The organism is Pseudoxanthomonas helianthi (assembly GCF_017939625.1).
Lineage (GTDB): Bacteria > Pseudomonadota > Gammaproteobacteria > Xanthomonadales > Xanthomonadaceae > Pseudoxanthomonas_A > Pseudoxanthomonas_A helianthi.
This window is the reverse complement of record NZ_JAGKTC010000001.1, coordinates 1,219,376-1,274,517: the sequence shown is the minus strand read 5'-3', so window position 1 is coordinate 1,274,517 and position 55,142 is coordinate 1,219,376. Positions and strand designations below refer to the sequence as shown.

Genomic DNA, 55,142 nt, shown 5'->3' with positions numbered 1-55,142 from the left:
TCGAAAGCCGCCAGTCGGGTGAACGCCGGCCGGGCCAGCACGCGTTCGACGTAGGCGGCGGTCTTCGGCCAGCGCGCGGCGTCGACGGCATAGCGGACGAAGGCGACGTTGCGGAAGAAGCTGCCGATGGCGATGTCGGCGATGCCGAATTCGCCGAACAGGAAGCCGTCCGCGGGTAGCTGCGACTCCAGATAATCCAGCGCTATCGGCATCTGCTCGTCGCGCGCGCGCTGCACGACGGCGTCGTTGGTGGCCTCGCCGAACAGGAAGCGCTTGACTCCCTTCTGGTAGAACATGCCCCAGATCACCACATCGCCCAAGTAGGAATCGGCGTATTCCTCCAACCAGCGCGCCTGCGCGCGCTGCCACAGGTCGGCCGGGTACAGCGCCGGCTGCGGATGGCGTTCCTCCAGGTACTGGCAGATCACCGACGAGTCGTTGAGCACGCGGTCGCCCTCGACCAGCACCGGGATGCGCCGCAGCGGACTCAACTCGCCGAAGCGATCGTTGCCGACGAAGGGCGCGATCGGGTCGATGGTGTAGGCCAGTCCTTTGGTTTCCAGCACGACCAATACCTTGCGCACGTAGGGCGACAGGTAGTTGCCGATGATGTGGTAGGACGCGGTCACGGCGAACTCCGGCGGAAGCGTGCGGCGATGCTAGCGCAAGCTGGACGACCTTCGGATGTTTCGATTGTCATCCCGAGCGCAGCGAGCGATCTGCCTTCCTCGAGATCCCTCGCTGCGCCCGGAATGACAGGAGCGGGCCAGTTAAGGCCTTCGCTAGAACGCGTGGTCGAAACCGACTTCTCCCTCCACGCCGACCTGGTAGGCCGATACGCGGCGTTCGAAGAAGTTGGTCAGCTCCTGCACGTCCTGCAGGTCCATGAACGGGAACGGATTGCTCGCGCCGAATTCGCGGGCGAAGCCGAGTTGGGCGAGGCGCTGGTCGGCGCAGTACTCCAGGTACTGGCGCATGTCCTTCAGCGACAAGCCGGCGACGCCGCCGGACAGGGTGTCCTCGGCGAAGGCGTGCTCGCAGTCCACTGCCTCGCGCAACATCTGCGCGACCTGCGCGGCGAACCCGGCGTCGACCAGTTCCGGCTCTTCCTCGCGCGCGGTGCGGATCACCTCGAAGGCGAAGGCCATGTGGCAGCTCTCGTCGCGGAATACCCAGTTGGTGCCGCTGGCCAGCCCGTGCAGCAGGCCGCGCGAGCGCAGGTAGTACACGTAGGCGAAGGCGCCGAAGAAGAACAGGCCTTCGATGCACGCGGCGAAGCAGACCAGGTTGAGCAGGAACTGCCGGCGCTGCTCGCGCGTCTCGATCCTGTGCAGGCCGTGCACCGAATCCATCCACTTGAAGCAGAAGTCCGCCTTGCGCTTGATCGACGGGATGTTGTCGACCGCGGCGAAGGCCTTGGCGCGCTCGTTCGGGTCGGGCAGGTAGGTATCGAGCAGGGTCAGGTAGAACTGCACGTGCAGCGCTTCCTCGTACAGCTGCCGCGACAGGTACATGCGCGCCTCGGGCGCGTTGACGTGGCGGTACAGGTTCAGCACCAGGTTGTTCGACACGATCGAATCCCCGGTGGCGAAGAACGCGACCAGGCGCTCGATCAGGTGGCGCTCGGCGGGGCCGAACTTGTGCTTCAGGTCGTTGAGGTCCAGCGAGAAATCGACTTCTTCCACCGTCCACGTGTTGCGGATGGCGTTGCGGTACATCTCGTAGAACTGCGGGTAGCGCATCGGGCGCAGGGTCAGTTCGAAGCCGGGGTCGAGCAACAGCTGGCGGTTGTGGGCGGACATGTGGATTCCCGGTGGGCTTTGCGTGCCTCCGTTGCGGGAGGGCGGATGGATGGAATCGGCGCGTCCCTGCGCCGGGACGTCCTGTCCCTGTCTCCGCATCCGGCGGACCGTGGTGTTCTAGCGTTCGTAGCGGTCGTGCACGCGCCGGCTGATGTAGGTGCTCAGGCCCTTGCCGGCCTGCGCCAGCCGTTTCATGCGGGCGACATGGGCGGGGCCGGCACTGGCGTGGCTGTACACATAAATGCGGTCGGAGCCGCGGAACCTCACCAGGATCGCGTCCTCGCGCAGGCCGTAGGCCTCCACGCCGGAATCGCCGCTCAGGTTGAGGTACCGCTGCATCGTCGCTCCCGGCGCGCTTGCGCCTCATTGGCAGGCTTCGCAGGCCTCCGGGTTCTCGAGGGAACAGGCGACGGCCTCGCTCGGCGTGTATTCCGGCCTGGCCGCCGCGGTGTTGCCCACCGTGGCCTTTGCGATCTTGGTCGCCGGACGCGAACGCAGGTAGTAGGTGGTCTTGATGCCCTGCTTCCACGCGTACATGTACATCGACGACATCGCGCCGATGCTGGGGCTTTCCATGAAAAGATTCAGTGAGGCCGACTGGTCGATGAACGCGCCGCGATCGGCGGCCATGTCGATCAGCGAGCGCATCGGGATTTCCCAGGCGGTGCGGTAGACCTGGCGCAGCGTTGCCGGGATCTGCGCGAGGCCCTGGACCGAGCCTTCGACCAGTTTGATCGCGTCGCGCATTTCCGGCGTCCACAGGCCGAGCTTCTTCAGCTCCTCGACCAGGTGGCGGTTGACCTGCAGGAAGTCGCCCGACAGGGTCTCGCGCTTGAACAGGTTGCTGACCTGCGGCTCGACGCATTCGTAACAACCGGCGATAGAAGCGATGGTCGCGGTCGGGGCGATGGCGACCAGCAGCGAGTTGCGCAGGCCGTGCTGCCTGATCCGCTCGCGCAGGACATCCCAGCGTTCGGGATGCTGCGGCGTCACGTTCCAGGCGTCGAACTGCAACTCGCCGCTGGCCGCGCGCGTGTCGGCGAACGACGGATGCCGGCCACGTTCCTGCGCCAGTTCGCACGAAGTTTCCAGCGCATGGAAATAGATCGTCTCGGCGATGCGCTTCGACAGCGCGCGCGCGGCATCGCCGTCGAATGGTAGGCGCAGCTTGAAGAACACATCCTGCAAGCCCATGCAGCCCAGCCCGACCGGGCGCCAGCGCAGGTTGCCGCGGCGCGCGGATTCGATCGGGTAGAAGTTCAGGTCGATGACCCGGTCGAGCTGGCGCACGGCCAGGCGCACGGTTTCGGCCAGTTGTTCGAAATCGAATTCGCCGTCGGCGTCGAAATGCCGCGCCAGGTTGATCGAACCGAGGTTGCACACCGCGGTTTCCTCGGCGGAAGTGATCTCGAGGATCTCGGTGCACAGGTTGGACAGGTGGATGACGTTGCCGGCCTTCGCGGTCTGGTTGCTGGCCTGGTTGCATTTGTCCTTGAAGGTCATCCAGCCGTTGCCGGTCTGTGCCAGCGTGCGCATCATCCGTGCGTACAGCTCGCGCGCCTTGATCGACTTGACCGCCTTGCCCTGCGCCTCGGCCTGTTCGTAGGCGCGCTCGAACGCCTCGCCGTACAGATCGGTGAATTCCGGCACGATGCGCGGATCGAACAGCGACCAGTCGCCGTCGGTTTCCACCCGCTTCATGAACAGGTCCGGCACCCAGTTGGCCAAGTTGAGGTTGTGCGTGCGCCGCGCCTCGTCGCCGGTGTTGTCGCGCAGTTCGAGGAATTCCTCGACGTCGGCATGCCACGGCTCCAGGTACACGCAGGCCGCGCCCTTGCGCTTGCCGCCCTGGTTGACCGCGGCGACCGACGAATCCAGGGTCTTCAACCACGGCACGATGCCGTTGCTGTGGCCGTTGGTCGACTTGATCAGCGAGCCGCGCGAGCGCACCCGCGTGTAGCTGACGCCGATGCCGCCGCTGAACTTGGAAAGCTGGGCGATGTCGCCGTACTTGGCGTAGATCGACTCCAGCGAATCCTGCGGCGAATCCAGCAGGAAGCACGACGAAAGCTGCTCGTGGGTGGTGCCGCTGTTGAACAGGGTCGGCGACGAGGGCAGGTATTCGAGGTTGGCCATGCGCCGGTACAGCGCCAGCGCTTCGGGCACGTCCTCGCTCAACGCGCAGGCGATGCGCAGGAAGAACTGCTGCGGGGTCTCGATGGCCTTGCGCGTATGCGGATGGCGCAGCAGGTAGCGGTCGTACAGCGTGCGCAGGCCGAAGTAGTCGAAGTGCCCGTCCAGCGACGGATCCAGCGCATCGTTGAGCTTGCGAGCGTTGGCCTGAACGAAGCCGAGCAGGCGCTCGTTGATCAGGCCGACATCGTGGCCGCGCGCGACCGATTGCGAGAACGCGTGGATTTCCTGCCCCGCCACTTCCTTGGCGATCACGCCTGCCAGCAGGCGCGCGGCGAGGCGGCTGTACTCGGGTTCCTCGGCGGTCAGCAGCGCGGCGGTGCGGATCGACAGCTCGTCCAGCTCGCGCGTGCTGGCGCCGTCGTACAGGCCGGAGATGGTGCGCGTGGCCACGCGCATCGGATCGACCGCGTGCAGGCCATCGCAACAGCGCAGCACCGCGCGCACGATCTTGTTCAGGTCGACCAGTTCGCGCTGGCCGTTGCGCTTGGTCACGTGCATCGCCAGGTTGGCCGGCGGCGGGGTCAGCGCGAAGGCGTGGTTGGTCGACGCTGCTGCGGCCTCGTCGGCGACGAGGGTCTCGGTCTGGCTCATGTTTCCTCCATGCGGACGCACTGGCGGCCGTCCCTCGCAGGCCGTGGAGGGCCGTGGATGCGTCGCAGGATGGGAAAGCGGCGTCGCAGGGGCGGAGACGCGCGAACGGACGCGGCCGGCCTGCTTCGCCAGCCATCTCCCCCCGGAGATTCCGCGGCCGGCACCGCGCGGCGTGCTGCGCGCGGCTGTCGGCAGGTCTTCGGACTTGTGGACGCGGAAGCCTCGCTTCCTCCTAGCCCGTCGCTTCCCGAGGCTCGCCTCAGTGCCAATGACGGGTTCGTTTCCACCTACCGCTGCGGGGCAGTGCCGGCATTCGACCGGCTTCCCTTTTGATCCTTCCGCTTGCGGCGGAAGGAACCGACGACCACAACATAGTGGGGCATCGCGGATCCGTCAATACAACATCGTGGATGCGGCGTTTCGGCCGTCGCCGGCGGTCGCGGCTGAAGCGCAGCGGAACGAACTGGCTGTCACACGCCTTCCGCCGTCATCGCCCGATGCGCGCCTGCGTTGCCTGCCACGCCACCCGACCTGGAGCCGCATCGATGGATCCGCGACACATTCCGCGCTTGTTGTGCCTGTGCCTGCCGCTCGCGGCGTCATTGCTCGCCGCGCAGGCGGCCGATGCGCAGGGTCTGCGCGCACGCTTCGAACGCCTGCGCGAAGCGAGCCGGCAGGAACGTCCGGTCGCGCTGCCCGCGGGCGCGATGGCGATCCGCAACGTGGCCTACGGCGCGGATCCGGCACAGCGTTTCGATATCTACCTGCCCGCGAACCCGAGGAACGCGCCGGTCGTGTTCTACGTGCATGGCGGCGGCTGGGCCAATGGCGACAAGACCAACCCGGGAACCGCGAACAAGCTGGCGTACTGGCTGCCGAAGGGTTACGCGGTAGTCTCGGCGAACTACCGGATGCTGCCCGCCGCGATGCCGCTGGAACAGGCGCGCGATGTGGCCCGTGCGGTCGCCACTGCACAATCGCATGCGACCGAATGGAAAATCGACGCGAAGCGCTTCGTGCTGATGGGCCATTCCGCCGGTGCGCACTTGGTCGCGCTGCTCGGCGCCGATCCGCGCATGCTGGCCGAGGCCGGCGCGCAACGACCGCGCGGGGTGGTGTCGCTGGACAGCGGTGCGCTCGACGTGCCGGCGCTGATGTCGCAACCCCGCGTGCCGCGGCTGTATCGCAACGCCTTCGGCACCGATGAAAAGTATTGGATCGCCACGTCGCCGCAACATCGGCTTAGCCGCGATGCGTTGCCGATGCTGATCGTCTGCTCCAGCGAACGCCGCTTCCCGACTTCGCCGTGCGAGGAAGGCCGCAAGTTCGCGCGAAGAGGCGCATCGCTCGGCGTCGCGATGCGGGTGCTGCCCGAACCGCTGGACCACGGCGCAATCAACCACGATCTCGGCACGCCGTCGGCCTATACCGACGACGTGGGCGCCTACATCGACGGGCTGGTTCGCTGACCGCCGCGAGACCGGCGCGCTATAGTCCCGCGACGGAGACCGGCGGCGGCGCCAGCTCGGTGAACATGCCGTTCCAGTACGGGTAATAAGGCGACGGCGGCATGACCGCGCTGGCCGCATCGAGCCGCGCGACCTGCGCGGCATCGAGGTTCCAGCCGGCCGCGCCGAGGTTCTGCCGCAACTGTTCCTCGTTGCGCGCGCCGATCAGCACCGTCGAAACCGTCGGTCGTTGCAGCAACCAGTTCAACGCGATCTGCGGGATGCTCTTGCCGGTTTCCGCCGCGATCTCGTCCAGCGCATCGACCACACGATACAGGCGTTCCTCGTCGACCGGCGGGGCGAAGCCGGCGGTGTCGTGCAGGCGGCTGTTCGGCGGCAGCGGCTGGCCGCGACGGATCTTGCCGGTCAGGCGACCCCAGCCCAGCGGACTCCACACCACCGCGCCGACGCCCTGGTCCAGGCCCAGCGGCATCAGTTCCCATTCGTAGTCGCGGCCGATCAGCGAGTAGTACGCCTGGTTGGCGACGTAGCGCGGATGGCCGCGCCGGTCGGCGACGGCCAGCGATTTCATCAGTTGCCAGCCGGAGAAATTCGACGCACCGACGTAGCGCACCTTGCCGGCGCGGACCAGATCGTCGAGCGCGGACAGGGTTTCCTCGACCGGCGTGTGCGCATCGAAGGCGTGCAACTGCAGCAGGTCGATGTAGTCGGTGCCAAGTCGGCGCAGCGACGCGTCCACCGCCTTCGGCAGGCGCAGGCGCGAAGTGCCCACGTCGTTGGGGCCGTCGCCCAACCGCAACGCGGTCTTGGTCGAAATCAGTGCGCGGTCGCGGCGGCCTTTCAATGCGGCGCCGAGGATTTCCTCCGAAGCGCCCTCGGAATAGACGTCGGCGGTGTCGAAGAAGTTGACCCCGGCGTCGAGGCAGATATCGATCAGGCGTCGCGCCTCGTCCACGTCGATGTTGCCCCACGCGGAGAACAGCGGCCCCTTGCCGCCGAAAGTGCCGACGCCGAAGCCGAGCGCCGGCACTTTCAGGCCGGATGCGCCGAGAAAACGGGTTTCCATTGGTGAGCCTTCCTTCAACAAGGGGAAATCAGGGGGTTCGGTGCCGCAGCGCCCGCGTCAGTCCCACGCCGGGGCGAGACCATCGGGATTGGCCAGGCGCTCGTTGCGGTCCAGCGCGGCAATGCGCGCCAGGTCCGCGTCGTCGAGGCGCAGGTCGCGCGCCTTGAGGTTGCCTTGCAGGTTCGTGCGCTTGGTCGAGGACGGGATCACCGCCCATCCATGCCGCAACGCCCATGCCAGCACGACTTGCGCCGGCGTCGCGCCGTGTTTCGCCGCGATGTCCCGGATGACTTCATCCTGCAGTGCCTTGCCGAAGGCCAGGGTCATGTACGAAGTCAGCCGAATGCCTTGCGCCTGCGCGTAGGCGGCCAGCTTGCGGTTCTGCAGGTAGGGGCTGATCTCGACCTGGTTGGTCGCGATACTGCCTGCACCGGTGATGTCGATGGCCTGGCCGAGCAGGTCGATGGTGAAGTTGGACACGCCGATCTGTTGGGTCAGCCCTTGCGCGCGCGCTTCGGCCAGCGCTTCGAGGGTGTCGGCCAGCGGCACCGCACCGCCGGGAGAGGGCCAGTGGATCAGGGTCAGGTCGACGCGGTCGGTGCGCAGCCTGTCCAGGCTGGCCTTCAGGCTCGGGATCAGGGCATCCCTGCCGAGGTTGTCGATCCAGATCTTGGTGGTCAGGAACAGCTCGTCGCGCGACACGCCGGATTCGGCGATGGCCCGGCCGATGTCGGCTTCGTTGTCGTAGATCTGCGCGGTGTCGATGGCGCGATAACCGACATCGAGCGCATCGCGCACCGAGTCGATCACCGTTTGGCCCTTCAGGCGGAAGGTGCCGAGGCCGAAGTCGGGAATGGACATGATCGGTTCCTGGTTCGAACGGCGTGTTCTGGATGGATTCTGCGAAAGACCGGGTTCAGGCCGCGTCGGCGCAAACGGCGACTTCGTCGCGCGTCCGTTCGCGGCGGATCGCATACAACGCGACCAGCAACGCGGACGCGGGCACCAAGGCGCCCACCCAGGTCAGCGCCGGCAGGCCGGTGCCGGACGCGATCACCGCGCCGCCCAGCCAGGCGCCGAAGGCGTTGCCCAGGTTGAACGCACCGATGTTCAGGCTGGAAGCGAGGCTCTGCGCGCCTTCGGCCTTGCGCAGCACCCACAACTGCAGCGGCGACACCGTGGCGAACGCAGCCGCGCCGAGCAGGCCGGTGAACAGCACCATCGCGACCTTGCTGTGCAGGGCGAAGGCCATCAGCGCCATCACCACGGCCAGCGCGGCCAGCGTGCCGAGCAGCGCCTTGGCCAGGCCACGATCGGCGAAGCGTCCACCGACCAGGTTGCCGACGATCATGCCCACGCCGAACACCAGCAGGATCGGCGACACCGCCGCGTCGGCGAAGCCGGTGACTTGGGTCAGCAACGGCTGGATGAAGGTGTAGACGGTGAACATGCCGCCGAAGCCGAGCACGGTCATCAGCAGGCCCAGCAAGACCGGCGGGCGCGCCACCGCGCGCAGTTCGTCGCCGAAGCGGCCGGCCTCGCGCGTACCCCGGTCGCGCGGCACCATCGTCGCGATCACCACGGTCGCGACCACGCCGATCGCCGCCACCGCCCAGAACGTCATCCGCCAGCCGTAATGCAGGCCCAGCCACGCGCCGGCCGGCACGCCGAGCAGGGTGGCCACGGTCAGGCCGGTGAACATGATCGAGATCGCCGAAGCCTTGCGGTCTTCGTCGACCAGCGAGGTGGCGACCACCGCGCCGACGCCGAAGAAGGTGCCGTGGGCCAGCGAGGTCAGCACGCGCGCGGCCATCAGCACTTCGTAGTTCGGCGCCAGCGCACAGGCGAGATTGCCGAGAGTGAATACCACCATCAACGCGACCAGCACTGCCTTGCGCGGCAGCCGGCCGGTCGCGGCCGTCAGCAACGGCGCGCCTGCGAACACCCCCAGCGCATAACCGGAAATCAGCAGCCCGGCGCTGGCGATGGACACGTGCAGGTCGGCGGCAACCTGCATCAGCAGGCCCATGATCACGAATTCGGTGGTGCCGATGCCGAAGGCGCCGGCAGTAAGGGCGTAAACGGCCAAGGGCATGCGCCGGGAGCCGGAGGTAGCTGGGAAGGCCATGACGGACGATCCGAAAGAAAGGCGGGCAGGATGCGGCTTCCCTCTTTCTCGAAAAACCACCAATATGCCGAATCAATTTCAATAAATCATTGAAAATGGACCGGATCGGCGATCTCAGCCTGTTCCTTCGCGTGCTCGACCTGGGGTCGATCACCGCCGCCGCGCACAGCCTCGACCTGTCGGTGGCGGTGGCCAGCCAGCGCCTGAAGCGGCTGGAAGACGGCTTGGGCGTGCGTCTGCTCCAGCGCACCACGCGCAGCCTGCACCCGACCCCGGAAGGCCTGGCCTTGGCCGAGCAGGGCCGGCCGCTGGTCGAGGAATTCGAAGCGCTGGCTTCGGGTCTGCGCCGTTCCGGTTCGGAGGTGGCCGGCAACCTGCGCGTGACCATGGGCGCGACCTTCGGCCGCATGTACGTCTCGCCGCTGCTGCCGGAGTTCATGTCGCGGCATCCGCTGGTGCGCGTGGTCGCCCACCTCAGCGACCAGACCGTGGACCTGGTCGGCGACGGCTTCGACCTGGCCATCCGCATCGGCGAGCTGGACGATTCCAGCCTGGTGTCGCGCCGCATCGCCGCAAATCGCCGGGTGCTGTGCGCGTCGCCCGGTTACCTGCGCCGGCACGGCGCGCCCGCGACGCCGGACGAACTGGCCCAGCACAACTGCCTGCTGCTGTTCGACAGCCATCGCCGCCGCGACCACTGGCACCTGCGCCGCGCCGACAGCGCCGAAGCCGAAGTGCGCGTCACCGGCCGGCTGGAAAGCACCCTGGGCGAACTGCTGCGCGACGCGGCGGTGGCCGGCGAAGGCATCGCGCTGTTCTCGTACTGGCACGTCGCCGCCGACCTGCGCGAAGGCCGCCTGCAGCTCGTGCTGCCCGATTGGACGATCCCGGAAACCGGCATTCACGCGGTGATGCCGCAGCGCCGCTTCGTGCCGCCGCGCGTGCGCGCCTTCGTCGATTTCCTCGAAGCGCATTTCGGCGGCGTGCCGCCGTGGGAAAAATAGGGATCCGACGACCGGGCCATCGGTTCTTCCCTCAACCCCGATGTGGCGCCGCAAGGCGTCCCCTGCGCCGCCACGCGGGTCGATGCGGCGCCTCAGGCGACCGCGGTAAGCACTACGTCGATGTTGCCGCGCGTGGCATTCGAATACGGGCACACTTGATGCGCCTTCTCGATCAGTTCCTGCGCGCGTTCCTGCGCCAGGCCCGGGATGCGCACGCGCAACGCGGCCTGGATGCCGAAGCCGCCGCCTTGCGGACCGATGCCGACTTCGCTTTCGATCGAGGTATCGGCGGGGATGGCGATTTTTTCCCGACCCGCGACCAGTTTCAGCGCGCCCATGAAGCAGGCGGCATAGCCAGCGGCGAACAGTTCTTCGGGATTGGTGCCGGCGCCGCCGGCGCCACCCATTTCCTTGGGCAGGCTCAACTCCAGTTCCAGGCCGGTCGCGCCGCGGGCGTTGCCCTGGCGACCGCCGGTGACGGTGGCGTGGGCGGTGTAAAGCACTTTTTCGAGCGACATCAGATTTCTCCGTGTAGGTGGCGCGGGAGGGGCCGGGCACCACGACCGGCTTTGCTTGCTATTTAATCGTGCGCTATATATGTGTCGGAACGAACCGATGCGCCAAGCCCTTCATGCGCCGCGTTCCAGGTCCGTGCGCAGGGCTTCCAGCTGCCGCTTCATCGCCGCCAGGTCATCCAGGCTGCACGAGGTAGCGCAGAACAATTGCTCCGGAATCCTGCCGGCCTTGCGTCGCAGCGCGAGGCCTTCGGCGGTCAACCCCACGATCACCTGGCGCTCGTCGCCGCTGGCGCGGGTCCGGGTGACCAGGCCTGCCGCCTGCAGCCGTTTGAGCAGCGGCGTGAGCGTCGCGGAGTCCAGGAACAGGCGCTCGCCGATCTCCGACACGCTCAGCCCGTCGCGTTCCCACAACACCAACATCACCAGGTACTGCGGATAGGTCAGCCCCAGGCCTTTCAGCAACTGCCGGTAACGCTTGTGCATGGCCAGGTTGGCCGAATACAGCGCGAAGCACAGCTGGTTGTCGAGGCGCAGCGCGCTGGCGTCGGCGGGGAGTGGGCGGGAGCTCATGGCAACAATATACATAGCGCGCTATGTAATTGCAAGCGATTTGTTTGCCGGCCGCCCACCGCAATGGACGGGCGTTTCAGGCCCGGTGCGAAGTCGCGAGGTATTCCGCGCTCTGCATCTCGATCAACCGCGAAGCGGTGCGTTCGAACGCGTTGCCGAGGCGCGTGCCCGAGTACAGCGCGGTCGGCGCGGCGGCGGCCGTGCAGACCAGGTTGACGTGGCGATCGTAGAGCTCGTCGACCAGGTTGACGAACCGGCGCGCGGCGTCTTCGTTCAACGCGCCGAACGAGGGGATGTCGCCGAGCAGCACGGTGTTGAACTCGCGCGCGACCTCGATGTAATCGGTGGTGCCGCGCGGGCCTTCGCACAGCGCGGCGAAATCGAACCAGACGATGCTCTTGCCGCGTCCGCGCACCGGAATCTTGCGCGCGTCGATCTCGATGTTCCCGGCATGCGCGTCGCTGCCGCCGCTGAGTTCCTTCCAGCGCGCGGCCAGCCAGCCGTCGGATTGCGCATCCAGCGGCGCGCGGTACACCGGCGAACGGGTTAACGCACGCAAACGGTAGTCTTCATCGCCGCCCGAGCGCAGCACCACGCAATGCTGCTGGATCAGCGCGATCGCCGGCAGGAAGCCCGCGCGCTGCAATCCGTCCTTGTACAGGTTCTCCGGCGCGGTGTTCGACGTGGTGACCAGGGTGATGCCCTCGGCGACCATGTGTTCCAGCAGCCTGGCCAGCAACATCGCGTCGCCGATGTCGGTGACGAAGAATTCGTCCAGCACCAGCACGCGCAGCCGACCGCGCGCTTCGCGCACGATCTTCGCCAACGGATCGGCCTCGCCGGCGTGCGCGCGCAAACGCTCGTGCACGTTGCGCATGAAGCGATGGAAATGCGTGCGGTACTTTTCCTTGATCGGCAGGCCGTCGTAGAACAGATCGACCAGGAAAGTCTTGCCGCGCCCGACTTCGCCCCAGTAATACAGCCCCTTCACCGGTTCGGGTTTCGATTTGAACAGCCGACCGAACAGGCCCCCGCCTTGGGTCGATGCCAGCAGCTGCGAATGGATGCGGTCCAGTTCGGCCAGGGCCGGATGCTGGGCCGGGTCGTCTTGCCAGTCGCCGCGCGCCGCGCCGGCGGCATACGTTTGCGAGGGCAGCGGCGCCCGCTCCGCGGAATCGTTCATGCCGATGGCAGCCAGTCGCGCGCGACGTGCTGGATCGCTTCGCGCAGTTCGATCAGCTTGCCGTGGAAGAAATGGCTGGTTTCGGGCAGGCGTACCAGCACCGGCGGATCGGGCAGCGCGGCATGCCAGGCGTACACCGCCTGCGGATCGACGATCTCGTCGGCATCGCCCATCACCACCAGCCACGGTACTTCGGGCAGGTCGATCGGGCCGAAATCCCAGCCTCGGCCCTCGACTGGCGGCGCGATGGAAATCACCGCGTCGGCGCCGAGCTCCTTGGCTCCGCGCAACGATACGTACGAACCGAAGCTGAAACCGGCCAGCCACAACGCATCGTGCGGACGCTGCTGGCGCACCCACGCGACCACCGCGCGCAGGTCGTCGAGCTCGCCGACGCCATGGTCGAACTCGCCGGCCGAATGGCCGACGCCACGGAAGTTGAAACGGACGGTCGCCACGCCGAGTTCGCGCAGCGCGCGTGCGGCGGTGGTGACGACCTTGTTGTTCAGGGTGCCGCCGTCGGTGGACAGCGGATGGCAGACGATGGCGGTGACCGGGCGCGCTTCTTCCGCACGCGGCAGATCGACTGCGACTTCGAGGGCGCCGGCAGGGCCGGGCAGGGTCAGCGTGGCGGATGCGGCCGGAAAATCGGGATAAGTCATCGGTGAATGATAGCGCCTGGCCTTTCCTTCTCTCTCCGGGAGAACGAGAACGCTACAGATCGAAACCCAACAGCATCGGATCGTGGTCGGAACTCCGCCACGGGCCAGCTTCGTTGCCTTGTGCGTAACCATGGCGACGCGATTCGTCGGCGTTGCTGTGCCACTCCGCCGCGCCGCGCAGCGACTTGGCCAGCGCCGGGCTGAGCAGGGCATGGTCTAGGCGGCCGAGGCGGCCTTCGTGCATGAAACTGTAGGGCTCCTGCACGCCAGCGACGACGAAGGCATCCTGCCAGCCGGCATCGCGCAGGTAGCGCAGCGGATCTTCCATCGCATACGAATTGAAATCGCCGACCACCACCGCGCGGCCGCCGCTGCCGGTCGGATCGGTCTTCAGCCACGCGTCGAGGCGGCGCGCCGAATCCACCCGCAGCGCGTTCCAGCAGCCCTGTCCGTCGCCCTGGTCGCGGTCGAGGCCTTCGGCTTCGCTGCAGCCTTTCGACTTGAAGTGGTTGGCGACCACGGTGAACGGCTGGCCATCGTCGCCGCGGCGGAACGCCTGCGCCAGCGGCACGCGGCTGCGTTCGCCGAACGGGCCGCCTTCGAGCACGGCGAACTTGCCGACCGGCGCGACCTTCGATGCGCGATAGATCAGGCCGACGCGGATCGTGTCGATGCCCGGCCCGGCGCCGGTGTCGATGAAACGCCAGTCGGAGCCGTCCGCATTCAACGCCGCGACGAACTGGGCGATGCTCGATTCGGGCCCATAGCCGTCGTTCTCCAGTTCCATCAGCGCCGCGATGTCGGGATTCAGCGCGCGCAGCGTGGCCACCAGCTTCGCGGTCTGCGCCTCCAGCTGCTGCGGCGTGCGCGCGCCGCGCGAGGTCGGGAAACCGCCGCCGTGGCCATCGCCGTTGAACATGTTCTCGAGGTTGAATACCGCCACGCGCACGTTGCCGGCGACTTGCGGCGCTTCGCCCCGTGGCGCCGCGGCGACCCGGAGCGGCTCGATCAATTGCAGGCGCCAGCCGCCGTGGCGCTGGTCGACGATGCCTTCCGCACCGGTCGTGGTGCTGCCGCCGCGCACTTCGCCTTGCGGCAGGTACCAGAGCTTGTCGGGGTCGCGACGGTTGCTGGCATCGTCCAGCACGATCCTGCGGCGCGCATTGTCGGCTTCGACCTGCTTGATCCGCTCGCTGCCGGGCTCGGCCAGTTCGGTCGGCGTCCACAGGCGGCCGTCGAAGCTGGCCAGGGTTTCGCCGAAGCGCGCATCGGTGCCGTTCAAGGTCAGCGTCGCCTCAACCTGCACGCGCATGCCTTCCAGCGCCTCCCAGTCCATCGGCGGTGCGGAAAGCTTCGTCGCGGCGACTTCGCCGGCGCCGCGCGCATCGATGCGCGTGGCGCGCAGCACGGTCATGGTGCCGCGCGGATTGTCGGCCTTGTCCTCGGTCACGTGGCCGCGCACGCGTACGCGCTGGCCTGCGCGCACGGGCGGCAGGTTTTCCGCGGCGGGCATCACCAGCAAGCCGTCGGAAGTCGAGGCATCGCCGTCGCCATCATCCTGGATGAAGAAGCCGCCCAACCCGCTGCCGAAGTTGCCGGTGACCACGCCTTCAACGACGACGACCTGGCCTTCCAGCGGACTGCGCTCGCCGTTGCCCTGGACCTGGCCGATGCGCAGCACCGGGCCCTCGTCGGCCGGGGGCGCGACGGAACCTGGAGCGGCCGGGCTGTTCGGTGGAATCGCGGTCATCAGCAACAGCAACCCGGTGCGCAGGAACGACATGCGAATTCTCCATCAATTGAAGCGCCAGAGAAGTGTAGGTCGAGGTCGCGTCCCCTACGCGTTTTCTGCACTAGCCGCCGTCACGGGCATGCAGGCCGACAGCGAAAACGAAAACGCCGCCCTGCGGCGGCGTTCGTGCGGCGGATCCGACGCGACTTACTTCGACTGCGCCAGCATCCAGTCGACGGTGGCGTGGATCTGCTCTTCGCTCAGCGCGGGGTTGCCGCCCTTGGGCGGCATGATGCCGCCGTCGGGGCCGGTGAAGCCCTCGATGGCATGCTTGTACAAGGTGTCCACGCCCTTCGACGCGCGCGCGCCGAACTCGCCCGCGGTCAGGCGCGGGGCCTTGCCGGCGCCGCTGGTGTGGCAGGCGGTGCACAACTGGTCGAAGATGACCTTGCCGTCGGTGGTGCCGCCGTAGGCGACCTGCGCCGATGCCGCGGCGGCGGCCGCGGCCTGCGCAGCGGCCTGCTGGGCGGCGCCGGTGCTGCCGGCGTAGACCGCGCCGACCGGGGCGATGCGCGCTTCCAGCTGCTTCTGCGCGGTCGGCGAAACCTCCGGCGGGATCACGCCATTGAGGAAGTGCGCGCCGATGATCAGTCCCAGGGTCACCAGGGCCAGGAAGCCGATGACCATGGAGAAATGCTTGAGGAATTCGAGGTCGTAATTGCGCACGTTCACACCTTTGGCGGCACGGCCGGGGGCCGCGCTGGGCTGGGGGGGGTTGTTGCGGAAAGATCCCACCGCCCGGACACCGACGCCCGGACAAGGCCCGCATTATAAGCAGGCCGGGCGGCGCGGCCTCAAGGACACCAGTAGATTTCGGGCGGTTCGGCGGCATCCAGCACCGCGGAAACCGGCAACTCGCGCCCGGCGGGACCCGCCGCGCGTTGCAGCACTTCGCGCTTGGCTTCGCCTTCGATATGCAGGAACAGGTGCCGCGCTTCCCGCAATACCGGCAAGGTCAGGGTGATGCGCGGCTCGCCGGCGCCCGGCGCACGGATCGGCAATACCCGCGCCGACGCGGCCGGATCCAGCGCTTCGGCAAGGCGATCGCCACCGGGGAAGAACGACGCGGTATGGCCATCCGGGCCCATGCCCAGCACGGCGACGTCCAGCGGCAACAACGGCGCGAGCGCGGCGTCGACTTCGGCCAGTGCGTCTTCTGGCCGGGGCACATCGCGGTACAGCGGCACGAAATGCGCCTGCGCGGCGGCGCCGTGCAGCAGGTGTTCGCGCACCAGCGCGGCATTCGAACGTTCGTTGCCCTCGCCGACCCAGCGCTCGTCGACCAGGGTCACGCGCACGCCGGACCAGTCCAGCGATTGCGCGGCCAGCGCGCGCAGGAAGCGCTTGGGCGTGGTGCCGCCGGAAACCGCCAGGCTGGCCATATCGCGCGCGGCCAGCGCGTCGCGCAAAGCATCGGCGACGCGGGCGGCGAGGGCTTCGGCGAGGGCTTCGGAATCCGGAAAAGTCAGCAGGCGCAGGTCGGTCATGTGGCTCGGCTTTTGATGTTCCTTCTCCCACCGGGAGAAGGTGCCCGTAGGGCGGATGAGGGCGGGAGCCGCCATGCACGGGGACGTTGCGTATGCGCCCGAGGGTTTCTTCCCTCATCCGGCGCTTCGCGCCACCTTCTCCCGGTGGGAGAAGGCCAGCCAATCCTCACGCCGCGTCTTCGTGCCAGGTGCGGCCGTCGCGCTCGATCAGTGCGACCGCAGCGCTCGGGCCCCACGAACCGGCAGTGTAGGCCTTGGGCGTGTCGCGCCCGGCTTCCCACGCGGCGAGGATCGGGTCGATCCACGCCCATGCCGCCTCGACTTCGTCGCGGCGCATGAACAGCGTCTGGTTGCCGCGCACCACGTCCATCAGCAGGCGCTCGTAGGCTTCCGGCTGGTGCACGCCGAATTCCTCGGCGAAGCTCATGTCCAGCGGCACGTGCTGCAGGCGCAGGCCGCCCGGGCCCGGGTCCTTGATCATGATCCACAGCTTCACGCCTTCGTCCGGCTGCAGGCGCAGCACCAGCTTGTTGCCCATCACCGGGCCGGCGCTGTCGTCGAAGATCGAATGCGGAATCTGCTTGAAGGCGATGACGATCTCGGACACGCGCTCGGACAGGCGCTTGCCGGTGCGCAGGTAGAACGGCACGCCGGCCCAGCGCCAGTTGTCCACTTCCGCCTTCAGCGCGACGAAGGTTTCGGTGCGCGAATCCGGCTTGCCCAGTTCGTCCAGGTAGCCCGGTACCGCCGCGCCGCTGCTGGCGCCGGCGCGGTACTGGCCGCGCACGGTGAGTTGCGTCACTTCGTCGCCGCGCACCGGCTTCAGCGAGCGCAGCACCTTCAGCTTCTCGTCGCGCACCGCGTCGGCCTGCAAGGCCGCAGGCGGTTCCATCGCCACCATGCACAGCAACTGCAACAGGTGGTTCTGCACCATGTCGCGCAGCGCGCCGCTGGTGTCGTAGTAGCCGGCGCGCTTCTCCAAGCCCACGGTTTCGGCCACGGTGATCTGCACGTGGTCGATGCGGCTGGCGTTCCACAACGGTTCGAACAGGATGTTGGCGAAGCGCAGCGCCAGCAGGTTCTGCACCGTTTCCTTGCCCAGGTAATGGTCGATGCGGAAGATCTGGCCTTCCGCGAACGCGCTGCCGACCGCGTCGTTGATGACCTTGGCGCTGGCCGCGTCCTTGCCGATCGGCTTCTCGATCACCACCCGCGCGTTGCCGCCGTTGAGGCCATGCGCGCGCAGCCGGTCGCAGATGTCGACGAACAGCGACGGACTGGTCGACAGGTAGAACACATGGATGCGGTCGCCATTGCCCAGTGCTGCGGCGAAATCCTCCCAGCCCTCGTCCTTGGTCGCATCGAGGGCGAAGTAGCCGAGCTTTTCCAGGAACGCCGGCAGCTTGGCCTGCAGCGCCGCGTCGTCGCCGATCGCGCGGCCCAAGGCTTCGCCGACCCGCGCGCGGTAATCGGCATCGCCCAGCTTGTCGCGGGCCACGCCGAAGATGCGGCTGGCTTCGGGAATCTGCCCGTCGGCATAGCGGCGCAGCAGGCCCGGCAGCAGCTTGCGCAGCGCCAGGTCCCCGGTGCCACCGAAAATCACCAGGTCGAAAACATCCACGGGTACGGTCTTGGCGGTCATGGCGTCGCGAGTCGATGGAGCGGAAGGAGACGATACCACCGTTAGACCAAGAACGGGCAACAGGTATTCATTGAAACGATCATATTGCCAATATGGTACGTCAGTGGTATCTTGCCGGACATGCAGAACCAGTTACTCGAGGAATACCAGCGCCTGCAGGTCGGCGAAGCCACCCGTGCCGTCGCCTATCTGCGCCTGCGTCGCGCCCTGCAGAACCTGATCGACGCCGGCGTGCTGCGTCCCGGACAGGCCCTGCCGGGCGAACGCGACCTGGCCAAGCTGCTCGGCCTGTCGCGGGTCACCATCCGCAAGGCGCTGGCCGGTTTGATCGAAGCCGGCCAGCTGACCCAGCGCCAGGGCGCGGGCACCTTCGTCGCCGAACGCATCCTGCGCCAGTTCTCGCGCCTGACCGGCTTCACCGAGGACCTGCGCGCGCGCGGCCTGGACCCGCAGGTGAACTTCCTCGAGCGCAGCATCGGCGAAGTCACCCCTGAAGAATCGATGGCGCTGAACCTGTCCCCGGGCAGCGGCGTGGTGCGCATGTACCGCCTGCGCCACGTCGACGGCGCGCCGATCGCCATCGAACGCACCCTGGTGCCCCTGTCGCTGTTGCCGGATCCGGAACGGGTGACCGGTTCGCTATACGAAGCGCTGGAAGACTACGGCCACCGCCCGCGCCGTGCGCTGCAACGCCTGCGCGCGGTCGCGCTCGACGCCGAGGCGGCCAAGCACCTGCAATTGCCCGAAGGCAGCCCCGGCCTGCTGGTCGAACGCCGGGCCTTCCTCGCCGACGGCCGCGTGGTCGAGTCCACCCGCTCGTACTACCGCGGCGATGCCTACGACTTCGTCGCGGAACTGCAGAGCGAGTGATCCTTTCGCGCGGGTTCATCCGCGGCGCCTAACATCCGGTTGACATGACGCGCGCGACACTGCGTGCCCAACCCGGTGGAGACCGACGATGAGCAAACTCGGCGAACTTTCCGAACGTGCGCTGGACCTGGTCGAACAGGCCGGCGGCAAACTGAAACTCGGCGGCGATGCCGCCGGCAAGCTGCTGCAGACCGGCGCCGCGCTCGGCGTGGTGCGCACCGGGGCCAAAGCCGCCACCGGCTTCGTGCGCCGCAATCCGGTCGTCGCGGTCGCCGCGGGCGTTGGCGTCGGCCTGCTGGCATTCGCCGCCTACCGTCGGCGCAAGCGCGCGCAGATGGAAGGTTCGACCGAGGGCCCGCATCGCCGCATCGACCCGCGCCGCGTGGAAGGTCCCGGGAAGTCGACCCGCAGACGCAAGGCCGAAGTCGTCGACGCCGACGTTTGACTTCGACGTGGGAGCGACGTGAGTCGCGAAGTTTTTTCGCCGATTTTCCGACACCTCGTTCGCGACTTACGTCGCTCCCACGTCGGTTTTCTTCGCGGCCGGTCGCGGGAGTCGTTCCGCTCCCGTGACGACGCGCCACCCGCCTGGTTGCAGATCGGCGAGTTCGTTCGGCCCCATGGCCACCCGCACCAATCGCAAGGTCGGCAGGCCGACCGCGGCGGTCATTCGCCGCACCTGGCGGTTGCGGCCTTCTCGGATCGTGAGTTCCAGCCATGCATCGGGCACCGTCTTGCGGAAACGCACCGGCGGGTCGCGCGGCCATAACACCGGCGCATCGATGACCCGTGCCTGCGCCGGCAAGGTCGGCCCATCGTTCAAGACCACGCCTTCGCGCAAGCGCCGCAACGCCGCTTCATCCGGTATCCCTTCGACCTGCACCCAATAGGTCTTCGCTTCCTTGTGCCGGGGATCGGTCAGCCGATGCGCGAGCGGGCCGTCGTCGGTCAGCAGCAGCAGGCCTTCGCTGTCGTAATCGAGGCGGCCGGCGGGGTACACGCCGGCCGGCAGGCCGAATTCCGCCAGCGTGCGCCGCGGCGTCGGGTCGCGGTCGGTGAACTGGCACAGCACGTTGAAGGGCTTGTTGAATACGATGAGCATGTTTTCGCTTCCCTTCTCCCACCCGGAGAAGGTGCCCCGAAGGGGCGGATGAGGGCGTAAGACTCGCTTTTGCCATGCAGACTGTCTCGCGCCTGCTGGCTCCTGCCCTCATCCGGCGCTACGCGCCACCCTCAGCCGCTTGAGGCGGCTTCGATCCCGGAGGTAGAAGGAAATTCTCACTTCGGCTTCACGAAACGCAAGGTCATCCGATCGCTCTCGCCGATCGCCTTGTACTTCGCATCGTCGGCCACCGCGTGGTTGTTGCTGGGCGGCAGGGTCCACACGCCGTTCGGATGGTCCTTGGTGTCCTTCGGGTTCGCGTTGACCTCGCTCTGCGCGTCCAGCTTGAAGCCCGCGGCTTCGGCCAGCGAAACCACCAGCGCCTCGGTCAGGTAGCCGCTCTTCTTCATCGCTTCGATGTCGGTGTCCGGCTTGGCGCGATGGTCGACCACGCCCAGCACGCCGCCCGGTTTGAGCACAGCGAAGAACGCCTTGAAGTGCGCATCGGCGTTGTCGTCGGAAACCCAGTTGTGGACATTGCGGAAGGTCAGCACCAGATCGGCGGAACCATCGGCGCCGAGTTTCGGCGCGGCCGGGTCGTACTTCACCAGTTCGACCTTGTCGTACTGCGCGGCACCGGCCGCGTATTTCCTGGTCAAGCCATCCAGCGACTTCTGCTGGTAGCTGCGATCGTTCTCCGCCACCTTCGTCGGATCCACTACCGCGGCGACATAGTGACCCTTGTCGCGCAGGTACGGCGCGAGGATTTCGGAATACCAGCCGCCGCCGGGCGTGATCTCGACGACGGTCTGGCCGGGCTTGAGGCCGAAGAATTCCAGGGTCTCGACCGGATGGCGATAGACGTCGCGGGCGACGTTCTTCGGATCGCGCCAGTTGCCATGCATCACGGTCTGCAGGGCGGCCGCATCGCTGGCGGATTGCGCGGCCTTGGCGGCCGTTTTGGCCGGAGCATCCGCCTTCTGCTCGGCGCCGTGGGCCGAGACCATGATGCAACCGGAAAGCAGGGCTGCGGCGAGAAGCGTGCGTTTCATGGTGCGATCTCCAGGCGGGAAGGCGTCGAGCCTAGCACGCGCTGGCGCTCGGCAATGTGCGCGCTTACGCCAGCTTCAACGTATCCGGATACGGCGGCGCGTCAGGGTAATCGCCTTCGCGCAGCCGTGCTTGCAGGTCGCGCCACCATTGCGGCCGGAACAGGTCGGCGTGCACGGCTTGCAGCGCCTTCGAAAGAGGTGCGGGCAGGCCGAGGAACTGCGGGAATTTCTCCGGGAACACGTCGTGCGGGCCGACGTAGAACCACGGCCCATCGGCCATTTCCTCTTCCGCGGTGGCCGGTTTCGGATAGTCGCGGAAGTTGCAGTCGGTAACCGGGCACAGCTCATCGTAGTCGTAGAACACCGCGCGACCGTGGCGCGATACGCCGAAATTCTTCAGCAGCATGTCGCCGGGGAAGATGTTGTTCCGGGCCATGTCGCGGATCGCCTGGCCGTAGTCGATGGCGGCCAGTCGCGCAGCCTCGGGCATCTGCTCGCGCAGGTAGAGGTTCAACGGGCGCAAGCGTCGTTGCACGTAACAGAGGTCGATGAGGATGTCGTCGCCGTCCTCGCTGACGCTGAGCGCGCAGCTCTGCAGCAGGTCCTTCAGCAATTCCGGCGAGAAGCGCCGGCGCGGGAAGCGTAGCCAGCGGTAGGACTGCGCATCGAGCAGGCGACCGGCGCGGTCCAGGTGGAACACCAGCGAATACTTGTCCGCGACATCTTGCCGGCTCATCTTCTTCGGGTAAGCGAAGCGATCGCGGATCAGCTTGAACACCAGCGGATAGCTGGGCAGGGTGAACACCAGCATCACCATGCCCGGCGTGCCTTCGGCATGCACCAGTCGTTCGTTCGGCTGCGCGTCGAAATGGCGGAAAAAAGTGCGGTATCGCTCGGTCTTGCCCTGCTTGGCACGGCCGAGCACCGTGTAGATCTCGTCGATTGGCTTGTTGGGCAGGATCGAGCGCAGGAACACCACCGCATCGCCGACCGTGGCCAGGTCGGCGTGGAAGTAGCTGCGCGAAATGCCGAACAGCTGGGCCACGTCGGCGCGCCGGGTCAGCACCGCTTCGGCGCGCAGTCCGTCGTCGCCGTTGACCAGGGCGATCACGCAGGGCGAGAAGCGGTGTTCGCCGAACACCCGGCCGACCAGGTAGGCGCGGCGTTCGCGGTAGAACACCGTGTCGAGCAGTTCGATCGCGCGCACCGGGTTGTCGCCCCAATGGGCCAGGTCGTCCTGCAGGCGCACAGCGATGGCGGCGGCGCAACGCAGCGGGTGCGCGTAGGGCACGTCGAAACGGTAGTCGGCCAACATTCGCGCGAAGCTGTCGGCAGGGCGCAGTTCCGAGATCGCGTAGCTGTGCCGCGCGACCGGATGGGTGATCGCATCGGTCGGTTCGATGTCGAGGGCGACGAACTCGATTTCCGCGTCGACGCCCCGGGTCTTGAAGAAGCGCCGGGTCAGGGTGTTGTAGAAGGTCTTGTACAACTCACGGTCGATCTGCCCGTCGATCGAGCGTTCGTAGTGGCGGCGTATCGCGATCCACAACTCGCGGTCGTGGGCATGGTCCTGCAACACGGCGCGCAGGCGCAGCATGCATTCGCCGATGCAGTGGTCGTACAACTCGATGCGCTCGACCGCGTCTTCGCGCGCGCCAGGCCAGTCGCGGGTCTCGAAGCGTCGCTTCGCCCGCCGGGTGATCTCGCCGAAGCGCGCGTGGTAATCGGCGAAGGCGTCGCGGATCAGGACCGCTATCGGGCTGGGTTCGAACATGGCCCATCATAACCATGGGCGATAGCGATGCTATCCGGTGTCGTTGCGCGTGGAAGAAGGGTGTGCTCCGAACCGCATCGCGGTCCGTGGACGGGCGCCTGCGCGTAACGGAAAACTCCCTCCTTCGGATTCGTGATCCCACTCACATGGACCCGCAAGCCGATGTGCGTCGCGTCGCGTTATTCGGGACGGCGCTCGTGATATTCCTTTGCGGAGGGGACTGCTTCGACGAAAACATGCGCCGCCACGCGGCTGCGCAAGAGCAGCCGTACGGAAACGGGGAACATGGAAAAACTGATCGATATCGAACTGAAGATCGTCTCCGATCGACGCGATGGCCTGCTGCTCGCACTGGGCGAAGTCCTGATCGCCAACCGCTTCAACCTGCTGCGCCACCGGCGCGCCAACACCGCCGACGGGGTGGTCATGGTCCTGGTGGTGCAGGGACCGGAAGCCAACCTGTTGCAGATGGAAGAGCAACTGGGCACGCACTGGCTGGTGCAAAGCCTGGAATCGAATCCCTACGACCCGACCGCGCCGGCCGCGATACCCGCCTCGGTGCCGGCGGCTGCCGCGGCACCCACTGCAGCACCGTCTTCGACGGCGGCTTCGGCGCAAAGCCAGGCCAAGGCGGTTTACGACCAGAAGCGCGTGGAAGCCCTGCTGCCGCAGATCGCGAAGGACTATCCGCGCGTGTTCGGACTGGTCCTGGGCCTGGAACGCGGACTGGAACCGGCCCAGCGCGAATCGACCCTGCGCTACGTTGGCGCGCGCGTCGGCGCCTGGGTATACAAACGCGACTTCGCCCTCGGCGCACGCCTGCCGATGACCGGTTCGATCCGGCAGATCGCCCTGCCGGCGCTGCGCCAATTGCTGCCCGCCGAACTGGAAGAGGAAGCGTTGAAAACCTCCGGCAGCCCGTTCGCAAATCCGGGTCCGGGCATCACTGCGCCGCAGTGCCATTTCCTGCGCGGCTTCCTCGAAGGCGCGCTCAACGAGGCCGGCAACTTGGGGATGGTGCGGGTCAGCGAAACGTCCTGCCGGGCCACCGGCGGCGAGTGTTGCAAGTTCGTCTTCCACGTCTGACCGGGCATCGCCGGGACGATCAACCAAAAGGGGAAATACCATGCCGCACGACCATGCGATCCAATGCATCCACGATCCGATGCTGATGTTGCTGTCCTACCTGGTATCGGTGCTCGGTTCGTTCACCGCCTTGCAGGTGGCCATCGGCATTCCCACGGCACAGACTTCGGGACAACGCTGGCAGGCCGTCATCGCCGGCGGCGTGGCCCTGGGTGCGGGCGCGATCTGGGCGATGCACTTCATCGCCATGTTGGCGTGCCGGATGGAAATCCCGGTGACCTACGACCTGGGCATCACCGCGCTGTCGGCGATCATCGGCGTGGCCGCCTGCATGGCCGGCCTGGCGATCACCGGCGCCGGTAGCTTCGGCTGGAACAAGCTGCTGCTGGCGGGGCTGTGCATGGGCCTGGGCGTGGCCGGCATGCACTACACCGGCATGGCCGCGATGCGGATGCCGGCGGAAATCGTCTACGACCCGATGATCGTCGGCCTGTCGGTGATCATCGCCGTGGTCGCCTCCACGGTGGCGTTGTGGCTGGCCTTCAACCTGCGCGGCTGGGTGCAGATGCTGGGCAGCGCACTGGTGATGGGCGTGGCCGTGTGCGGCATGCACTACACCGGCATGTACGCCGCGCATTTCGTGCCGAACGGACAGGATCCGGCGTTGAGCACCGCCGGCGGCCTCGGCGGCGATTACTTGGGCATGGGCATCTTCGCCGTGGCCACCGTCCTGCTGACGGTCATGCTGGTCATGACCATGCAGCGTCGCCAGCGTCGGGCCGCGGTTTCGATCTGATTCCCGGAGAGGATCACGGGGCGGGACGCGCCATGGCCGTCCCGCCCTTTTTCTTTTCCGGTCAGGCGGGCGCGACGCCGGCCTGCTGCAACACCCACGCGCGCACCGTGGCGAAATCGGGCAGCGACTGGCTGCGTTCTGGGTAGACCAAGTAGTGGGCGAAGTCCGCCTGCAGGCGTTTGCGGGTCAGCGGCAGCAGGCGGCCGGCGCGGATCAGCGGTTCGGCCAGGGTCCAGCGGCCCAGCGCCACGCCCATCCCTTGGGCGGCGGCCTGATGCAAGGTTTCGGTGTCGTCGAACTGGGCGACGTAGCGCTTCGGCGGCGTACCACCGAACTTGTCGAACCATTGCTTCCAGCGCTCGGACGGATCGCCGAGCAGCGGCAGTTCGCCCAGTCGTTCCAGCGCCGGCTTGCCATGGCGCTTGACGAAATCGGGGCTGGCTACCGGAACGATCCATTCGGGGAACAGCAGCTCGGAACGTACACCCGGCCAGCGCCCGCCCCCCAGGCGCAGGGCCATGTCGACCGGCTCGCGCTCGAAATCGACCACGCGCGTGCTCGATTGCAGGTTCAGGCCGAGCTCCGGATGCGCGGCGAGGAATTCCGGCAGCCGCGGTACCAGCCATGCGGTCGCCATCGACGGGATCAGGCTCAAGGTGATCGTGCGTTCGGAGCGGGAACCCAGCCGTTGCAGCGCATCGCCGATCGCATCCAGTGGCGCGGCCACCGCTTCGAACAGACGCCGGCCCGCGGGGGTCAACTCGACGCCGCGCGGCCCGCGCGCCAGCAGCTTGTGGCCGAGGCGCTCCTCGAGCAGGCGCATGCGATGGCTCAGCGCGCTGACGGTCAGGTGCATCGCTTCGGCCGCGCGGGTCAGGTTCTGCATCCGCGCGGCGGTGACGAAGGCATCGATCTGGTCCAGCGGCAGGCGGCTCACGTTCTCGCACCTCTTGAATTGCGCTCAAGTCTGTCTTGTACAGCTTTCGCTTTTTCAAGGTCAATCATGGGACTAGCTTGTGTCCTGTTCAAGCCGGATGGGCCGGCAAGGGAGCCAAGCATGAACCGCGAATCGCAACAATCCTGGTGGCGCGAACTCGGCGCGATCAGCCGCGGCCTGGATTTCCTCCAGGGCGGCGGCAGCTTCGATCCTTCCGGGGCGGAAGCCACGCAAACGCCCGAGCCTGCGCATGCGACGCCCGTACGGCGGAACATCGCCCAGCTGCTGCACAACCTCGTCTACCTGGGCGGCCGACCGATGCATGCCGGCCACAACGACGACCTGGACGAGTCGTTCGAAACGTTGCCGCGTTTGGACAATACCTGCAGGACGTGTTGAGGTCCGGGTCGCCATAGCCTGGCGAATCGGACTGGTGAGACGGCTTTGGCGGCATCGTTGTCCGCCTGTCGCCCGGGGGCGTCGCAGCCCAAGGACCCCGCCCTCCGTCCAAAAAAAAACGCCGCCCGGGGGCGGCGTTTTCTTCTTTACTGCTTGCCCGCGTCGAGCAATTACAACTCTTGCTGGACGAAGCCGATCTTCAACATCTGCGCGGTCTTGGCGGCGGCCAGTACCTTGGCCATCACCTCGTAGTGCGAGTCGGGATTGGCGTCGATGCGCAGTTCCGGCTGGTTGGTCGGATCGGCCTTCACCGCGTCGTCCATCAACTTGGGCAGGTCGGCGGTGCTCACCGGACCGTTGTTCCAGTACACCTGGCCCGCTGCGTCGATGCGCAGGTCGATCGGCGGCGGCGGTTCCTTCACCTGCGGCGGCGGGTTGATCACCCGCTGCGGCAGATCCACGTTGATCGGATAGGTCATGATCGGCGCGGTGACGATGAAGATGATCAGCAGCACCAGCATCACGTCGACCAGCGGAGTCACGTTGATGTCGGCCATCGGGCCGCCACCACCACCACCACCGGATTTGGTGTCGAAAGCCATGCCTTAGTGCCTCTTCTCTTTGGTGGCCACAAAGCCGATGTCCAACATGCCCTGGCCCTGGGCGACCTTGGTGATCTCGTTGATCGTGCTCATCTTGGTCGTCTTGTCCCCGCGCAGGTTCAACTGAGGCTGCGGGGTCAGCTGGGCGGCGCTGGACAGGCGCGACTCGAGGATTTCGCGGTTGATCGGCTCATCGCCCCAGAACAGGTCGCCGTTTTCCTTCACCGAGACGGTGATGGTCTGCTGCGGCTTGTTCTTGTCCTTGTCCGGATCCTGGTAGTTCGCTTCCGGCAGCTCGATCTTCACCTTGTGCTGCATCAGCGGCGCGGTGATGATGAAGATGATCAGCAACACCAACATCACGTCCACCAACGGGGTGACGTTGATGTCCGCCTTGGGGCCGCCGGCGTCGCCGCCTGTACTGAATGCCATGTCGGGCTCCGTTCTTGACTAGTACCTGTACCTACGACCAGGCCGGATCAGCGCACGCGGGCGCCGGTGGCGAAGAAGTCGTGCAGGTCGTGCGCGAAGGTATCGAGGCGGGAGTTGGTCGCGGCGTTGGTGCGGCTGAAGAAGTTGTACGCCAGCAGCGCCGGGATCGCGGTCAGCAGGCCGAGCGCGGTCATGATCAGCGCTTCACCCACCGGACCGGCAACGGCGTCGATCGAAGCCTGGCCGGTGGCACCGATGTTGATCAGCGCGCCGTAGATGCCCCACACGGTACCGAGCAGGCCGACGAACGGGGCCGCGGCGGCGACGGTCGCCAGCACGGTCATGCCCGCCTGCAGCTTGCCGCTTTCGCGGGTCACGGCCTGGCGCAGGGCGCGGTCGACGAATTCCGAGCGGCTCAGCGAGTCGGACAGGTTGCTGCCGTCGGCGCGCTGGTGGTGCGCGGCGGCCTGGGCGGCGTCCAGCGCGACCTTCGAGAAGGGTTCGCCCTTGGGCTGCTCTTCCATCAGGCGGATGGCGTCCTGCGCGTTCGGGGTTTCCCAGAAGGCGTTGATCACGCGGTTGGCGGCGCCCTTCAGGCGGGTGGCCTTCAGCGCGTTGATCACGGTCCAGTACCAGGACATGGCCGACATGACGATCAGGGTGATCAGCACCACCCAGGACATGACGAACTTGCCGGGGTCGGCGAGCATTTCGCCCAGCAGGTGGCCGAAACCCATCTGGTTCATGGCGTTGGCGGCGCTGTTGCCCCCGGCGGCGGCGGTGGCGATCAAGGTTTCGAAGAGCATGACGCTGACCCTTTATTTGGTGATTGAAGTTACGACGGTGAGTTGCGTGTTGGAACTGGTCTTTTGAAAGCCGGTCTTGGGGAAGCCCGGATCAGCCGCCCAGGGTGAAGTCGACGGGGACACGGACGCGGCCGGCGACCTTCTGCCCGCCGGAGGAGCCCGGGTTGAAGCGCCACTTGCGCGCGGCTTCCATCGCGGCGCGGTCGAGGTCGCGGTTACGGCTCGATTTCTCGACCGAGACGTTGGTGACGTTGCCATTGGCATCGACGTCGATGATCAGGATCACCGTGCCCTCGATACCGGCGCGGGCGGCGGCCGGCGGGTAACGCGGCGGGTTCATGTTCTTCGACGAGATATCGACGCTGGCGCCGATGTCCGGCTGCGGCGCGGGCGGCGCCGGCGGGGCGGGCGGAGAGACCACGTCGGTCGGGCGCGGCTCGGCGACGTCGACCGGCGGAGCCTCCGGCGGCGGCGGCAGCGGGGTTTCGCGCGGCGGCGCCAGGTTCTTCACCGGCGGCGGCGGCTTGTCGTCCGGCGGCGGCGGCGGCGGCGGCGGGGGAGGCGGCGGCGGGGCGTCAACGATGGTGACGATCGTCTTTTGTTCCTGTTCCTTTTCCGCCTGCGGGGCGACCGCGGGGATCAGCAGCAGCAGCAGGGCAGCCGCATGCAGGGCAATGACGAAGGCGATGCCGATGATGCGCGGCCAGCTCAGGCCGGTCGGCTCGTCGTCGTCTCTGCGGTGGATCACGTACGTGTCGCTCATGCGCCTTGCTCGATCTCGTGGTTCGAAAATCCTGCCGGAACGTCCAGCTTACCCAATCCCGCCGGGTGGTTCCATCGGTTTCCGCAGGTCTTTCAGTGGTATTGCGGGGTTATAACGATTACTTAGCGTTGATGATCTTTTTCGCGTCGTCCGGCTTCTTGACGCCCTTGGCCAGGGCCGACTTGGCGGCCTCCTTGGCTTCCGGCAGGCGGTTTTCCTGATACAGCACCTTGGCCAGATTGAGGTAGGTCTCGCCGTCCTTCGACAGCGGCGCGCCCTTCTTCCAAGCGTCGATCGCCTGCGGGATCTGGTCCGAATAGTAGTAAGCCTGGGCCAGCGCCACGTAGCTCTGGTAGTCCGGCTTGAGGATGCCCTTCTGGATACCGTCGTTGATGACCGCGATGGTGTCCTTCTCCTTGCCTTCCATGTTGGCGTAGGTGGTGTAGAGCTGACGGTATTCGCGCTCGTCGGTCATCTGGCCGGAGGTGCGCAGCTTCTCCAGGATCGCGGCGGCCTTGTCCATCTTGTCGGCCTGCATGTACACCGAGGCGAGGTTCATCTGCGCCTTCTTGTCGTCCGGGGACTTGGCGGCGAGCTGCTCGGCCAGCTTGATCGCGTCTTCGTTCTGCCCGGCATCGGCGTAGGACGCCATCAGCAGCTGCAGCCATTCGTTCTTCGGCTGCGGGCTGGCATCGACCGCCTGGCGCAGCGTCGCCGCGGCTTCCTTGTAACGCTCCAGCCGGTACAGGGCATTGCCCTTGATCACCAAGTCCTCGGGCTTGGTCGACTTGGTCTCGGTCAGGTAGCGGTCGATCGTCGCCAGGCCGTCGGCGTACTTGTCGTCCTGGATCTGCAGCTGGGCCAGGAACTGCATCGCGGTGAAGTGGTTGTTGTTGTCCAGGCCGTTCAGTTCGATCGCCTGCTTGGCGAAACCTTCGGCGCCGGCATTGTCGTCGAGGTTGTAGGCGACCTGCGCGGCGAGGAACGCAGCCAGCGCCTTGTCGTAGTTGTTGGCGCTGCTGTCGGCGAGGATCTCGGCAGCCAGCGGCTTGGCTTCCTCGAACTTGCTTTCGTTGAATTCGTCGATCAGCTTGCCCAGCTTCTTGCTCATCTTCGATGAACCCTTTTCCTTGGGCTCGGTGCGGGTCGCTTCCGGATAGCGCACTTCCGCCTTCTGTTCCTTCTGCGAACGGCGGTTCCGGCGTTCGCTGCCGCTGTCGGACTGGGCCACGGCATTGGTAACGATCACGCCACCCATGGCGAAGGCGATGGCCAGCGACAACAGGGCTTGCTTGCGATTGCGGAACAGCATGGGGGCTTACCTCGAGAGTTCGCTGCGTGGCCAGGCCACGCGGGGGGCCGAGAAACTAACAGAAAGCGGCGGGTTTCGGGAAGGAATATCGCTGCGGCGGCGCAGCATGGTTCATGCGCAAACTAGCCGCATTTGGGCACGTTGCCGGCCTTGCGCGCAGCTTGGTAACCGGGCATCAGGCCATCGGCGCGCCGGCGCAATTCGGAAATGCGCGATTGAGGATCCGGGTGGGTGGACAGCCACTGCGGCGGCCGCGCGCCGCCGGCGGCGATCATGTTCTGCCAGAGATCCACGGCCTGGCCGGGGTTGAAGCCGGCCTGGGCCATCAGCTGCTGGCCGACCACGTCGGCTTCGCTTTCCTGGGTGCGCGAGCCCGGCAACAGGAACAGGCCCTGCACGCCCAGGCCGCCCAGCTGGCTGACCATGTCCGCGCCGCCCTGGCCGTAGCGGGCGCCGGCGATCGCCGCACCCAGCCCGAGCAGTTGTTGCGCACCCATCTGCCGGGTGATGCGTTCCTCGTGGTGGCGCGCGATCACGTGGCCGATTTCGTGGCCCAGCACCGCGGCCAGCTGGTCCTGGTTCTTGGCCACGCTGAAGATGCCGGTATTGACCCCGACCTTGCCGCCGGGCAGCGCGAAGGCATTGGGCTCCTTGTCCTCGAACAACGCGGTCTCCCAGCGCACGCCGCGCCATTGCGGCGGCAACTGGCGCACCAGCGCATCGACGACACAGCGCACTTCCGCGGTTTCCGCGCCGTTGTTGCTGATCTTTTCCTTGGCCTTGGTTTCGGCGAAGGCCTGCGCACCGAGCTGGTCCAGCTGTTCCTGGGATACGCCACCCACGATCTGCCTGCGTCCGGTCGGAGAGGTGGTGGTGGCACAGGCGGCCACGATCACGGCGATGGCCAGTCCCAGCAAGGCCGGTTTGAGGGTGCGGGCGTTCATGGAATCCTCCCTGGAGAGGGCGGCAGTGTCCGGTACGCCGTCTTAACTTTTCGTCAACCGCGCGGTTACGCGCTGCCCAACACCAGCAGGGCCAATGCATTGTTCAACGCATGTGCGGCAATCGACGCCCACAGCGTACCGGTGCGCCGGTAGACCCAGGCGAAGGCGATGCCCATGAAGGCGTAGACCGCCCACAACAACATGGCCGAAGGCCAAGGATTGCCGGTCATGCCCGGCGGTTCGTGCATCAGCGCGAAGGCGATGCCGCTGAGCCACATGCCCAACACCGGCTTGCCCGCGGCCCACAGGCGCCCGAACAACACCCGGCGGAACAGCAGCTCCTCGTACATCGGCGCGATCAGCACGACGAACAGGCCGACGAACCACGGGCTGGCAGCCAACGCCTGCCTGATCGGTTCCTGGTTGGTCGGCTCGGGCTCCACGCCGAACTGCCTGGCCAGCGTGGTCGCCAGCGCGGACAGGGCGAATACCACCGTCGCGGTGACCGCGACCCAGCCCCAGGTCGATCCACGGCGCGCTGCGGCGCGAGACGCGGCGCGCTCCGCAGCGCTGGCACGACGGCGGAACACATACGGCACCAGCGCGGCCGTGCCAGTGCCGAGCAGCGTGACCCAGATCATCGCCACGCCACCGGGTTGGCCGATGGCCTGCATCAACGCGTCGGCGTCGCCGGGGTCGACCTCGCCTTGCATCGCCACCTGTATCGCCCGCAACACACCCCAGCCGGCGAAGGCGGCGAACGACACTGCCAGCATCACCACTACGGCGATGGCGAGGTCGACGAAGAAGCCGCCAACCGCCGATCCCGCGCGCGGCGGTGCCGCCGGCGCGGGCATCCCGACCGGCACCGGTTGCGGCTGCGCGTCAGACATCCAGGTTGGCGACCTTCAATGCATTGGCATCGATGAAGTCGCGGCGCGGTTCGACCACGTCGCCCATCAGCGTGCTGAAGATCTGGTCGGCATTGACCGCGTCCTCGATGCGCACTTGCAGCAGGCGGCGCGTATCCGGGTTGACCGTGGTATCCCACAGCTGCTCGGGGTTCATTTCGCCCAGACCCTTGAAGCGCTGGATTTGCCGGCCCTTCTTCGCTTCTTCCAGCAACCACGCCTGCGCTTCGGCGAAACTGGCCACCGCCTGGGTCTTGTTGCCGCGGACGATCTGCGCGCCATCGCGGACCAGGCCATGCAGCAGCGTCGCCGCTTCGCGCAACGGGCGCAGTTCGCCGGACTCGAACGCCGACAACGCCAGCACCTGGGTCAATTCCTCGCCCATGTGCTTGCGCGTGGCCAGCAAGGCGGCGGGGCGGTGCTCGGTTGCGGATTGCAACTGCAGCGAATAACGCGGACTGCCGAGACCGCCGCGATTGAGCTTGGCTTCCAGCGCATCGAGTTCGTGGCGTTCGTCGATGTTCTGCTGCAGGTGCTCGGCATCGAGCGGAGTGAAGTCGATCAGCGATTCGAGCAGGAGCGGGTCGTAGCGGTGCGCGTTGCGCGCGATCGCATCGCGCGCGTTGGCGAACACCAGCAACAGCTTCTCCAGCGCTTCGCCGCCGATCGGCGGTTCGCCGGCGGCCGGCACCAGCGCCGCGCCTTCCACCGCGCTGTTGGCCAGGTACACGTTCAGCGCCGCGTCGTCCTTCAGGTACAGCTCCTGCTTACCCTGCTTCAGCTTGTACAGCGGCGGCAGGCCGATGTAGACGTGGCCGCGCTCGATCAGCTCCGGCATCTGCCGGTAGAAGAAGGTCAGCAGCAACGTGCGGATGTGCGAACCGTCGACATCGGCGTCGGTCATGATGATGATGCGGTGGTAGCGCAGCTTGTCCGGGTTGTACTCGTCCTTGCCGATGCCGGTGCCCAGCGCGGTGATCAGCGTGCCGACTTCGGCGCTGGCGAGCATGCGGTCGAAGCGCGCGCGTTCGACATTGAGGATCTTGCCGCGCAGCGGCAGCACCGCCTGGTTCTTGCGGTTGCGGCCCTGCTTGGCCGAGCCGCCGGCGGAGTCGCCCTCGACGATGAACAGTTCGGAGTGCGCCGGATCCTTTTCCTGGCAGTCGGCCAGCTTGCCGGGCAGACCGGCGATGTCGAGCGCGCCCTTGCGGCGGGTCAGGTCGCGCGCCTTGCGCGCGGCTTCGCGGGCACGCGCGGCGTCGACGATCTTGCCGACGATGGCCTGCGCTTCCTTGGGGTTTTCCTGCAGGAATTCCTCGAGCTTGGCGCCGAACACGCTGTCGGTCACCGGACGCACTTCCTCGGTGACCAGCTTTTCCTTGGTCTGCGACGAGAAGCCCGGGTCCGGCACCTTCACCGACAGCACCGCGACCATGCCTTCGCGCATGTCTTCGCCGGACAGGGTGACCTTTTCCTTCTTGGCGATGCCGGTCTGCTCGATGTACTTGTTGAGCACGCGGGTCAACGCGGCGCGGAAGCCGGTGAGGTGGGTACCGCCGTCCTTCTGCGGGATGTTGTTGGTGAAGCAGAACATCGTTTCCTGATAGGCGTCGGTCCACTGCAGGGCGACGTCCACGGTGATGCCGCTCTGTTCGCCGGTGACCGAGATGACGTTCGGGTGCAGCGGGTTCTTCAGCTGCGCCAGGTGTTCAACGAAGCTGCGGATGCCGCCGGCATACTCGAACACGTCCTGCTTGGTCTCGCCGCGCTCGTCGCTCAGGGTGATCTTGACGCCCGAATTGAGGAACGACAGTTCGCGCAGGCGGTGGGCCAGGATGTCGTAGTGGAATTCGGTATTGCCCTTGAACGCGTCGACCGACGGCCAGAAGCGCACCAGGGTGCCGCGCTTGCTCGATTCTTCCAGCTGCTTGAGCGGATGCACCGCCTCGCCGTGGCGGAATTCCTGTTGGTAATGATGGCCGTCGCGCCAGATGTCGAGGGTGAGTTTTTCCGACAGCGCGTTGACCACCGACACGCCCACGCCATGCAGGCCGCCGGAAACCTTGTAGCTGTTGTCGTCGAACTTGCCGCCGGCGTGCAGCACGGTCATCACCACTTCGGCGGCGCTGACTTCGCGACCGAGCTTTTCGCTCATCGCCGCATGCCGGCCGACCGGAATGCCGCGGCCGTTGTCCCACACCGAAACGGAGCCGTCGGCGTGGATGGTGACGATGACGGTATCGGCATGGCCGGCGAGCGCTTCGTCCACGCCGTTGTCGACGACTTCGAACACCATGTGGTGCAGGCCGCTGCCGTCGTGCACGTTGCCGATGTACATACCCGGGCGCTTGCGGACGGCTTCCAGTCCTTCCAGCGCGGTAATGCTGTTGGCGTCGTAGGTGTGGTTCGGGGAGGCGCTCTGCGCGGGGGTCGTTTCGTCGGTCATGCGGCTTTCGGCAACCTGAATGCACGCCATTGCGCCGCCACGCCCGGGCAACGGACGCGGCCACACATTAGCTATAGGGTTTGAACAGAGAATTATAGCGCCGGATCCGCCATCGGCCTAGTGCGCCGCGGAGGCGTCTATCTGACGATTCGGTCCAAGGTTCAGCTGGTTGCCGGCTCTTCTGCAGCTTGCCTGTGATACCAAATCACCTACTCCAGCGTTTCGGAAACCCGTTCGTGTTCCACGTGAAACCTTGCAATTCCTTCCGACCGGCTGGCCAGCACTGTCGGAGCTTCGGTGCCGGTGATGAAGACCTGGGCACCGCTGGCCTGTAGCCGATCCAGCACGCGTGCCTGATGGCCCCGGTCCAGCTCCGAGGCCAGATCGTCCAGGGCGACGACAGGCCACTCGCCACGCCGGGCAGCGAAATCTTCGGCCTGGGACAGCAGGCAGGCCAGGGCGGTCAGCTTGGCCTGCCCTCGCGACAGGGGCTCTCCCTGTGGCCGGGCCGAGTAACCGATCCGCCAATCGGCTCGATGCGGGCCGACGCTGGTGAAGCCAGAGGCATGATCGCGATCCCTGGCCAACAGCAAGGCATCCGCCAGCGAAAACTCCTGGCGACGCCAGCCCGGGAGGAATTCCAGCTCGGCCCGGCCCAAGGCCGGGACCAGCTCGGCCGCGACCTCGCTCAGGCGATTCCGCAATTCCTCAAGGTAGGCTTGCCGATGCCGGGTCAGCCGTTCGCCCGTGTCCGCCAGCTCATGGTCCCAGGCATCCAATTGCGACGGGGCCGCACCGGACTTCAGCAGGGCATTGCGCTGTTTCAGCGCCCGGGCGTAGCGTCGCCACAGGGGGAGAAATCCTTCCCCGGCTGCATCGCGACTGTCAGCGTCGCGTTCCACGTGGAACAGCCCCCAGTCCACGAAACGGCGCCGGGGCTCTCCGCCCCCCGCGACCAGCGCATGGCTGCCCGGTTCGAAACTGACCACGGCCAGCGCCGCGCACAAATCGCCCAGCTGGGCGACATTCTCGCCATCCAAGCGCCCCTGCCAGTCCTGCCCGGTGTGGCGGAGCCCAGCCTTGCGGGACCGGCGCTCCCCGTCCTCCCGCCATTCCACGAAAACCTCGACCGCCTCGCTGCCCGTTCGAACCAGACCGTCCCGGACCCGGCCTCGGAAACTGCGACCGTAGGCCATCAGGTGCAGGGCTTCGAGCAGGCTGGTTTTGCCGGCCCCGTTATCGCCGGTGATCAGGTTAAGTCCTGGGGCCGGGCTCAGGCTGACGGATTCGAAGCGGCGCAGCCCGCGGACGTCCAGACGGGTCACCTGCATGCCGGCGTCCCCAAAGCACGACGCCCGGGGAGGCCCGGGCGTCGCTTGTGTTTCACGTGGAACCGGGACATTACCTGCACGACACCATCACAGTCGCAGCGGCATGACCACGTGGCGGGACTTCTCGCTGGTCGCCTCGCGGACCAGGGCCGAGGAATTCGCATCGCGCAGCTGGATGACGATGTCTTCGCCGCGCAGTGCGGTCAGAGCGTCCAGCAGGTAGTTGACGTTGAAGCCGATGGCCAGGTCGCTGACCTTGGTATCGGCTTCGATTTCTTCCTGCGCTTCTTCCTGTTCCGGGTTATGCGCGCTGATCTTCAGCTGACCCGGCGAGACCTCGACGCGGACGCCGCGGTACTTTTCGTTGGACAGGATCGCCGCACGCTGCAGCGCTGCGCGCAGGGTTTCGCGATCCAGCTTGACCTCACGGTCGGCACCAATCGGGATCACCGCTTCGTAATCGGGGAAACGACCATCGATCAGCTTGCTGGTGAAAGTCACGTCGTCGCGCTTGACCCGGATATGGGCCCGACCGACCTCCAGTTCCAGCACGCGCTCGCCGCCTTCCAGCAGGCGCTGCAGCTCGGTTACGCCCTTGCGCGGCACGATGATCTGTCGCTTGGCGCCGCCGCCGCCTTCCAGTTGGGACTCGCACAACGCCAGGCGGTGGCCATCCGTCGCCACGCAACGCAGGGTCTTGTCGCGCAGGTCGAACAGCAGGCCGTTGAGGTAATAGCGCACGTCCTGCTGGGCCATCGCGAAGGCGGTGCGTTCGATCAGCTCCTTCAGCGCCGCCTCGGCAACGGTGACGCGCTCGGTCGCCTCGACTTCATCGACCGACGGGAAATCGTTGGCCGGCAAGGTCGCCAGGGTGAAACGGCTGCGCCCCGCCTGCACGGTGACCTTGTCGCCGCTCTGGCTGACCGTGACCACACTGCCATCGGGCAATGCGCGAACGATCTCGAACAGCTTGCGCGCCGGGATGGTGACTTCGCCGTCCTGCGCGTTGTCGACCGCGCTGCGCGCGACCATCTCGACTTCAAGGTCGGTACCGGTCAGCGACAACTGGCCGCCGTTGACCTGCACCAGGAAATTGGCGAGCACCGGCAGCGTCTGACGGCGTTCCACCACGTTGACCACTTGAGCCAAGGGTTTGAGGAAGGCTTCTCGTTGCAGAGTGAAACGCATTGGGTGATGGCCCCTTGGCTTTAAAGTCGATATGAAAATCAAAAACTGGTGGAGCTGGAGGGGCGCGAAATCCGGTAAAACTCACTTAAGTTGTTGAAATTGCTGGAATTATCAACAACCCAAAGCGGGTGGATAGCAGCCCGGAGGACGCGGGACAAACTGTGGATGGTTTTGTGGGTCGGAAACAGCCCCCGACTTGTCCACAAGTCTTCCCGTTCCTGTCCCCGGAGTTTACGGAACTGCGCGCGTTTCGTCTGCCGTTCCGGCGAGGAAAGCGGCAAGGGTGCGCAATGGCTCGTTATCCGCCCCGTTTCGTCATGGCGTAGGAGCGCACTTCAGTGCGCGACAAGCAACTTCGGCTTGCTTAGCCTTCCGCTCGGCGCCATTGAACGGTCGCGCCCAGATGGGCGCTCCTACGGGGCGTCTCGATACTGCTGGTGGCTAGGGAATCCACGACGAAGACCGTGCCGCGGGCTGTTCGCACGGCAGCCGGGTCTTTCGTTCTTTTCGAATCGGCGCGGCGGAACCGCTCGGCTGCCGATCACTCGCTCAGCTTGCGGATCAACTTGTCCCAGTCTTCGCGCAACTTGCCGTCGGTTTCCATCAGGTTGCGGATCTGCCGGCAGGCATGGAGGACGGTGGTGTGGTCGCGGCCGGCGAAGGCGTCGCCGATCTCGGGCAGCGAGTGTTCGGTCAGTTCCTTGGCCAGCGCCATCGCGACCTGGCGCGGACGCGCCAGCGAGCGCGTGCGGCGCTTGCCGAGCAGGTCCTTGACCTGCAGGCCGTAATAATCGGCGACCGTCTTCTGGATGTTGCCGATGCCGATCGCCTGCTGCTGCGCGCGCAGCAGGTCGCGCAGGGTTTCCTGGGCGAACTCGGCGGTGATCGCGCGGCCGGTGAAGTTGGCGCGTGCGGCCAGCGTGTTGAGCGCGCCTTCCAGGTCGCGCACGTTGCTGCGCATCTTCTTCGCCAGCAGGAAGGCGACGTCATCGGGAATATGGGTGCCGCGTTCGGCCGCCTTGGCCAGCACGATCGCCGCGCGGGTTTCGAAGTCCGGCGGATCGATCGCCACCGACAAGCCCCAGCCCAGCCGCGACTTCAGGCGCGGCTCCAGGCCTTCGACTTCGCGTGGATAGCGGTCGCAGGTCATGATGATCTGCTGGCGGCCGTCGAACAGCGCGTTGAAGGTGTGGAAGAACTCTTCCTGGGTGCGGTCCTTCCCGGCGAAGAACTGGATGTCGTCGATCAGCAGCGCGTCGATGTTCTGGAACTGGCGCTTGAACTGGTCGGTGCTCTTTTCCTGGATCGAACGGAAGAAGGCGTTGGCGAAATCGCTGGAACGCAGGTACAGCACGCGCGCGGCCGGGTTGTGCCGGCGCAGTTCGTTGCCGGCGGCGAACATCAGGTGGGTCTTGCCCAACCCGGTGCCGCCGTACAGCAGCAGCGGGTTGTGCGCGCGGTCGCCGGGTTTCTGCGCGGCCTGCCATGCGGCGGCACGGCCGAGCTGGTTGCTGCGGCCTTCGACGAAGTTGTCGAAGGTGTAATGCGTATCGAGGTTGCCGGCGAAGGCTTCTGCCACCGGCGCGGCGGCGCTGGTACCGACGACGGCGTCGACGATGCGCGGCTTGGCCGGCGTGCGCGAGCCGATTTCCAGCGACACGTCCTGGTGGCCGGCGAAGTGCACCAGCAGCTCGCGGATCCGCGCCAGGTAGCGGTCGCGGACCTCGTCGAAGATGAAGGCATTGGGCGCGTACAGCACCACGGCGTCGCTGCGTTGTTCCGCCTGCAGGGGTTTCAGCCAGGTGTGCACGTCCTCGGCCGGGAATTCGGCTTCGAGGCGTTCCAGGCAACGGGGCCAAGCTTCCATCGTCGACAACAAACCTTCGTGGGCAAACCCGCGTACAACCGCGAAAGCGGCGCGCGGCGTCGGCCAGGGCCGGCGCGCGGCGGTTTCGGAAAGAGGGTCGGGCAGACTAGCACGAAGCGTTCGCGCACAAGGCCGCGACGGTGTCCCCCGGCCGGTCGGCCGAACGGCATCGCCAGGGGGCAGTTGACGCCAAGTCCACGGATCCAATAGAATTTCCGGTTCTTTCCCCTTGCAACCCGCCCGAGGGCCCCATGGCCACCAAGCGCACCTTCCAACCCAGCAACCTCAAGCGCAAGCGCGACCACGGTTTCCGTGCCCGCATGAAGACCGCCGACGGCCGCAAGGTCCTGGCCCGTCGTCGCGCCAAGGGCCGCAAGCGCCTGACCGCCTGATCCTCGTTCGCCGCTTCCCGCGGCGAGACGAAGATTCCGCCATGCGTTGCCAGCCCAAGCCCGCGCTGTCGTCCAGCGCGGGCTTTGTCGTGCCATGAAACCGGAAAACGTCGCCAAGGCCACCTCGCGTTTCCCCGCCGCCGCGCGGGTGCGGGCGAAGGCCGACTATGCCCGGGTGTTCGAACAGGCCCGGCGCACGTCCGATCCGCTGCTGGTGCTGCATCGCGTGGCCGGCGAATCGCCGGCGCGCCTGGGCCTGGCGGTGTCGCGCAAGGTCAGCACCCGTGCGGTGGTGCGCAACCGCATCAAGCGCGCGCTGCGCGAGCAGTTCCGCTTGCTGCGCGCGCAATTGCAGCCCGGCGATTGCGTCGTAGTGGCGCGTTCCGGCGCGGCGACGGCGACATCGGCGCAGTTGCGCGCGGCCTTCGTCAATGCCTTGCAACGCGCGGGCGCGCTGCGCGCGCCGCAATCGGGGCCGGCTACAATGCCGCCGCCCTTGAATTCCCCCGTTGCTTCCTCGACATCCTTTTCCACTGACGAACCGGAACCCGACGCCGGTCGAGAAACGCCTGCCCGATGAACCAGACCCGTGTTTTCCTGATGATCGCCTGGCTGTTCGTGGCCGTGATGCTGTGGATGGAGTGGGGGCGCTTCAATGCGCCGAAGGCGGAAGCATCTTCGTCCGCTCCGATCGCTGCCGCCGTGACCGCGGCGAACACCGCCGATACCGTACCTGTGGCTGTGCCACCGAGCGCCAACGTGAATGCCGCCAACGGCACCGTGCCGGCAGCGACGCCGGTGGCTCCGGCAACGACTTCGGCCGCACCGGTGGTTTCGACTGCGACGCGGGTGACGGTCAGCACCGACGTGCTGCGCCTGGTGCTGGATGGCGGCAATGTCGTGCAGGCCGACCTGCTGCAGTATCCGCAGGAGAAGAAGCCGGGCAGCGCGCCGGTGCGCCTGTTCGATGCCGATGCGGCGAAGTTCTACGCAGCGCAGAGCGGCTGGACCAGCGCGGCCAACGCAGCGCCGACCCACCTGAGCGGTTTCGTGCCCGAGCAGCCGAATGCCGACTTCACGCTGGCCTCGGGCCAGAACGAGATCGCCGTGCCGTTCGTCTGGCGCGGACCCAATGGCGTGAGCATCCGCCGCACCTACACGCTGAAGCGCGGCGATTACGCCGTGCAGGTCCGCGACGACGTGGTCAACGCCGGCACTGCCTCGTGGCAGGGCAACGTGTATCGCCAACTGCTGCGCGTGCCGCCGCAGATCAGCAGCAGCATCACCCACCCGCAATCCTTCAGCTTCAACGGCGCGACCTGGTACGACGGCGAATACCAGCGCCGTCCGTTCAAGGACTACATGGAAGACGGTCCGGTCAACCAGAGCACCGCGCAGGGCTGGATCGCGATGCTGCAGCACCACTTCTTCAGTGCGTGGATTCCGGCGGCGGAAGACAAGATCGAGATCGCTCTGGCCGCACCGAACAACGGCGCGCAGGCGCTGATCCGCGAGACCGGCCCCGCCGTGGTCGTCGCGCCCGGCCAGCAGGCTTCGACCCAGGCCCGCCTTTACATCGGCCCGAAACTGATCGCGCAGATGAAGGCGCAGCACGTGCCCAAGCTGGAACGCGCGGTCGACTACAGCCGCTTCGCGCCGCTGGCGATGATCGGCGAAGGCCTGTTCTGGATCCTCAACCATCTGCATGCGCTACTGAAGAACTGGGGCTGGGCCATCGTCGGTCTGGTCGTGATCGTCAAGCTGGCGCTGTATCCGTTGTCGGCCGCGCAGTACAAGAGCATGGCCAAGATGCGCCAGTTCCAGCCGCGCATCGCCCAGCTGAAGGAGCGCTACGGCAGCGACCAGCAGAAGTTCCAGCAGGCGATGATGGAGCTGTACCGCAAGGAGAAGATCAATCCGATGGGCGGCTGCCTGCCGATCCTGGTGCAGATGCCGATCTTCCTGAGTCTGTACTACGTGCTGGTCGAGTCGGTCGAGCTGCGCCAGGCGCCGTGGTTCGGCTGGGTGCAGGACCTGACCGCGCAGGACCCGTACTTCATCCTGCCGGTGATCAACGTGGCGATCATGTGGTTCACCCAGAAGATGACGCCGACCCCGGGCATGGACCCGATGCAGGCGCGGATGATGCAGATCATGCCGCTGGTGTTCGGCGTGATGATGGCCTTCATGCCCGCCGGCCTGGTGCTGTACTGGGTGACCAACGGCGCGCTGGGCCTGCTGCAGCAATGGTGGATGGCCAAGCGCCACGGCCAGCCGATTGCGGCGGCGGCGAAATAAGCAGGATCGAGCCGACCCTCAAGCCCGCCGCAAGGCGGGCTTCTTGTTTGGAATGTGCAAGACTTCCTTCGCATGAACGACGCGCCGTCCACGACCGATACCATCGTCGCCATTGCCACGGCCGCGGGCGCCGGCGGCGTCGGCATCGTGCGCCTCTCGGGACCGAAGTCGCGCGACATCGCGGCTGCGATCTGCGGCAAGCCGTTGCAGGCGCGGGTTGCCCACCATGTCGATTTCTCCGACGCGGATGGCGAAACCCTCGACGATGGCATCGCCTTGTCGTTTCCCGCGCCCCACAGCTTCACCGGCGAGGATGTGGTCGAACTGCAGGCGCACGGCAGTCCTGTTGTCCTGCGGCAGCTGGTCGCGCGCGCGGTTGCGCTGGGTGCGCGGCATGCGCGCGCGGGCGAGTTCAGCGAGCGCGCCTTCCTCAACGGCAAGTTCGACCTGGCCCAGGCCGAAGCCATTGCGGACCTGATTGCCGCAGCCGATACCCGCGCGGCACGCGCGGCGCGGCGCGCGCTGGATGGCGCCTTCTCGCAACGCGTCGAGGCCATCGCCGCGGTCCTGCTGCGCCTGCGCGTTCACATCGAGGCGGCGATCGACTTCGTCGACGAACCGATCGACACGCTCGGTGGTGCGCAACTGCGCAACGGCATAGAACAGGCGCTGGAACAGCTGGGCGCCTTGCTCGCCGACGCCGAACGCGGCCGCAAGCTGCGCGACGGCCTGCACGCGGTGATCGTCGGACCGCCGAACGCGGGCAAGAGTTCGTTGCTCAACGCCTTGGCGGGCAGCGATCGCGCCATCGTCACCGATGTCGCCGGCACCACCCGCGACACCTTGCGCGAAACCATCCATATCGACGGGCTGGAACTGACCCTGGTCGATACCGCCGGCTTGCGCGAAGGCGGCGACGCGATCGAACGCGAGGGCATGCGCCGCGCGCGCGATGAACTGCAGCGCGCGGACCTGGCGATCGTCGTGGTCGACGCCAGCCGGCCGGAAGAAGCGCAAGCCTTCGTCGAAGCGGCGACGGCGGGCGTGCCGTTGCAACTGCGCGTGCACAACAAGAGCGACCTGCTTGGCCGCGTTCCGGACGACGACGACTCGATCGTCCACGTGTCCGCACGCGACGGGCAGGGAATCGATGCCCTGCGCCGCCGGCTGCGCGAGCTGGCATTCGGCGAAGCGGGGACCGACGCCGGCGAATTCACCGCGCGGGCCCGCCACGTCGACGCCTTGACGCGGGCGCAGGGGCGGGTCGAACATGCAAAACGTGAAATGCATCACGAACATCTTGAGCTGGCCGCAGAAGAATTGCGGCTAGCCCACGATGCCTTGGGCGAGATCACGGGGACGATCTCGCCAGACGAGCTGCTGGGTCATGTGTTCGCCACGTTCTGCATCGGCAAATGAGCCGATCTGCGCTGGCGACAGGTGACACGACAGGGGGTTTGGGGCTATCACTGACGCACAATCCGGGGAAGATCATTCATGAATCCGAAGCAGACTTCGCGCCTGCGCTCATTGCTGCTGTTGTCGCTGGCCGTGCTTGCCGCCTGTTCCAAACCGGCGCCGGAAGCATCGGCCCCGACCCCGGAATCGGCCGCCGCCAGCACCGCCGCACCGCCGGCGCCCGCCGTTTCCGCCGAAGTGCAGGCGATGGGCGCGGACCAGCTGCGCGAAGCCGCGAGCAAGGCGCTGGACGAGAACCGCATCTACGCCCCTGGCGGTAACAATGCGGTCGAGTACTACCTGGCCCTGCGCGACAAGACGCCGCAGGATCCGGCGGTAGCCAGTGCCCTGACCGACCTGTTGCCCTATACGGTGATCGCTGCGGAGCAGAGCCTCGCCCGGGAGAACTTCCCCGAGGCCCAGCGCCTGGTCGCGCTGATCGAGAAGGCGGACGCCAAGGCGCCGGCCTTGCCGCGACTGAAGCAGAGTATCGCCGCCAGCCAGCAGGCGGCGACGCAGCGCGAACTCGACGCCAGCAAGAACGCAGAGCAGCAGGCCAAGCTGGCTGAAGAAAAGCGCTTGGCGGCGCTGAAGACCGCAGCGGATCAACAAGCCGCGCAACAGCAGGCCGCCCAGCAGCTCGCCACGCAGCGCGCTGCCGAGCAGGCACGCCCGCAAGAACCGACGCGCACGGCGCCGGCGAATCCGCCGCCGGCTCCCGCCGCGGCTGCTGCGGCGCCGACAACTGCCCCAGCCAACAATCCGCCGCCGTCGCAGCCTGCTGAAACCCCATCCGCAGCGCCGACCTTGCGTGCGATCAGCCAGCCGCCCCCGCGCTATCCACCCGATGCGTTGCGTGCCGGCACGTCCGGCGAAGTGCTGGTCGAATTCACCGTCGGCACCGACGGCAGCGTGACCAGTGCCCGCGTGGTGCGTTCCACGCCGCCGCGCGTGTTCGATCGCGAAGCGGTCAACGCAGCGAAGCGCTGGAAGTTCGCGCCGATCTCCGCCCCGACCACGACCCGGCGCACGATCAACTTCAACCCGCGCTGATCGCTCGCGGCGACAGACGAAGAGGGCCGGCAATGCCGGCCCTTTTTCGTTCCTTCCAGACGGCGGCTCAGGCCGATATCGCCAGCTGTTCCTGCTGGTAACGGCGCGACGCCGCGAACCACAGCACCGCGGCCAGTCCGAAGCCGCAAACCAGATAGACCATCCATTGCGAGGCGTCGATCGTCTCGCCGCGCACCACCTTCAGGATCATCTGGTTCTGCGCGAGGAACGGCACCGCGAACTGCCACCACTGCGCCTTCACCGGATTCACCATCAGGATGAAGCTGGGCAGCATCGGCAGCAGCATCAGCCAGGTCATGTGGCTCTGCGCTTCCTTCATGCTCTTGGCCGCGGCGGCGAGATAGGTCAGCAGGGTGGTGCCGATGAACACCATCGGCAACAGGATCAGCAGCAGCTGGGCGATAGCGGCGAAGCTGACCTGCATCTGCCGGCCGACGGTCGGCGACAACAAGGCCCCGAGCTTGAACGCCAGCAGGGTCAAAGCCAGCGAAGCCAGCGCGACCAGGCAGGCGGCGGCGATCTTGCCGCTGACGACGGCGCCGCGCGGCGCCGGCGTGGCGAGCAACGGCTCCAGCGATTGGCGCTCGCGCTCGCCCGCGGTCGCGTCCATGATCAGGTGGGCGCCGCCGATGAAGGCACTGAGGATCAACAGGTACGGCAGCAAGGTCGCCAGCAGGCGTCCGCGCTTGGCTTCGGGCGTGATCAGGTCGGTGTGCCGGACCTGGATCGACGCCGCCGCGCCGGGGCTGACGCCGCGCGCCAACAGGCGCAGCGAGCCGACCTGGCTGCCATAGGTCGCCAGCAGCTTATTCAAGCGCGCGACCGAAACCTGCGCATCCTGCCGGCTGCTGTCGTGGACGACTTCCAGCGGTGCCGGCTCGCCGGCGCGCCACTTGCGGGCGAAGTCGGGACCGATGCGCAGCACCATGTCCTCGTCCTGGCGCGCGATCGCTTGGGCGATGTCCGCCGGCGGCGCCTTGACCTCCACGTTCTGGCCTTGCAGCCAGGCGATCAGGTTGGGCGCGTTCTCGCGGCCTGCCACCGGCAACTGCAGCGGCTTCTCGTTCAACTCGCGGTCGCGGTTCTCGCCCAGCGTACCGATGCCGATCATCAGCAGCGGGAACAGGATCGGGCCCAGGCCCAGCGCCAGCGCCACGGTGCGGCGGTCGCGGAACAGGTCGCGCAATTCCTTGCGCATCACGGTCAACAAAGTACGCAGCGACTTCATGCGTGCAGGCCCTCCTCGGAGCCGATGGCCTTGACGAAGGCGTCTTCCAGGTTGTCCTCGCCGGTTTGCGCGCGCAGCTCGTCGGCAGTGCCGGCGGCGACCACGGTGCCGCGGGCGACGATCACGATGCGGTCGCACAGCGCGGCGACCTCCTGCATGATGTGGCTGGAGAACACCACGCAGCGGCCTTCCCCGCGCAACTGCTTGAGGAAATCGCGCAGGCCGCGCGTGGTCATCACGTCGAGGCCGTTGGTCGGTTCGTCGAGGATCACGTTGCGCGGGTCGTGGACCAGGGCGCGGGCGATCGCGGTCTTGGTGCGCTGGCCCTGGCTGAAGCCCTCGGTGCGGCGGTCGAGGAAATCCTCCATGTTCAAGGCTTTCGCCAACCGTTGCGTGCGGTCCGCGATCGTCGCGGCGTCCAGCCCGTGCAGTTCGCCGAAGTAGGCGATGTTCTCCCGCGCGGTCAGGCGCTTGTACACGCCGCGTGCGTCGGGCAGCACGCCCAGCGCGCTGCGCGCGGCGGCCGGATCCGCGGCCACGTCGCGGCCGTCGACCAGCACGCGGCCGCTGTCGGGCTTCATCAGCGTGTACAGCATGCGCAACGTGGTGGTCTTGCCGGCGCCGTTGGGCCCGAGCAGACCGGTGATCTGGCCGTCGTGCGCGGTGAAGCCGACGCCGTCGACCGCCTTCACTTCGCCGGTCTTGGTCCGGAAGGATTTGTGCAGGTCCTGCAACTCGATCATGGTTCCCACCCATAGAAGCCGGTGAACGGCGGCGTGTACGGCAGCGCGGCCAGGCATTTGGCGTCCAGCGCCTTCGCGTCCGCCTTGTCGATGAACTTGGCCATCAGCCGCGGCATGCAGCCGGCGCCGATGACGTTGTGGCCTTGCCCGCGCAACACGAGATGGCGGCCGTTGGGCAACGATTTCGCCACTTCGTCGCCATAACGCGGCGGGGTGACCGGGTCGAATTCGCCCGATAGCAACAGGGTGGGTACGCTGGTCTTGAGCGGCGCACGGAAGTTCGCCGTGCGCGAGCCTTTCGGCCACACCTTGCATTGTTCGGCCAGCACGCGGACGAAGTCGCCGCCCATCAGGGTGCCGTCGTCGGCCGGATCCGGCTTCAGTTCGCCGGCGTCCTCGCTGCAGATCACCGACAACTGCATGCCGGTGGACATCTCGTTTTCCATTTGCTCGCCGAGCATCTTCGACAGCGCCATCAGCCCGTCGTAGCGGCCGGCGGCGGCTTCGTTCAACTGCAGCGGCAACAGCGATGCGGCCATCGGCATGTAGGCGTACATGCGCACCAGCCCGGCGACGCGCGCCTCGGTCAACTGGTCTTCCTTCGACTCGCCGGTGGTCGCGTCGCGATAGCGCACGCTGACAGGCGCGGCTTTCAGCTGGGCCACCAGCGCATCCAGCCGGACGTGCGGTTCGCCGTAGCGCTGCTTGCACTCCGGGGTCTTCGCACACAGGGCGAACTGCAGGTCCAGTGCGTGGTCCAAGTTGCGCGCCATCTCGTTGCCCAGCACCAGCGAGTTCGGCACCACGCTGTCCAGCACCACGCTGCGCGTGCTGGCCGGATAGGTCGCGGCGTATTGCTGGGCCACGCGGGTACCGTAGGAAATGCCGACCAGGTCGATCTGCTTCGCGCCGATGGCCTGGCGTACCGCTTCGAGATCGGCGATGGCGTCGCCGGTGGTGTAGAAGCGCGGATCGGCGCGGCCTTTAAGCGCATCGAGGCAGCGCTGCGTGTGCGCGCGTACCGCTTCATCCGAAGGCGTCGCGACTTCGTCCGGCGTTTCCTCCTTGCAGGTCAGCGGATTGGAAGCGCCGGTACCGCGCTGGTCGACCAGGATGATGTGTCGCTTCTTGCGCGTCTCGGCGAAAGCTGCCGCGCTCTGCGGGTACGACTGCAGCGCGGACTGGCCGGGGCCGCCGGCGAGCATGAACACCGGATCGGGCTCGGCCGCATCGTCGCGGTCCGCCGGGACCCAGGCGATCTTCAGCGAGATCTTGCGCCCGTCGGGATTGCCGCGGTTTTCGGGGACGTCCAGTGTTGCGCAACGCGCTTCCAGGGTGTCGCCGGTGAAGCGCGGACTCAGCGAGCACGGATGGAAGGCCAGGTTGCCCAGCTTGAACGTGGTCGCGGTGGCGGGCGTGGCGTTGCGCGTGGCGACGGCAGTGGAGGGTTTCGCCGTCTCCGGCTTGCGCGCCCAGTGTTGGTAGCCGAAATACGCCGCGACCGCGGCGAGAATCAGCGCGATGCGGTACTTACGCGGCATGGCAGAAACTTCCCTGGAACGGTTGGGTGGAATCACTCATCTTCGAAAATGTCCTCGATGCTCAGGCCGAACAGCCGGGCGATGCGGAACGCCAGCGGCAGGCTCGGGTCGTACTTGCCGGTCTCCAGTGCGTTGACCGTCTGTCGCGATACTTCCAGCCGCTCGGCCAGCTCGCCCTGCGACCAGCCTTGCGCCTCGCGCAATTCGCGCATGCGGTTGTTCATCGGTAATGCCGGCGCACGAAGAACTTGACCACTCCGTAGCACAGGCACAGCAGCGGGAAGACCCAGATCATCGCCACCTCCGCCCGGACCGCGATCACGTGGGCCAGCTGCAGCAGCCCGCCGACCAGGTAGAGCTGGCCGACGATCAGGGCGGCGATGCCGATCGACTCCAGTTCGATCCTGCGCACGAATTCGTCCACGCGGCGTACGTAACGCACCATCGCCACCGTTACCCAGCTCAGTCCGAGCCCCGGCAGCGCCGCGATGCAGGCGCGCAAAGGGAGCGAATCTATGCCGTGCTTGATCAGCCACGACGACGCGAACACGGCGACGACATACAGGGCCATGCCCGGCAGCATTTCGCGGCGGTAGGCACGGCCGGCCGCACTGCTGAAGTCGTCCTCGACCATGTCGCGCCACCAGCGCGGCATCAACCGCATGACCAGCCACATCGCGCCGCCGGCAACGGCGATCCCGCTGAGGAAGCCGGCGCGGCTTTCGCTGATCCAGCCCGGCCTCAGCCAGGCGGCGAACGCGATGGCGCCGCAGACCAGGGCGACGAGGCCTAGCCAGTTGCAGCGGCGTTGCAGGTTCACGGCGCGCCACCCTTCTTCGATTTGGTCAGGAATGCCACGCCCAACGCGAGGAAGGCAGGACCGATGCCCATGAAGGCGGATTGCCGGGTGGCCAGCGCGACGCCCATGAAAGCCACGCCGCACGCCAGGAACGTGACCCCGGCGCTGCGAAACTTCTTCTGCTCGTTATCCATCCCCGACTCCTGTCAAGCAAGCTTTACACCACGATAGGCGCCCCCGATCCGCCTGTCAAGTGTGCTTTACACCGCCGTTGCCGCAGGAATTCCCGAAAGCGTGCCGACCATCATTGCAACAAGGCGATCGGGCCGATCGCGTTGACGCGAGGCTAACGAGCGTTCGCAAGGCGCTGCCTATACTGCGTCGCCTTCTCCCAAGGATGATTGTTCATGCCGAAAAAGTACCCACGCTTCGCCGTTTTCCTGCTGCCGCTTGCGCTGGCGGCCTGCAACAAGCCGGCTCAAGGCGCCGTGCAGGCAGGGGCTTCCAGCGCGACGCCGTCCACCGAACCCGCGGCGGCGCCGGCGGTGACGGGCAAGGCATTCGATGAAGCCAAGGTCGCCATGATCGAGGGCGGCGCGAAGTTGCAGGCCTCCGCGGTCGCTTGCCAGCTGGGCACCCAGGCGCAAGCGGACGCCGGCACCGCCGATCTGCGGGCCAAATACGTCGCCGAAGGTTACGACGGCGGCGCGTTCGACCGCCTGCACGACGCCGCGTTCAAGCAAACCATCGACAAGTTCGGCAGCGCCAGCGCGCAGCAAAAGACCCAGGCGTGCGAACAGATCAAGCAGTTCGGCAACCAGATGGGCCAGATGGCCAGGGACATGCAAAAACAGATGGATGCCCAACATTGACGTTGCGGGTCATCGAATACCGGCCACGGCATGCGCCGTCGCCTACAACCTCATCGATCAAAGGAACCGTGGATGAAGAACACCGCTCGGACCGCATTGGCGCTGGCCGCTCTCCTTGCGCTGGCCGCCTGCAAGCCGCATGACGAACCTGCATCGCAATCCGCTACCGAGCCAACGACGCCGGCGGCGACCGACAACGCCGCGACGGGGCCAAAAACCCAATCGTTCGATATCAGCAGCATTCCGGTCAGCACCGTAGCGCTGGGGGATTTCCCGTATCTCGCCTTGCCCACCGGGTACACCAGCGAAGGCAGGAACCACGTGAGCAAGGACTTCGCCCGTTTCCCGTTCTGGATCAAGGGCGAACCGCGCTGGGTTGAAGGCAAGTTCTACGGTGCGGAATTCGTGCCGGCGGAAGGCAGGGAGATGTCGGAATTCGAAGTGAAGAAGAACTTCGAGGCCCTCATCACGCAGATGGGTGGCCAGAAGATATCGGAAGAGAAAATCCCCAATGAAACGGTCGAAGGTTGGGGCGACGAGATCGCGCAGGGGTTCAATGGCGCCTTGGGAGACGTTTACAACGAGCCGGCGACGACCTACGTCGTCCGTCGCAACGACGGCAACATCTGGGTCCACCTGGTCACCAATTCGGCGCAGGGCTGGTACCTGGTGGGGCAGGAAAAGGCGTTCGCGCAGACTGCGCAATTGATACCGGCATCGCAGCTCAAGCAGCAACTGGACAGTGCCGGCAAGGTCGCGTTGCAGGTCAATTTCGCCACCGACAAGACCGAGATGCTGCCGGATTCTCTGCCGCAGATCGACCAGGTGGTGCAACTATTGAGGGATGACCCGGCGTTGAAGCTTTCGGTCAACGGCCATACCGACAATACCGGCGACGCTGCACACAACCAGAAGCTGTCGGAAGGCCGCGCCGGCGCAGTCGTCGCCGCCATTGTCGCCAAGGGCATTGATGCCGCGCGGTTGAGTGCAAAAGGATTCGGCCAAGACCAACCAGTGGCCGACAACAAGACCGAGGAAGGCAAGGCCAAGAACCGGCGCGTGGAGCTGGTGAAACAATCGTAATCAGCACACAAGTTCCAAGTCGAAGGGTCGGCGAAGCCGGCCCTTTTTTCATGCTCGCCCGCACACGAATCCGTGTCGAACGTCAGAGTTCAACGTTGTGATTTGCGCGTGAAATTAAGCAAAGTGAAGATCATTTTTCAGAAATAAGGCGACGTTCGGGTCGACCCGACGTCGCATATTGCAAGGAAAAGGGGCCGCAAAAATCCCAATTCCGTGCAGTACGTTGCAACGGTGATGTGACCGATTGGCGGGACTCATCAATGTCGTTGTTCTGTGAAATTAATGAACATCAAGAAGACGTAGCGGTTCATCCGCTATGTTCGCGCTCGCATGGCTCGGGGGAATACGCACTGCCGCGTTGTGATGCGAAGGAACCTGAAATATCGCCGTGCCCATCAACCGCGACGTAGCGGCGAAGCCGGATGCCGCCGCGCGGGTTGGTCGCATCGGGGATGTCCCCACAACTTCAACCAGGAGGAAGTTCATGAAGCGCAGCATCTCTCTGACCGGCCGTCGCAGTCAGCGCGGCCAAGGCATGACCGAATACATCATCATCGTTGCACTGATTGCCATCGCGGCCATCGGCGTCTTCACGTTCTTCGGCGGCACGGTGCGTGGCCAGGCCGCGGGTATCGCCAAGGAATTGTCGGGTCAGTCCGCGACCCAGAGCATCAATCGCGCGAAGAACCAGGCCAACTCCGCGCAGTCGGAAGCGGACAAGACCAAGGGCATGGACGCTTACAAGAACAAGTGATCCACGTCTGACAGAAAGGCGACTGCGCATGGGGCGCCGCGTTCGCGCGCGCCGCATGCGCAGTGCTGATGGCAATTCTTCCCGCTGCCCACGAAACCAGGACGCAGCGACGACATGCAGGGAGCGACCATGGAGAAGCCAACGGGGTTTGCAGCGCGCCAGACCGGGCAAGCGATGCCGCTGGCGCTGGTATTCCTGCTGGTGCTGTGCGTCGGCCTGCTGGTGACCTTCAACACCGGCCAGGTCGTCGGCAAAAAGGTGGAACTGACGAACGCGGCCGACGCCGCGGCCTACAGCATCGCGGTCGAACAGGCACGCGCCCGCAACCTTGCCGCCTACCTCAACCGCGGCCGCGTCGCCAACGAAGTGGCGATCGCGCAGATGGTCAGCCTGAATTCCTGGGTGACCATGATCCACAGCACCTCGGACAACTTCGGCGACTTCATCGACACGGCGCAGGACTTCCTGTTCTGGGTGCCCTACGTCGGCCAGGCGCTGACCGCGCTGGACCGCGCCATGCAGGCGGTGAACCAGGCCTTGAAGGTTTTTCGCAAGGCGGAGATCCCGATCCTCAACGGGGCGATCACCGGCTTGGACCAGGTCATGAATTTCGCCTACGCCAAGGCGGCCAGCCTGGCATTGGGCGACCTGGGCAGTTCGCTGAACGTGCAGGCCATGGCCGGCAAGGTGGTCGAGGACAACGCACCGGGCGCAAAACTGAGCCTCGCGGCGCGCGGCGTGCTGGAGAAGAACATCATCGCCGCGAACGAACAGCTCGACCATTTCAATCCCGGCCAGAACAACGGCGGGCCCGGCCGCACCAACACCGGCGGCGAACGCTATCGCAATGTGGTGATGGCCTCGCGCGACGAATTCACCCGCGACCGCAAGACGCATGGCTTGTTCGGCTTCAGCAGCAACGGCGGCACCGACATGATCGAGTACGACCGCTGGTCGGGCGTGGACACGCACGAATTCAGTTTCGGCGTGTGGCCGATTTTCGACATCGATTTCCCGTTGGGCTGGGGCGGCACGCAGGCGACCAACAAGAACCCGCGGCCGAAATTCTTCCGCGGCATGAACAACGACCGCGGTTGGAAATCGCCGTACGACAACCGCACCTACAAGGCCTATAACGGCGTCAAGAAGAACAGCCTGTCAGGCAAGTTCATCGAAGACGATCCCGCCGTGGACGATGGCGGCTTCCAGGACAAGGACGCGTATTTCCGCGGATACCGGTACGGCATCTCGCACAAGTACGACGACGTGAAGCGCGGCTATTCGGAAACGCCGGAAGGCGCCAAGGCCGGGCCGATCTACACCGTCGAAGTCACCACCAAGGCCGAACGCGCGCGTACCAGTTCGGCGATCGGCATGGGCGTGGGTCGTATGAAGCTGGAAGACAAGGCACGCGACGGCGACATCCGCGCGATGGCCAGTGCGCAGGTCTATTTCAACCGTCCGTACAACTATGCGCCATTCCAGCGCATGGTGTGGGGTCGCAGCGACCGCAAGTTCGAGCAGGGCAGCATGTTCAGTCCGTACTGGCAGGCGCGCCTGGTGGAAACGCCGCTTACCGATCGGTTGCTGCTGGTAGGGGCGCCATGAAGCGGCGGGGAATTCACAGGGGTATCGCGGCGGCCCTTACGCTGGCCTGTCTGTCGGTCGCCGCGGGTTGCCATTCGGCGACCGGCCCTTCCGACGCTGCTGACGGGGCGGGCAGCGACAATGGCCGTCCGTCGATCCAGGCGACCTTGCGTTGGGAAGAGGTCAAGGACGGCAGGAATTCCGCCCGCGAGGAATACGCCAGCCGCATGGCCAACTGCAAGGCGGCCGGTTGGCCGGTGAAGGAACTGGGCCCGGACGAAATCGGCAAGCTGGGCACCGGGCAGGTGGAGCTGTGGATCGATGCGCGCGGCGCCTACGCGCGGGAAACCTCGTGGAAACTCGGGGTGATGGACCTGCAGGCCGCGACCGAAGACAAGGGCGTGTGCATGGCCCGATTGGAAGAGGTCGTCGCGGAAGGCAATGACGACTACCGCGACCGCGGCGAAGCGGACGAAGCCCCGGGCTCGGCCGAACAGGATGAACAGGCCAAGGTGCTTGGCTTTCAGCGCATCGGAGTCGCGCAAGTGGGCGGCCAACCGTGCTTGCGCTGGCGCAGCGAGGATCAGGAAGTGTGCGAGTGGTCCGGCGGGCGGGCGTGGGGCATAGACGATGGCCCGGCGCAGACCGGTTGCGCGACGCAGGGTCCGATGGATTACCTCAATCCGATTCCGCTGCAAGCCAAGCCGGCGGAGGGCGCCAGCGGCTGCATCGTGCAGTTGCAATCGATGACGGTGAGCAAGGGTTTGCTGCCGGAAGTAGCGCGCGCGCTGGACGCAACGGCAACGGGAGGCTGAACATGCAAGGATTCTTGTCGCCGCGTGCCATGCGCGGACAGGCGTTGACCGAACTGGCGGTGATGGCGGCGGTGCTGGTGCCGTTGTTCCTGCTGATCCCCATCGTGGCCAAGTACGGCCACATCAACCAGATGGCGCAGCAGGCGGCGCGCAACGCGGCGTGGGAAGCCTCCGTGTCGAAGGACTACGCGCTGCCGAACCAGCGCGAGGCCGAGCGCAAGGCACTGGACCGGAACTTCGCCGCGGCCGATGCACGGATCCGCAGCAACCTCGGCGCCGTTCCAACCAGCGGCGAGTTCGGCGACCAGATGTTGAACACGTTCTCTAACCGCAAACTGCTGGAGCGCGACAACCTGCAGCTTCGCCGCCTGAGCCAGACCGGGTCGCCCGGGCGCATGGACGATGCGCTGAACCTGTTGCCCAGGGTCGGCAGGTTCCCGCCCAACAGCCGCGGCTACGTCACGGCGAACGTCAAGTTGAACATTCGTGACCTCCAGCTCTCGGATGGTTCGCGCGCGCGCTATCTAGAACCACTGGACAATCTCAACCTGGTACTCGACCGCAAACAAACCCTCTTGGTCGACGCATGGAACGCGTCCGGTCCCCGCAGCGGCAGCCGCAGCGTGGTCAAGACGATCCGGCCGCTGGCACCGTCGTCCAACCTGCAAGGCCTGGACAAGGTGCTGGACATGTTCAAGCCGCTGGAATTCCTGCCGGTGATCGGAGCGATCAGCCGGCTGGAACCCGGCACGGTGGAACCCGACATCGTTCCCTCGGACAAGCTCGCCGAATATCCGGTCAGGGGAAGGAGATGAGACATCGTCGTTACCCCGCGGCCGCTCTCGCACTGCTCGCGTCGACGACGTGGCCTGCGATCGCCGCGGATTGGCCCGAGGTTCCGGTGCCGGAAGGGGCGAAGGGCGAGATCGTCAGCGACGACATGCTCTACAACGGCCTGCACATGCGCGCCAGCCGCTTCACCGTGCCGTTGCCGGTCGACAAGGTCAAGGCGTTCTACCGGGAGGAATGGGGCCGGCGCATGATCGACACGCCGCATCGCGGCAAGAGCGTGCTCGGTTACCCGACCCGCGATGCCAAGCACTACATCACCGTGGAGCTGACCCAGGCGGGCAATTCCACCCAGGGCCAGATCGGGGTCATGGAGTTGCCGAAGAAACCGCCATCCGCCGACAGCATCGGCGCGGGTTTCGCACGCATGCCGGATACCACGGTGGCCGAGGACATCGTCTACCTGGACACGCCGGCGCGGGTACGGACGATCAGCATGGTCAATCGCTACAGCCCGCAGCAAAACAGCGACTTCTACGCCAGGAACCTGGCGCCGAAGGGCTACGTGAGAGAACCGGCCAAGACCCCCTGCAAGACCAGCAGCGCCGAGTGCGTCACCCGCTATGTCAATGGCGACAAGCGGGTCACCGTCTCCTCCAGCAAGTCGCAGGCCGGAACCGTCGTCATCGCGGTGATCGAATGAACCGGATCCACGCCGATGCCATCGCCGCGCGCCGCCGCCAGCGGGGCCAGGCCACCATCGAATACACCGTCGTGGTGATGCTGGTGGTGATCGTGCTGATCGCCCGCCCCAGCATCATCGACGACGTCGTGACCGCGCTGAAGGAAGCGTATTCGGCGTTCGTCTACGCCATTTCGTGGTCCGACATCCCGATCCGCTCGTAAACGCCCCACAGACCAAGCGCAACCACCCATGCAGAAACCGAACATCAGCAGGAACCTGCTCTACATCATCATCGC

Annotated in this window: 57 protein-coding genes and 1 riboswitch (2 of these 58 running past the window's edge); of the genes, 21 read left to right on the top strand and 36 right to left on the bottom strand. The window is 66.4% G+C overall.

What is annotated here, in order from left to right; translation table 11 throughout:
- The 4 genes from J5837_RS05850 to J5837_RS05835 all read right to left on the bottom strand — a co-directional run.
- A protein-coding gene (locus J5837_RS05850; RefSeq protein ID WP_210535757.1) for a glutathione S-transferase family protein crosses the window boundary here: on the bottom strand, positions 1-629 show its 5' portion. Its footprint begins 124 nt before the window's first position; 629 of the gene's 753 nt are visible here — the first part of the coding sequence; the start codon lies at positions 627-629; its stop codon lies off the left edge, out of view.
- Between the two features lie 153 nt (positions 630-782).
- Positions 783-1,802, bottom strand: coding sequence for a ribonucleotide-diphosphate reductase subunit beta (locus J5837_RS05845; protein WP_210535756.1), 1,020 nt, complete (start codon positions 1,800-1,802; stop codon positions 783-785).
- Between the two features lie 117 nt (positions 1,803-1,919).
- The gene (locus tag J5837_RS05840; protein ID WP_210535755.1) at positions 1,920-2,141 is read right to left on the bottom strand and encodes a hypothetical protein; all 222 of its coding nucleotides are present in this window, start codon (positions 2,139-2,141) and stop codon (positions 1,920-1,922) included.
- Between the two features lie 24 nt (positions 2,142-2,165).
- Positions 2,166-4,589, bottom strand: coding sequence for a ribonucleoside-diphosphate reductase subunit alpha (locus J5837_RS05835; protein ID WP_210535754.1), 2,424 nt, complete (start codon positions 4,587-4,589; stop codon positions 2,166-2,168).
- Positions 4,590-4,762: 173 nt separating this feature from the next.
- Positions 4,763-4,966, bottom strand: a riboswitch (cobalamin riboswitch).
- Between the two features lie 168 nt (positions 4,967-5,134).
- On the opposite strand from J5837_RS05835, the gene J5837_RS05830 reads away from it, so the two are divergent.
- The gene (locus tag J5837_RS05830; protein ID WP_210535753.1) at positions 5,135-6,058 is read left to right on the top strand and encodes an alpha/beta hydrolase; all 924 of its coding nucleotides are present in this window, start codon (positions 5,135-5,137) and stop codon (positions 6,056-6,058) included.
- Between the two features lie 19 nt (positions 6,059-6,077).
- Here the strand turns inward: J5837_RS05830 and J5837_RS05825 are convergent, their stop codons facing one another.
- Genes J5837_RS05825 through J5837_RS05815 form a run of 3 tightly spaced genes read right to left on the bottom strand, consistent with a single transcriptional unit; the run spans position 6,078 to position 9,252 of the window.
- Positions 6,078-7,124: an aldo/keto reductase gene (locus J5837_RS05825; RefSeq protein ID WP_210535752.1), complete on the bottom strand. Its 1,047-nt coding sequence runs from the start codon at positions 7,122-7,124 to the stop codon at positions 6,078-6,080.
- Between the two features lie 57 nt (positions 7,125-7,181).
- A complete protein-coding gene (gene dkgB / locus J5837_RS05820) occupies positions 7,182-7,985 on the bottom strand; it encodes a 2,5-didehydrogluconate reductase DkgB (protein ID WP_210535751.1) in 804 nt (267 codons plus the stop codon).
- A 55-nt stretch (positions 7,986-8,040) separates the two neighbouring features.
- The gene (locus tag J5837_RS05815; protein ID WP_210535750.1) at positions 8,041-9,252 is read right to left on the bottom strand and encodes an MFS transporter; all 1,212 of its coding nucleotides are present in this window, start codon (positions 9,250-9,252) and stop codon (positions 8,041-8,043) included.
- Between the two features lie 95 nt (positions 9,253-9,347).
- On the opposite strand from J5837_RS05815, the gene J5837_RS05810 reads away from it, so the two are divergent.
- Positions 9,348-10,256: a LysR family transcriptional regulator gene (locus J5837_RS05810; protein ID WP_210535749.1), complete on the top strand. Its 909-nt coding sequence runs from the start codon at positions 9,348-9,350 to the stop codon at positions 10,254-10,256.
- A gap of 92 nt (positions 10,257-10,348) precedes the next feature.
- Here the strand turns inward: J5837_RS05810 and J5837_RS05805 are convergent, their stop codons facing one another.
- The 8 genes from J5837_RS05805 to zwf form a co-directional block, all read right to left on the bottom strand.
- Positions 10,349-10,774 (bottom strand): organic hydroperoxide resistance protein, encoded by a 426-nt coding sequence (locus J5837_RS05805; protein WP_210535748.1) that lies wholly within the window; start codon positions 10,772-10,774, stop codon positions 10,349-10,351.
- A 111-nt stretch (positions 10,775-10,885) separates the two neighbouring features.
- A complete protein-coding gene (locus J5837_RS05800) occupies positions 10,886-11,344 on the bottom strand; it encodes a MarR family winged helix-turn-helix transcriptional regulator (protein WP_210535747.1) in 459 nt (152 codons plus the stop codon).
- A gap of 76 nt (positions 11,345-11,420) precedes the next feature.
- Positions 11,421-12,527, bottom strand: a complete 1,107-nt coding sequence (gene zapE / locus J5837_RS05795) for a cell division protein ZapE (RefSeq protein WP_210535746.1) — start codon at positions 12,525-12,527, stop codon at positions 11,421-11,423.
- On the bottom strand, positions 12,524-13,189 hold the full coding sequence (locus tag J5837_RS05790) for an alpha/beta hydrolase (protein WP_210535745.1): 666 nt from the start codon (positions 13,187-13,189) through the stop codon (positions 12,524-12,526). The genes zapE and J5837_RS05790 overlap by 4 nt, the downstream gene beginning before the upstream one ends.
- A gap of 52 nt (positions 13,190-13,241) precedes the next feature.
- Positions 13,242-14,939: an ExeM/NucH family extracellular endonuclease gene (locus tag J5837_RS05785; protein ID WP_210536156.1), complete on the bottom strand. Its 1,698-nt coding sequence runs from the start codon at positions 14,937-14,939 to the stop codon at positions 13,242-13,244.
- A 189-nt stretch (positions 14,940-15,128) separates the two neighbouring features.
- Positions 15,129-15,647: a c-type cytochrome gene (locus J5837_RS05780; RefSeq protein WP_210535744.1), complete on the bottom strand. Its 519-nt coding sequence runs from the start codon at positions 15,645-15,647 to the stop codon at positions 15,129-15,131.
- Between the two features lie 128 nt (positions 15,648-15,775).
- Positions 15,776-16,468, bottom strand: coding sequence for a 6-phosphogluconolactonase (pgl, locus tag J5837_RS05775; RefSeq protein ID WP_210535743.1), 693 nt, complete (start codon positions 16,466-16,468; stop codon positions 15,776-15,778).
- 166 nt (positions 16,469-16,634) lie between these two features.
- Positions 16,635-18,110 carry a glucose-6-phosphate dehydrogenase gene (zwf, locus tag J5837_RS05770; RefSeq protein ID WP_210535742.1) on the bottom strand — a complete coding sequence of 492 codons (1,476 nt, stop codon included), beginning with the start codon at positions 18,108-18,110 and terminating at the stop codon, positions 16,635-16,637.
- A gap of 120 nt (positions 18,111-18,230) precedes the next feature.
- Between zwf and J5837_RS05765 the strand changes: the two genes are divergently transcribed.
- Both J5837_RS05765 and J5837_RS05760 read left to right on the top strand, forming a co-directional pair.
- Entirely contained in the window at positions 18,231-18,980 is a 750-nt protein-coding gene (locus J5837_RS05765) for a GntR family transcriptional regulator (RefSeq protein ID WP_210535741.1), read from the top strand.
- Between the two features lie 88 nt (positions 18,981-19,068).
- The gene (locus J5837_RS05760) at positions 19,069-19,425 is read left to right on the top strand and encodes a hypothetical protein (RefSeq protein ID WP_210535740.1); all 357 of its coding nucleotides are present in this window, start codon (positions 19,069-19,071) and stop codon (positions 19,423-19,425) included.
- Positions 19,426-19,491: 66 nt separating this feature from the next.
- Here J5837_RS05760 and J5837_RS05755 read toward each other — a convergent pair whose 3' ends face one another.
- The 3 genes from J5837_RS05755 to aceK form a co-directional block, all read right to left on the bottom strand.
- Positions 19,492-20,082: a pseudouridine synthase gene (locus J5837_RS05755; protein WP_210535739.1), complete on the bottom strand. Its 591-nt coding sequence runs from the start codon at positions 20,080-20,082 to the stop codon at positions 19,492-19,494.
- Between the two features lie 176 nt (positions 20,083-20,258).
- A complete protein-coding gene (locus J5837_RS05750; protein ID WP_210535738.1) occupies positions 20,259-21,134 on the bottom strand; it encodes a class I SAM-dependent methyltransferase in 876 nt (291 codons plus the stop codon).
- 64 nt (positions 21,135-21,198) lie between these two features.
- On the bottom strand, positions 21,199-22,908 hold the full coding sequence (gene aceK, locus J5837_RS05745; protein ID WP_210535737.1) for a bifunctional isocitrate dehydrogenase kinase/phosphatase: 1,710 nt from the start codon (positions 22,906-22,908) through the stop codon (positions 21,199-21,201).
- 285 nt (positions 22,909-23,193) lie between these two features.
- Between aceK and J5837_RS05740 the strand changes: the two genes are divergently transcribed.
- Together J5837_RS05740 and J5837_RS05735 are read left to right on the top strand one after the other, a co-directional pair.
- Positions 23,194-23,994, top strand: a complete 801-nt coding sequence (locus J5837_RS05740; RefSeq protein WP_210535736.1) for a V4R domain-containing protein — start codon at positions 23,194-23,196, stop codon at positions 23,992-23,994.
- Between the two features lie 40 nt (positions 23,995-24,034).
- Entirely contained in the window at positions 24,035-24,790 is a 756-nt protein-coding gene (locus J5837_RS05735) for an MHYT domain-containing protein (protein ID WP_210535735.1), read from the top strand.
- A 61-nt stretch (positions 24,791-24,851) separates the two neighbouring features.
- Here the strand turns inward: J5837_RS05735 and J5837_RS05730 are convergent, their stop codons facing one another.
- Complete coding sequence (locus J5837_RS05730) at positions 24,852-25,727, bottom strand: LysR substrate-binding domain-containing protein (RefSeq protein ID WP_210535734.1); 876 nt, start codon at positions 25,725-25,727, stop codon at positions 24,852-24,854.
- A 120-nt stretch (positions 25,728-25,847) separates the two neighbouring features.
- Between J5837_RS05730 and J5837_RS05725 the strand changes: the two genes are divergently transcribed.
- A complete protein-coding gene (locus J5837_RS05725) occupies positions 25,848-26,126 on the top strand; it encodes a hypothetical protein (RefSeq protein ID WP_210535733.1) in 279 nt (92 codons plus the stop codon).
- 170 nt (positions 26,127-26,296) lie between these two features.
- Here J5837_RS05725 and J5837_RS05720 read toward each other — a convergent pair whose 3' ends face one another.
- The 11 genes from J5837_RS05720 to dnaA all read right to left on the bottom strand — a co-directional run bounded on the left by J5837_RS05720 (position 26,297) and on the right by dnaA (position 38,728).
- Positions 26,297-26,728, bottom strand: coding sequence for an ExbD/TolR family protein (locus J5837_RS05720; RefSeq protein WP_210535732.1), 432 nt, complete (start codon positions 26,726-26,728; stop codon positions 26,297-26,299).
- 3 nt (positions 26,729-26,731) lie between these two features.
- The gene (locus tag J5837_RS05715; protein ID WP_210535731.1) at positions 26,732-27,160 is read right to left on the bottom strand and encodes an ExbD/TolR family protein; all 429 of its coding nucleotides are present in this window, start codon (positions 27,158-27,160) and stop codon (positions 26,732-26,734) included.
- Between the two features lie 47 nt (positions 27,161-27,207).
- Positions 27,208-27,966: a MotA/TolQ/ExbB proton channel family protein gene (locus tag J5837_RS05710; protein WP_210535730.1), complete on the bottom strand. Its 759-nt coding sequence runs from the start codon at positions 27,964-27,966 to the stop codon at positions 27,208-27,210.
- 91 nt (positions 27,967-28,057) lie between these two features.
- Positions 28,058-28,729 (bottom strand): energy transducer TonB, encoded by a 672-nt coding sequence (locus J5837_RS05705; protein WP_210535729.1) that lies wholly within the window; start codon positions 28,727-28,729, stop codon positions 28,058-28,060.
- Positions 28,730-28,847: 118 nt separating this feature from the next.
- Complete coding sequence (locus J5837_RS05700) at positions 28,848-30,041, bottom strand: heme biosynthesis protein HemY (protein ID WP_210535728.1); 1,194 nt, start codon at positions 30,039-30,041, stop codon at positions 28,848-28,850.
- 122 nt (positions 30,042-30,163) lie between these two features.
- A complete protein-coding gene (locus J5837_RS05695) occupies positions 30,164-30,985 on the bottom strand; it encodes a M48 family metallopeptidase (RefSeq protein WP_210535727.1) in 822 nt (273 codons plus the stop codon).
- Between the two features lie 65 nt (positions 30,986-31,050).
- Positions 31,051-31,878, bottom strand: coding sequence for a CPBP family intramembrane glutamic endopeptidase (locus J5837_RS05690; protein WP_210535726.1), 828 nt, complete (start codon positions 31,876-31,878; stop codon positions 31,051-31,053).
- The gene (gene gyrB / locus J5837_RS05685) at positions 31,871-34,342 is read right to left on the bottom strand and encodes a DNA topoisomerase (ATP-hydrolyzing) subunit B (protein WP_210535725.1); all 2,472 of its coding nucleotides are present in this window, start codon (positions 34,340-34,342) and stop codon (positions 31,871-31,873) included. Before gyrB ends, J5837_RS05690 begins: the two co-directional genes overlap by 8 nt.
- Before the next feature lie 209 nt (positions 34,343-34,551).
- A complete protein-coding gene (gene recF / locus J5837_RS05680) occupies positions 34,552-35,673 on the bottom strand; it encodes a DNA replication/repair protein RecF (RefSeq protein ID WP_210535724.1) in 1,122 nt (373 codons plus the stop codon).
- Between the two features lie 87 nt (positions 35,674-35,760).
- Complete coding sequence (gene dnaN / locus J5837_RS05675) at positions 35,761-36,861, bottom strand: DNA polymerase III subunit beta (protein WP_210535723.1); 1,101 nt, start codon at positions 36,859-36,861, stop codon at positions 35,761-35,763.
- Between the two features lie 541 nt (positions 36,862-37,402).
- A complete protein-coding gene (gene dnaA, locus J5837_RS05670) occupies positions 37,403-38,728 on the bottom strand; it encodes a chromosomal replication initiator protein DnaA (RefSeq protein WP_210535722.1) in 1,326 nt (441 codons plus the stop codon).
- 251 nt (positions 38,729-38,979) lie between these two features.
- Here dnaA and rpmH point away from each other — a divergent pair, with 251 nt between their 5' ends.
- The 5 genes from rpmH (at position 38,980) to J5837_RS05645 (ending at position 43,929) form a co-directional block, all read left to right on the top strand.
- Positions 38,980-39,120: a 50S ribosomal protein L34 gene (gene rpmH / locus J5837_RS05665; protein ID WP_162373606.1), complete on the top strand. Its 141-nt coding sequence runs from the start codon at positions 38,980-38,982 to the stop codon at positions 39,118-39,120.
- A gap of 94 nt (positions 39,121-39,214) precedes the next feature.
- Positions 39,215-39,700, top strand: coding sequence for a ribonuclease P protein component (gene rnpA / locus J5837_RS05660; RefSeq protein ID WP_210535721.1), 486 nt, complete (start codon positions 39,215-39,217; stop codon positions 39,698-39,700).
- Complete coding sequence (gene yidC / locus J5837_RS05655; protein WP_210535720.1) at positions 39,697-41,418, top strand: membrane protein insertase YidC; 1,722 nt, start codon at positions 39,697-39,699, stop codon at positions 41,416-41,418. Before rnpA ends, yidC begins: the two co-directional genes overlap by 4 nt.
- 72 nt (positions 41,419-41,490) lie before the next feature.
- Positions 41,491-42,837, top strand: coding sequence for a tRNA uridine-5-carboxymethylaminomethyl(34) synthesis GTPase MnmE (gene mnmE / locus J5837_RS05650; RefSeq protein WP_210535719.1), 1,347 nt, complete (start codon positions 41,491-41,493; stop codon positions 42,835-42,837).
- Positions 42,838-42,915: 78 nt separating this feature from the next.
- Positions 42,916-43,929: an energy transducer TonB gene (locus J5837_RS05645; RefSeq protein ID WP_210535718.1), complete on the top strand. Its 1,014-nt coding sequence runs from the start codon at positions 42,916-42,918 to the stop codon at positions 43,927-43,929.
- 67 nt (positions 43,930-43,996) lie between these two features.
- Here the strand turns inward: J5837_RS05645 and J5837_RS05640 are convergent, their stop codons facing one another.
- From J5837_RS05640 to J5837_RS05615, 6 genes are read right to left on the bottom strand one after another with little or no spacing between them, the layout of a single operon-like run.
- Positions 43,997-45,178, bottom strand: coding sequence for an ABC transporter permease (locus J5837_RS05640; protein WP_210535717.1), 1,182 nt, complete (start codon positions 45,176-45,178; stop codon positions 43,997-43,999).
- Positions 45,175-45,921 (bottom strand): ABC transporter ATP-binding protein, encoded by a 747-nt coding sequence (locus J5837_RS05635; RefSeq protein WP_210535716.1) that lies wholly within the window; start codon positions 45,919-45,921, stop codon positions 45,175-45,177. The genes J5837_RS05640 and J5837_RS05635 overlap by 4 nt, the downstream gene beginning before the upstream one ends.
- Positions 45,918-47,462 carry an alpha/beta hydrolase gene (locus tag J5837_RS05630; protein ID WP_210535715.1) on the bottom strand — a complete coding sequence of 515 codons (1,545 nt, stop codon included), beginning with the start codon at positions 47,460-47,462 and terminating at the stop codon, positions 45,918-45,920. Before J5837_RS05630 ends, J5837_RS05635 begins: the two co-directional genes overlap by 4 nt.
- 32 nt (positions 47,463-47,494) lie before the next feature.
- Positions 47,495-47,686 carry a helix-turn-helix transcriptional regulator gene (locus tag J5837_RS05625; RefSeq protein ID WP_210535714.1) on the bottom strand — a complete coding sequence of 64 codons (192 nt, stop codon included), beginning with the start codon at positions 47,684-47,686 and terminating at the stop codon, positions 47,495-47,497.
- Positions 47,683-48,282: a hypothetical protein gene (locus J5837_RS05620; protein ID WP_210535713.1), complete on the bottom strand. Its 600-nt coding sequence runs from the start codon at positions 48,280-48,282 to the stop codon at positions 47,683-47,685. Before J5837_RS05620 ends, J5837_RS05625 begins: the two co-directional genes overlap by 4 nt.
- A complete protein-coding gene (locus J5837_RS05615) occupies positions 48,279-48,455 on the bottom strand; it encodes a hypothetical protein (RefSeq protein ID WP_210535712.1) in 177 nt (58 codons plus the stop codon). Before J5837_RS05615 ends, J5837_RS05620 begins: the two co-directional genes overlap by 4 nt.
- Positions 48,456-48,668: 213 nt before the next feature.
- Here J5837_RS05615 and J5837_RS05610 point away from each other — a divergent pair, with 213 nt between their 5' ends.
- From J5837_RS05610 to cpaB, 9 genes are all read left to right on the top strand, one after another.
- Positions 48,669-49,133 carry a hypothetical protein gene (locus J5837_RS05610; RefSeq protein WP_210535711.1) on the top strand — a complete coding sequence of 155 codons (465 nt, stop codon included), beginning with the start codon at positions 48,669-48,671 and terminating at the stop codon, positions 49,131-49,133.
- A gap of 96 nt (positions 49,134-49,229) precedes the next feature.
- Positions 49,230-50,216 (top strand): OmpA family protein, encoded by a 987-nt coding sequence (locus J5837_RS05605; RefSeq protein ID WP_244755644.1) that lies wholly within the window; start codon positions 49,230-49,232, stop codon positions 50,214-50,216.
- 484 nt (positions 50,217-50,700) lie between these two features.
- The gene (locus J5837_RS05600) at positions 50,701-50,970 is read left to right on the top strand and encodes a pilus assembly protein (RefSeq protein ID WP_210535709.1); all 270 of its coding nucleotides are present in this window, start codon (positions 50,701-50,703) and stop codon (positions 50,968-50,970) included.
- Positions 50,971-51,099: 129 nt separating this feature from the next.
- A complete protein-coding gene (locus tag J5837_RS05595; RefSeq protein WP_244755642.1) occupies positions 51,100-52,578 on the top strand; it encodes a pilus assembly protein TadG-related protein in 1,479 nt (492 codons plus the stop codon).
- Complete coding sequence (locus tag J5837_RS05590; protein WP_210535708.1) at positions 52,575-53,372, top strand: hypothetical protein; 798 nt, start codon at positions 52,575-52,577, stop codon at positions 53,370-53,372. Before J5837_RS05595 ends, J5837_RS05590 begins: the two co-directional genes overlap by 4 nt.
- A 2-nt stretch (positions 53,373-53,374) precedes the next feature.
- Positions 53,375-54,187: a TadE family protein gene (locus J5837_RS05585; RefSeq protein ID WP_244755639.1), complete on the top strand. Its 813-nt coding sequence runs from the start codon at positions 53,375-53,377 to the stop codon at positions 54,185-54,187.
- Complete coding sequence (locus J5837_RS05580; RefSeq protein ID WP_210535707.1) at positions 54,184-54,864, top strand: hypothetical protein; 681 nt, start codon at positions 54,184-54,186, stop codon at positions 54,862-54,864. The genes J5837_RS05585 and J5837_RS05580 overlap by 4 nt, the downstream gene beginning before the upstream one ends.
- Entirely contained in the window at positions 54,861-55,067 is a 207-nt protein-coding gene (locus J5837_RS05575) for a hypothetical protein (protein WP_244755637.1), read from the top strand. The genes J5837_RS05580 and J5837_RS05575 overlap by 4 nt, the downstream gene beginning before the upstream one ends.
- A 28-nt stretch (positions 55,068-55,095) precedes the next feature.
- Positions 55,096-55,142, top strand: the beginning of a protein-coding gene (cpaB, locus tag J5837_RS05570) for a Flp pilus assembly protein CpaB (RefSeq protein ID WP_210535706.1). Its footprint extends 760 nt past the window's final position; the window shows 47 of its 807 coding nt (coding positions 1-47); its start codon is at positions 55,096-55,098; its stop codon lies off the right edge, out of view.

Coding starts and splice junctions, on each gene's coding strand:
- J5837_RS05845 (WP_210535756.1), bottom strand. CDS start 1,802: ATGTCCGCCCACAACCGCCAGCTGTTGCTCGACCCCGGCTTCGAACTG.
- J5837_RS05840 (WP_210535755.1), bottom strand. CDS start 2,141: ATGCAGCGGTACCTCAACCTGAGCGGCGATTCCGGCGTGGAGGCCTAC.
- J5837_RS05835 (WP_210535754.1), bottom strand. CDS start 4,589: ATGAGCCAGACCGAGACCCTCGTCGCCGACGAGGCCGCAGCAGCGTCG.
- J5837_RS05830 (WP_210535753.1), top strand. CDS start 5,135: ATGGATCCGCGACACATTCCGCGCTTGTTGTGCCTGTGCCTGCCGCTC.
- J5837_RS05825 (WP_210535752.1), bottom strand. CDS start 7,124: ATGGAAACCCGTTTTCTCGGCGCATCCGGCCTGAAAGTGCCGGCGCTC.
- dkgB (WP_210535751.1), bottom strand. CDS start 7,985: ATGTCCATTCCCGACTTCGGCCTCGGCACCTTCCGCCTGAAGGGCCAA.
- J5837_RS05815 (WP_210535750.1), bottom strand. CDS start 9,252: ATGGCCTTCCCAGCTACCTCCGGCTCCCGGCGCATGCCCTTGGCCGTT.
- J5837_RS05810 (WP_210535749.1), top strand. CDS start 9,348: ATGGACCGGATCGGCGATCTCAGCCTGTTCCTTCGCGTGCTCGACCTG.
- J5837_RS05805 (WP_210535748.1), bottom strand. CDS start 10,774: ATGTCGCTCGAAAAAGTGCTTTACACCGCCCACGCCACCGTCACCGGC.
- J5837_RS05800 (WP_210535747.1), bottom strand. CDS start 11,344: ATGAGCTCCCGCCCACTCCCCGCCGACGCCAGCGCGCTGCGCCTCGAC.
- zapE (WP_210535746.1), bottom strand. CDS start 12,527: ATGAACGATTCCGCGGAGCGGGCGCCGCTGCCCTCGCAAACGTATGCC.
- J5837_RS05790 (WP_210535745.1), bottom strand. CDS start 13,189: ATGACTTATCCCGATTTTCCGGCCGCATCCGCCACGCTGACCCTGCCC.
- J5837_RS05785 (WP_210536156.1), bottom strand. CDS start 14,939: ATGACCGCGATTCCACCGAACAGCCCGGCCGCTCCAGGTTCCGTCGCG.
- pgl (WP_210535743.1), bottom strand. CDS start 16,468: ATGACCGACCTGCGCCTGCTGACTTTTCCGGATTCCGAAGCCCTCGCC.
- zwf (WP_210535742.1), bottom strand. CDS start 18,110: ATGACCGCCAAGACCGTACCCGTGGATGTTTTCGACCTGGTGATTTTC.
- J5837_RS05765 (WP_210535741.1), top strand. CDS start 18,231: ATGCAGAACCAGTTACTCGAGGAATACCAGCGCCTGCAGGTCGGCGAA.
- J5837_RS05760 (WP_210535740.1), top strand. CDS start 19,069: ATGAGCAAACTCGGCGAACTTTCCGAACGTGCGCTGGACCTGGTCGAA.
- J5837_RS05755 (WP_210535739.1), bottom strand. CDS start 20,082: ATGCTCATCGTATTCAACAAGCCCTTCAACGTGCTGTGCCAGTTCACC.
- J5837_RS05750 (WP_210535738.1), bottom strand. CDS start 21,134: ATGAAACGCACGCTTCTCGCCGCAGCCCTGCTTTCCGGTTGCATCATG.
- aceK (WP_210535737.1), bottom strand. CDS start 22,908: ATGTTCGAACCCAGCCCGATAGCGGTCCTGATCCGCGACGCCTTCGCC.
- J5837_RS05740 (WP_210535736.1), top strand. CDS start 23,194: ATGGAAAAACTGATCGATATCGAACTGAAGATCGTCTCCGATCGACGC.
- J5837_RS05735 (WP_210535735.1), top strand. CDS start 24,035: ATGCCGCACGACCATGCGATCCAATGCATCCACGATCCGATGCTGATG.
- J5837_RS05725 (WP_210535733.1), top strand. CDS start 25,848: ATGAACCGCGAATCGCAACAATCCTGGTGGCGCGAACTCGGCGCGATC.
- J5837_RS05720 (WP_210535732.1), bottom strand. CDS start 26,728: ATGGCTTTCGACACCAAATCCGGTGGTGGTGGTGGTGGCGGCCCGATG.
- J5837_RS05715 (WP_210535731.1), bottom strand. CDS start 27,160: ATGGCATTCAGTACAGGCGGCGACGCCGGCGGCCCCAAGGCGGACATC.
- J5837_RS05710 (WP_210535730.1), bottom strand. CDS start 27,966: ATGCTCTTCGAAACCTTGATCGCCACCGCCGCCGCCGGGGGCAACAGC.
- J5837_RS05705 (WP_210535729.1), bottom strand. CDS start 28,729: ATGAGCGACACGTACGTGATCCACCGCAGAGACGACGACGAGCCGACC.
- J5837_RS05700 (WP_210535728.1), bottom strand. CDS start 30,041: ATGCTGTTCCGCAATCGCAAGCAAGCCCTGTTGTCGCTGGCCATCGCC.
- J5837_RS05695 (WP_210535727.1), bottom strand. CDS start 30,985: ATGAACGCCCGCACCCTCAAACCGGCCTTGCTGGGACTGGCCATCGCC.
- J5837_RS05690 (WP_210535726.1), bottom strand. CDS start 31,878: ATGTCTGACGCGCAGCCGCAACCGGTGCCGGTCGGGATGCCCGCGCCG.
- gyrB (WP_210535725.1), bottom strand. CDS start 34,342: ATGACCGACGAAACGACCCCCGCGCAGAGCGCCTCCCCGAACCACACC.
- recF (WP_210535724.1), bottom strand. CDS start 35,673: ATGCAGGTGACCCGTCTGGACGTCCGCGGGCTGCGCCGCTTCGAATCC.
- dnaN (WP_210535723.1), bottom strand. CDS start 36,861: ATGCGTTTCACTCTGCAACGAGAAGCCTTCCTCAAACCCTTGGCTCAA.
- dnaA (WP_210535722.1), bottom strand. CDS start 38,728: ATGGAAGCTTGGCCCCGTTGCCTGGAACGCCTCGAAGCCGAATTCCCG.
- rpmH (WP_162373606.1), top strand. CDS start 38,980: ATGGCCACCAAGCGCACCTTCCAACCCAGCAACCTCAAGCGCAAGCGC.
- rnpA (WP_210535721.1), top strand. CDS start 39,215: ATGAAACCGGAAAACGTCGCCAAGGCCACCTCGCGTTTCCCCGCCGCC.
- yidC (WP_210535720.1), top strand. CDS start 39,697: ATGAACCAGACCCGTGTTTTCCTGATGATCGCCTGGCTGTTCGTGGCC.
- mnmE (WP_210535719.1), top strand. CDS start 41,491: ATGAACGACGCGCCGTCCACGACCGATACCATCGTCGCCATTGCCACG.
- J5837_RS05645 (WP_210535718.1), top strand. CDS start 42,916: ATGAATCCGAAGCAGACTTCGCGCCTGCGCTCATTGCTGCTGTTGTCG.
- J5837_RS05640 (WP_210535717.1), bottom strand. CDS start 45,178: ATGAAGTCGCTGCGTACTTTGTTGACCGTGATGCGCAAGGAATTGCGC.
- J5837_RS05635 (WP_210535716.1), bottom strand. CDS start 45,921: ATGATCGAGTTGCAGGACCTGCACAAATCCTTCCGGACCAAGACCGGC.
- J5837_RS05630 (WP_210535715.1), bottom strand. CDS start 47,462: ATGCCGCGTAAGTACCGCATCGCGCTGATTCTCGCCGCGGTCGCGGCG.
- J5837_RS05625 (WP_210535714.1), bottom strand. CDS start 47,686: ATGAACAACCGCATGCGCGAATTGCGCGAGGCGCAAGGCTGGTCGCAG.
- J5837_RS05615 (WP_210535712.1), bottom strand. CDS start 48,455: ATGGATAACGAGCAGAAGAAGTTTCGCAGCGCCGGGGTCACGTTCCTG.
- J5837_RS05610 (WP_210535711.1), top strand. CDS start 48,669: ATGCCGAAAAAGTACCCACGCTTCGCCGTTTTCCTGCTGCCGCTTGCG.
- J5837_RS05600 (WP_210535709.1), top strand. CDS start 50,701: ATGAAGCGCAGCATCTCTCTGACCGGCCGTCGCAGTCAGCGCGGCCAA.
- J5837_RS05595 (WP_244755642.1), top strand. CDS start 51,100: ATGGAGAAGCCAACGGGGTTTGCAGCGCGCCAGACCGGGCAAGCGATG.
- J5837_RS05590 (WP_210535708.1), top strand. CDS start 52,575: ATGAAGCGGCGGGGAATTCACAGGGGTATCGCGGCGGCCCTTACGCTG.
- J5837_RS05585 (WP_244755639.1), top strand. CDS start 53,375: ATGCAAGGATTCTTGTCGCCGCGTGCCATGCGCGGACAGGCGTTGACC.
- J5837_RS05580 (WP_210535707.1), top strand. CDS start 54,184: ATGAGACATCGTCGTTACCCCGCGGCCGCTCTCGCACTGCTCGCGTCG.
- J5837_RS05575 (WP_244755637.1), top strand. CDS start 54,861: ATGAACCGGATCCACGCCGATGCCATCGCCGCGCGCCGCCGCCAGCGG.